We start from the raw sequence: 52,804 nt of genomic DNA, 5'->3' as shown, positions 1-52,804 counted from the left end.
CCGTATCGTCGACGCCTAGCTGATCGTAAACAGGTTCTCAGCCGCACAGCCAGGCGCGCAAGCGCGTCAGCCAGCCGGCTTGCGCCGCGCGCGGCAAGCGCGCCTTGCGCTTGAGCCAGGGCATGCGCTGATGGCGGGCCTGGGCATGGGCGCTCAATACACGGTGGTGGCGCAGGGTGTGGACACAGCGGCTCATCGTTGCGCGCTCACTTGCCGCCACCAGGCACGCAAGGAGGCGCGCCAGCCGGGCGCGGCTGTCTCGCGCTCTTCGTGCGGGAAGCGGGCGTTGAGAATATAGCGGCGCAGCGCCAGCGGCGCCGCGTCTTCATCCGGCAGATAGTCGGGGATGCCGCGCGCCGGCTGCGCGCGGATGGCGGATTTGCGGGTGCTCATCGGCAAGGCCTCGCGGTGAAAAGACATTCGCATACTAGGCCTCGACGTGTAAAAAGCGGCTAAAGAATCCGCCGCCGCGGATAAAAAGACGCTAGTCGCGCCGCGCGGCGCGCATTGCGCGCGCCAAGGCGCCGTCATCGCCCCCGATGCGTTCCAGCGCCGCGACCACGCCGTCCTGGTCCGCCGCGCTGCGGTTCTGGCTCAGTTTTTCCTTGAGATCCCAGCGCTCCACCCGCAGCCGGAAACCGACGATGGCGCGCGGCATCGCCTGGATGGCCGCGTTTTCGCTTGGCAGCCGCCAGCCGGATTCGCCTTCGAACCGGCGCACCTGCCGTTCCAGCTGCCGCAGCAGGGCCGTGCCTTCCATTTCTTCCGCCACGCCGTGAGCATGCGCGACCCGGTAGTTCCAGGTGGGCACCTGGGCGCCACCGGCGGCGTACCAGGCCGGCGACACATAGCCATGTTCCCCGTGAAACAATGCGACGCTGCGGCCGCGCAGCAGCGCCTGGCTGTGCGGGTTGGCGCGCGCCAGGTGGCCGAGCAGGCAGTCCGGCTGTTCGGGATCGGCCAGCAGCACCAAGTGGCTGATCCACGGCTCGCCGTCGGTCTGCGGGGTGATCAGGGTGGCGAAGGGATGGGCGGCCAATAGTTCCGGCAGCGCGGCCAGGCGGCCCGAGAATGCGTCCGGCGTATACATCATGGCGTGGGCTCCCATTCATAACTGCGTTCGATGCGCGCAACTTCCACCCGGTACTGTCGATACCAGCGCTCGCGTCCCAGTTGCTGCGCCAACAGGTGATCGGCGTGCGCCTTCCAGGCGCGGATGCTGTCGGCGTCCGGCCAGTAGGACAGCGCGATTTCCTGGCCGTCCTCGCTGGCGGAGACAAAGGCGAGACAGCCGAAACGCTCCAGCGCCAGTTGGCGCATTTGCTGCGCCACGGCGAAGTATTCGGCATCGAGTTGCCGCGTGGCGGCGCGGAAAATCACGACATGCATACAGGACCTTCCTGGAGTAAGGTGGAGGAATCGGCATTGTCTCGATTGCCGGCGGTCGTGACCAGAGCCAGTCGGGCCGTTGGCGTGGAACCACCGTGACAGGGGAGTGAACATGACCAAGAGGCTGTTATTGCGCGCGGCCGATGCTCGTGATGTCGAGCGGATCGCCGCTCTGCATGTCGCCAGCTGGCAGCAGCATTATCGCGGCATCCTGCCGGATGAATACCTGGACCAGCGCGCCTGGGACGAACGCCTGACGCTGTGGCGCCAGCGCTTCGCCGCGGCGTCGCCGCCGTGGGTGCGGCTGGCCTTGTGGTACGGCGAGTCGGTGGGTTTCGTCTGTCTACTGCCGGACGAGGCGCCGGAACGCGGCGTTTACCTGGACAATCTGCATGTGCTGCCGGGGCAGCAGGGGCGCGGCGTGGGGCGGGCGCTGATGGCCGCCGCCGCCGCGGAGGCGCTGCGCGTCGCGCCGGGCAGGCCGTTGTATCTGTGGGTGTACCAGGCGAATCACGCCGCCTGCGGTTTTTACCGCTCGCTGGGAGGCGTGGCGTCGACGCCGCGCGAGGTGGACACCGCGGCCGGCAGCCGCGCGCTGGCGCTCAGCTATCAGTGGGATGATCCGTCCCGCTTGTTGTAGCGCCGGTTTGCGCCGCCGCAACACCTGGCCGCCGCATCGTTTTACAATGGCGTGATGCCGACTCTCAATTATTTGCAGCACTACCCCGCCGCCTTGCTCGGTCAGGTGCAGGCGCTGCTGGACTCCGGCCAGCTGGGCGCCTGGCTGGCGTGCAGGTATCCGGACCCCCATGAGGTGCAGACCGACAAGGCGCTGTACCTGTACGTGTCCGAGCTCAAGCAGCGCTATCTGAAAAACGCGGCCTTGCCGGCCAAGGTGATGTATGACAACCAGCAGCACCCGGTCAAGGGCACGCTGGGCACCAATACCTTTGTGTCGCGGGTGCAGGGCGGCAAGCTGAAGACCAAGAACGAAATCCGCGTCGCCGCCTTGTTCCGCGACGCGCCGCTGCCGTTCTTGCGCATGATCGTGGTGCATGAGTTGGCTCATCTGAAGGAGAAGGACCACAACAAGGCCTTCTACCAACTGTGCTGCCATATGGAGCCGGACTATCACCAGCTGGAATTCGATATGCGGGTATGGCTGACCTGGCGCGAAAGCCAGGCGGCCTGATCCGCGGTTCCCGCAAGCACAACAGCCCGGCGTTGCCGGGCTGTTCGCATTGAGGGGCGCGCTATTTCTTGGCGATTAGCTGATCGAACACGCCGCCGTCGGCGAAGTGCTTGCGCTGGGCGCCGCGCCAGTCGCCGAAAGTGTCTTTCAGCGTGAACAGCTTGACCTTGGGGAACTGGCCGGCGTATTGCGCGGCGATCTTGGCGTCGCGCGGGCGGTAGTAGTTCTGCGCCGCGATGGTCTGGCCCTGCGGGGTGTACAGGAACTTCAGATAAGCCTCGGCCAGCTTGCGATTGCCCTTCTTGTCGGCCACCTTGTCCACCACCGCCACCGGCGGCTCGGCCAGGATGGACAGCGAGGGGGTGACGATGTCGAATTTGTCCGGTCCCAATTCCTTCACGGCCAGCACCGCTTCGTTTTCCCAGGCCAGCAGCACGTCGCCCAGTCCGCGCTGGGCGAAGGTCAGCGTCGCGCCGCGCGCGCCGGTGTCCAGCACCGGCACATGCTTGTACAGCTCGCCTACATAGGCGCGGGCCTTGGCCTCGTTGCCGCCGGGCTGTTTCAGCGCGTAGCCCCAGGCCGCCAGGTAGTTCCAGCGCGCGCCGCCGGAGGTCTTGGGATTGGGCGTGATCACCTGGATGCCGGGCTTGATCAGATCGCCCCAGTCGCGGATGCCCTTGGGATTGCCCTTGCGCACCAGGAACACGATGGTGGAGGTGTAGGGCGAGCTATTGTCCGGCAATCGGCTTTGCCAGTTCTTGGGCAGCAGGCCCTGGTCCGCCAGCACGTCGATGTCGTAGGCCAGCGCCAGCGTCGCGACATCGGCTTCCAGACCGTGCTGGATCGCCAGCGATTGCTTGCCGGAGCCGCCGTGCGATTGCTTGATGGCGACGTCGCCGCCCTGTTTCTTCCATTGCTCGGCGAAGGCCTTGTTGATGTCCTGATACAGCTCGCGAGTGGGGTCGTAGGAGACATTGAGCAGCTCGGCGGCCAGCAATGGCGCGGCGGCGCTCAGCAAGGATAGGGACAGCAGGGCGTGACGAAGGGTGAGGCGAGGCATGGCGGTTTCCCGGGAAAGCGAACGATGCTTGCATCTAATCAGAAATGTTTTAGCGCCAGAAGTGATTGTTTTTCATCTTTAAATTCCAAATAAATCTATATGAAGTAGGTCTTTTTATAGATATACGGAATAAACATCTTGTTCTATATCATTTCCAGAAATATCAAAGCCGGCCTACAGTGCGAATTCAACCTTTGAGGAACTGAGCGATGGAACCTTCGCTGGCCGATTTCGACTTGATCATTCAGCCCGGCTGGCGCAACTCCGGCCCGCGGCACTGGCAAAGCCATTGGCAGCGGCGGCTGGGCGCTACGCGGGTGGAGACCGGCGATTGGGACGCGCCGCAGCTGGAGGATTGGCTGCAAGGCCTGGATCGGGCGCTGGCGCTGGCGCGCAAGCCGGTCATCGTCATCGCCCACAGCCTGGGTTGCGTGGCGGTGGCGCATTACGCGCAGCGTCAGCCGCGGCGGATTGCCGGCGCGCTGCTGGTGGCGCCGGCGGACGTGGAACGCCCCTTCGTGCCGCGCGAGCTGATGGGCTTCGCGCCGGCGCCGCGCCAGCCGCTGCCGTTTCCAGCCAGAATGGTGGCGAGCAGCAATGACCCGTTCTGCAAGACGCCGCGCGCGGCGCGGCTGGCCGGCTACTGGCGCACGCCCATCGCCTGGCTGCGCCAGGCCGGCCACATCAATGTGGAGTCCGGCCACTGCCAGTGGGAAGAAGGCTGGCTGCAACTGGAGCTGCTGGCGCAGCGGGTGAGGGCCAGCCTGAGCCAGGCGGCCTGAGAACCTGTTTACGATCTGCTGCGCGTCGGCGGGATGGATAGAAATGGGCGTTGAAACCAAGCTCAGTGCTCATGTATCACGTGTACATTCCGCTTTTTCGCTCGTTTTCGCCTGGTCTCGTCCTTGCTCGCGAGCCTTTGAACAGGCTCTGAGAAGCTGTTTGCGATCTGCCGCCCGCGAGACGTCGAGCGGGCGTTGTGCGCGCTTTCGCAGCGGGAGCGGCGTGGTCTAAACTGGGGTGACACGCATTCAAGCATCCCGGGTGGCCATGAAACCGAGCCGATTCCTTGCCTGTTGCTGGCCGCTGCTGGCCGGGGCCGCCAACGCCGCGCCGCCGCCGAGCCGCATCGGCATCTCCGTGGGGGCGCTGGACAACCCCTTTTATCAGATCGTCGCGCGCGGCGCCTTGCAGGAGGCGCGCGCGCTCAATCCCCAGGCCCAGATCACCACGCTGTCCGCCAACTTCAGCCTGGAGCGGCAGCAGGAGCAGGTGCGGCAATTGCTGCGCCAGCGCGTGGAACTGATCCTGTTGGTGGCCGCGGACAGCAAGGCGGTGGCGCCGTTGGTGCGCGAGGCGCAGCAGGCCGGGGTGCGGGTGGTGGCGGTGGATGTGGACGCAGCCGGCGCCGACGGAACGGTCAAATCCGACAATCTGCAAGCCGGCGTGCTGGCCTGCCGCTATCTGGCGGAGCGAATGCATGGCGAGGGCAACTTCGTGATCCAGAACGGCCCGCCGGTGTCCTCGGTCTGGGATCGGGTGGCGGGCTGCCGCCGTAGCTTGGCCGCGTTTCCCAAGATCCAGCTGCTCAGTCATCAGGAGAGCGGGCTGGCGTCCAGTTGGGGCGGCAAGCGGCTGATGACGCAGCTGCTGTTGCGCTACCCGGCGATCAACGGCGTGTTCGCCAGTAACGACCGCCAGGCGTTGGGCGCGGAACAGGCGGCGCGCGCGGCCGGGCGCAAGGAAGTGATGATAGCCGGCGTGGACGGCTCGCCGGACATCGAGAAAGCGCTGCGCGGCGATAGCCAGATCGTGGCCTCTTCCAGCCAGGCGCCTTACGCCATGGGCGTGGAGGCGGTGAAGCTGGGCCGCCAGTTGCTGGCCAATCCCAAGCTCAAGCCGCGCACGGTGACGGTGCCGGTGCAGCTGATCACCCGCGACAATATCGGCGCATATCAAGGCTGGCTGGGGCCGCAGTCGCCGGCTTCCGCGGCAGCCGGGCGCTAGCCGCGCGCCGCCACGGCTTTTTTGACCTGCGGCGGCGGGGGTGTCACACTGCCGGTGTTTTCGCGTCGGCAGCGCCGGCGCCAGCTGTTTCCAACTCAAAGCCAAAGGATTCCACATGTTCGCATCACGCCCGCTCAAAGCCGGCCTGGCCGCCCTGGCGCTGACCTTGCCGCTGCTGGCGCACGCCGACGCCGCTCAGGACGCCGCCGTCAAAGAGTTGTCCGCCACGCTGAGCCTGAACAATATGCTGCCGGAACTGGCGCAGCGCACCACCGCCAGCGCGATGCCGCTGCTGCAGGAATACTTCGTCAAGAACAAGATCAAGCTGAGCGAAGCCCAACAGAAGAAAGCGCAGGAAGGCTTCAAGACCTACGGCGAGAACGTGCACAAGCTGGCCAGCGATTACTTTGGCTCCAGCGCGGCCAAGCAGCAGTTCGAGCAGACAGTGGCCAAGGCCTACAGCGCCCAGTTCAGCGCCGACGAACTGAAGCAGATCAACGCCTTCTACAAGACCGCCGCCGGTCAGAAGCTGCTGAAGCAGCAGCCGCAGATCATCAACACCATCGCCGGCGACACGCTGAAGGCCGCCGAACCGGTGTTGCTGCCCAAGATGCGCGCCGCGGCGGAAAGTTTCGGCAAGAACATCGCCAAGAAATGATCAAGCCACGCTTCATCGCACAAGCCGCCCGTTGAGGCGGCTTTTTTATTGCCGCATCGCGCCAGCTTGGTGCCGATGCACCAGAATGGGTCAGTTCAGCATCAGGCTGAGGCGGCGCGCGGTGTCCACCGCGGCCTCGGCCTGACTGGATTCGTCCTGCCACACCCAGACATTGTGGGTGGGGTCCAGCGCCTCTATCAGCCATAGGCGGCCGCCGCTGCCCAGCGCCACCTGGCGCGCGCGCACCGGCCGGCGGTAGTTGAACATCACCACTTCGCTGGTGGCGGCGGCGGTATTGCGCGAAAACAGTTTCATGGCGGCCTCGCGGCGGGAACGATGGATGACTGGCGTCAGTGCAAGACTCGTGCCAACGCCGGGCGGCGCAGCGGCTATAAAGTGTTTATCGACACGGGATATGTCATTCAAATGATTCGATGCGGCTTACTGCTGTGCTGGGCCGGCTTGGCGCTGGGCGCCACCGTCCCGCCGCGCCAGGTCGTGGTGCTGACCGATAACGGTTATCCGCCGTATTCCTACGAGGCGGATGGACGCGCGGTGGGCGTTTACAACGAGGTGCTGCGCGCGGCGTCGCAGCGCATGGAAGGCTATCGCATCGAGTTGCGGCCGGTGCCGTGGAAGCGCGGCCTGGTCGAGCTGGAAGCCGGCCGCGCCATGGCGCTGTCGCCGCCGTATTACCGGCCGGAGCGCGAGTACATGAGTTATTCGGCGCCGTTCTGGCAGGAGCAGGTGGTGGTGTATTGCCGGGCGGAGGTGATGCGCACGCCTCGGCAGCACTGGCCGGCGGATTTCCTTGGTCTGCGCTTTGGCAACAACACCGGTTTCCGGCCCGGCGGCAAGGCGTTCTGGCAAGCGGTGCAGCGCGGCGAGATCCAGCTGGACGAGGCGCCGGACACGCGGGGCAATCTGTTGAAACTGATCAATGGACGCATGGATTGTTATTTGAACGACAAGCTGTCCATCCACTACATGCTGGACCGTTTGCAGCGGCGCGGCGCGATCAACGCCAGTCAGCGCGGCGAACTGGTGGAGGCGGTCAGCCTGAACGGCGAGCAGGCCTATATCGGCTTCAGCAAGCGCGGACCCCAGCGCTACCCGTATCAGGACGATTTCATCCAGCAACTCAACGCCGTGCTGGAACGGATGAAACGGGAAGGACGGATTGCCGCCATCGTCGAGCAGGCCTTGCATGGCGGGCTGCCCTAGCGGCGCCGTTTGCCGGTTTTGACAGCGGCGAGCGCCGGTTTTAGCATGGTTCGGTCGCATTACGGAAATCAAGCATGGAAAACCGCAAACTGGCGGTATTGATAGACGCCGACAACGCACAGTCGGCGCTGATTGCCGAACTGCTGGCCGAAGTGGCCAAGTACGGCACCGCCGTGGTCAAGCGCGCCTACGGCGATTGGACCACCAGTCAATTGAAGGGCTGGAAGGAAGTGCTGCATCAATACGCGATTTCGCCGATTCAGCAATTCGCCTACACCAAGGGCAAGAATTCAACCGACTCCGCCTTGATCATCGACGCGATGGATCTGCTCTACACCGGCAATTTCGATGGTTTCTGCCTGGTGTCCTCCGACAGCGATTTCACCCGCCTGGCCACCCGGCTGCGCGAGTCCGGCCTGATGGTGATCGGCCTGGGCGAGCAGTCCAAGACGCCGCGGCCCTTCATCGCCGCCTGCGACAAATTCGTGTTCACCGAGATTCTGCGGCCGGAGCCGGCGGCCAAGAGCGCGGGCGACAGGCCCAAGGCGCGCAGCACCCGCAGCCGCGCCAAGCCGCAGCCGGAGAAGGAGCGCCACCCGCTGCAGGACATGTTCACCAATGCGATCGAGGCGGTGGCGCGCGACAGCGGCTGGGCCGAGTTATCGGTGGTGGGCACTTATCTGGCCAAGAACGACCCCTCGTTCGACCCGCGTGTTTATGGCCATTCCCGGCTATCGCAAATGGTGAAGAAGCTGGATTTCCTGACGGTGCAGGAAAGCCGCAACGGCTCCAAGCTGCATTGTGAAATCCGGCTCAAGCAGGACGGCGAACCGGCGCTGCCTGCCGTCGTGTCCGCGCCGCCCGAGCCCGAAGCGACGCCGGAAACGCCGGTGCGCAAGAAGCGCAGCCCGCGTAAAAAGCCGGCGGCTGCCGCCTGACACGGCTACTGGTACACTGTTTGCATTCCAAGGATCAGCGCCGGCGCATGCGCCAGCGATCCGTACAACAAGCCATATTCGCAAGGGACAGAACATGATTATCCGTGACGCCACGCTGGAAGACCTGGCGGCGATTCTCGACATCTACAACGAGGTCATCGCCACCACCACCGCCATCTACAACGACGATCCGCTGTCCGCCGGCGAATTCGCCGTGTGGTTCCAGGACCGCGCCGCCGCCGGCTACCCGGTGCTGCTGGCCGAAGAGGGCGGCAAGATCCTGGGCTTTTCCAGCTTTGGCGATTTCCGCGTCAAGCCGGGCTACCGCTTTACCGTGGAACACAGCGTGCACCTGTCGGCCGATGCCCGCGGCAAGGGCATAGGCACCGCCTTGGTGCAGGCCTTGTTCCCGCGCGCCAAGGCCTTGGGCAAGCACACCATGGTGGGCGCGGTGGACGCCGCCAATGAGGGTTCGATCCGCTTCCATGAAAAATTGGGCTTCCAGCAAGTGGGCATGCTGCCGCAGGTGGGGTTCAAGTTCGGCCGCTGGCTGGACCTGGTGTTCTTGCAACGTTTCATCGATGGCGCCAGCGAGGGCCCGGCGACGCCATAAGCCGGTTCACGGTCACGCGAGGCGGCCTTGCGAGGAGGCGTAGATCGTAAACAGGTTCTAACGACCGTCATATAGCGCCCGGCCGCCCAGCAAGCGGCGGCTGAGGCGCGCAGCCAGCCAGGAGGCCAGCAGCAAGGGCGCGGTCAGGCCGAAGCTGGCGGTCATCTCCAGCATCATGACCACGGCCAGCCACGGCGCTTGCGCGGTGGCGGCCAAAAAAGCCGCCATGCCGGTGACGATGACGCCGGCCAGCGGCGCCGCGCCGGGCCACAGCGCGTTCAACGATAGGCCGATCAAGGCGCCTCCGGCGGCGCCGACAAACAGCATGGGCGTGAAGATTCCGCCCACGGCGCCGGAGCCGCTGGTGGCCGCGGTGGCCAGCAGCTTGCAAAGCAGCAGGGCCAGCAAGGTCTGCCACAGCGGCGCGGCGGTCAGCAGCGCGGACACCGTGCTATAGCCGTTGCCCCACATTTCCGGCCAGAACCAGGCCAGGCTTCCCACGATCAATCCCCCCAGCGCCATGCGCGCCGGCAAGGTCAGGCCGATGGCGGCGAAGGCGCGCCGCGCGGCGTTCATCGCTTGCAGAAACCACGGCGCGAGCAGGCCCAGCGCGCAGGCCACCAGGCAGTAGGCCAGCAGGGCCGTCGTTGTCAGCGCCGGCAGCGGCGGAACGTGGTAGATCGCCGGCAGCTTGAACCAGGCGCCGGAGGCCAGGCTGGCGACGGCCGAGGCGACGATCAGCGGCGGCAGGCCGCGCCAGCGCCGGCGCGGCCGTACCACTTGGCAGACGAACAAGACGCCGGCCAGCGGCGCGTGGTAAGCGGCGGACCAGCCGGCGGCGATGCCGCAAGCCACCAGCAGGCGGCGGCGCGGCAGGGAGAGGCGCTGCCGCCGCGCCAGCAGCGAGCCGCCCAGCGCGGCCAGCGACACCATGGCGCCCTCGCGGCCGATGGAGCCGCCGGAGGCGACGGTGCACAGCGAGGACAGGCATTTGATCAGCACGGTGCGCAGGCCCAGGCGGCCGTCGCCGACGCGCACCGCTTCCAGATAGTCGCCGCCGGCCGAGCCGCGCGCCAGCCGCAGGCCGTGTTGCAATACCAAGCCGGCCAGCAGGCCGCCGACGGCGGGCAGGGCGGCGCGTTGCCAGGCGGGCAGTTGGCGGGCGATGCCGACCAGGCTGCCGCTCATGCCGGTGAGCAGGTGTTCCAGCGCGTTCAGCGCCAAGTGGAAGCCGGATACGGCGGCGGCGCCCAGCAGGCCGATGAGCACGGCGGCGGGCAGGTCGGGGAGGTGGAGCTGGCGAAGCAAGGCGGCCGGGCGGGGCATCGGGTCGTCCAGTGCGGAAATGAGAAGCGCCGCAGATGACTGCGGCGCTTGCTCGTGCTTTTTACCACTGTCGAATGCAGTGTTTTCTTGATATTTCTCTATTCACCCTTGTACGACTTAGCGCACCTCTGCAACGATATCCCTACTGAACACCTTTTCGCAATACTTGCATTTCATTTTTGTGTCGCGCGCCTGGGGTTTGACATAGAAAAAGCTGGTCACCGGCTCATTATGCGAAATGCAGTTGGAGTTGGGGCAGGAGAAGATGCCTTCGATGGTGTCCGGCAGCGCCAGCTTGTGTTTCTTCACCACTTCGAAATTGTCGATCACGTTGACGGTGGCCTGCGGCGCGAACAGCGCCAGCTCGTTGGCCTGCTCCTCCGACAGCGCGATGTTCTCCACCTTGATGATGTCCTTGGCGCCCATGTGGCGGCTGGACAGGTTCAGCCCCACGGTGACGCGCTCGCCGGTTTCGCTGAGCTTGAACAGGCGCAGGATGGTCAGGCCCTGGCCGGCCGGGATGTGGTCGATGACGGTGCCTTGCTTCAGCGCTTCTACGGTGCGGGTGTATTGCATGATGGTTTCCTTTTCCTGAATCAGACGGTCTCGTTCAACACCAGCGACAGCAGCGCCTGGCGCGCGTAGACCCCGTTCTTGGCCTGTTCGAAGTAATAAGCGTGCGGCGTGGCGTCCACGCTGGTTTCGATCTCGTCCACGCGCGGCAGCGGGTGCAGTATCTTCATATTGGTGCGGGCGCTGTGCAGCATGTCGGCGCGCAGCACGAACTTGCCCTGGATCTTCTTGAACTCGGCCTCGTCGAAGCGTTCGCGCTGCACCCGGGTCATGTACAGCACGTCCACTTGCGGAATCACATCGTCCAGGCTGCCGACCACGGTGTACTGGATGCCTTTTTCGTCCAGTTCTTCGCAGATGTAGTCCGGCATCGCCAGCTGTTCCGGCGCGACGAAGTAGAAGCGCGCGCCGAACAACGACAGCGCCTGGGTCAGCGAGTGCACGGTACGGCCGTACTTGAGGTCGCCGACGAAGGCCACGGTCAGGTTTTCCAGCGTGCCCTGGGTTTCGCGGATGGTGAACAGGTCCAGCAGGGTTTGGGTCGGGTGCTGGTTGGAGCCGTCGCCGCCGTTGATGATGGGCACGGCGGAGAATTCGCTGGCCAGCCGCGCCGCGCCCTCCTTGGGATGGCGCATCACCACCGCGTCGGTGTAGGACGCGATGATCTTGATCGAGTCGGCCAGGGTTTCGCCCTTCTTGGCGCTGGTGTTGCCGCCGTCGGCGAAGCCGATGACGCTGCCGCCCAGCCGTTGCACCGCGGTCTCGAAGGACAGCCGGGTACGGGTGGACGGTTCGAAGAAACAGCTGCCCACCAGCTTGTCCTTCAGCAGATCGTTGCGCGGCTGCTGCTTCAGCTTGCCGGCCGTGGCCACCACCAGCTCCAGTTCCTCGCGGCTGAAGTCCGGTATGGAAATGATGTGTTTGCGGTAGAGGGGGTTGGCCATGGTCGCGTCCTTTCAATAGTGGCTTTATGAGTCGCGGATAAAAAAAAAGCCCCTGGGATCAGGAGCTTGTTTTCATACTGCGCTGGGGTTCGGGAACGGCAAGGCCTCGAGCCAACGCCAAGTCGCCGCCGTGGCGGGCGGTGCGTCGTGCGGGAAGAGCTGCTGCGTGGGTCATTGCCTGCGGTCCGAACAAAATTGCGGGATTGTAATCCCAATTCCGGCGCGGCGGTAAGATCCGTGTCGCATTTATCGAAATTGATGGCAGAAAAGGGACACTTCCCGTGTCGGGAAGTGCCTTGAGCGCGCTTGTCACACTGTATCTTCGACGCGCGGCAGATCGTAAACGGGTTCTCAGCGCAGCGCGTATTTGATTCCCAGCCCCAGAAAACAGATGCCCAACAGGCGGTTCAGAAGCAGACGGCCGCCAGGGGCGAACGCGCGGCGGCGCAGATGGCCGGCCAGCCACACCAGCAGCGCCAGGTAGAGCATATTGATCAGGCAGAACACCACGGCCAGCTGAGCGAAACCGGCGGCGCCGGCGTGGCCGGCGTCCAGGAACTGCGGAAAGAAGGCCATGAAGAACAGAATGGCCTTGGGATTGGCCAGGGTGATCAATAGCGAGCGGCGGAAACAGGCGCCGGCGCCGCGCTGCGCCGGCGCGGCCGCCGTGGCGCTGTCGCCACGGGCCAGCAGCAGCTTGGCGCCCAGCCAGGCCAGGTACAGCGCGCCGGCGTAGCGCAGCAGTTCGAACCAGCCGGGGTGAGCGGCCAGCAAGGCCGCCACGCCGCCGCCGGCCAGCGCGATCAGGATCAGATCGCCGGCCAGCAGCCCGGCCTGGGCCGCGTAGCCAGCGCGCAAGCCGCCGCCGCTCAGCGCGCCGAGTATCGACAGGGTGCCGGCTCCCGGCGTCACCACCAGCAGCAGCGAGGCGGCGACGAATGGCCACCAGTCGATTGCCGTCATCAGGGTCGTCCTTTCATGGCCCGGGGTTCAAGTGCGGAAATCGCCCACCAGCGCCTCCAGCCGCGCCGACAATTCGCGCAGATGGCTGACCGAGGACGCCACCTGGCGCACCACTTCGCTATTGCTCTGCGCCATGCTGCTGATGCGCTCCACGTTCTGGGCGATTTCCAGGCTGGCGGCGGATTGCTCGCGGGTGGAGGCGGCGATGTCGACGATGCTGCCCACCAGGCCGTGGCTGCGGTCCAGCACGGTCTGCATCGCCTGGTTGGCGTCCTCGGCGATGGCGACGCTATTGCCCACCAGCTGGGTGCTCTTCTGCACATCGCTGACCGCGTCGCGGGTTTCCTGGCCGATGGCGTTGACGATGCGGCTGATTTCCACCGTGGCCTCGGCGGTGCGGCCGGCCAGATTGCGCACCTCGTCCGCCACCACCGCGAAGCCGCGGCCCAGCTCGCCGGCGCGCGCCGCTTCTATCGCCGCGTTCAGCGCCAACAGATTGGTCTGGTCGGCGATGTCCTTGATCACGTTGACGATGGTGCTGACCTCGGCCGAACGCGCGCCCAGGCCGTTCACCCGCTCCGCCAGCGCCTGCATATTGCTGGTCATGCGCTGGATCTCGGCGGTGACCTGATTGACGGTGGCGACGCTGCGCTCGGTCAGCGCGCCGGTTTCGCGAGCGGTGTCCTCGGCCTGCTGCGAGGTGTTGGCGATGTGCTGCACGCTGACGGTGACTTGTTCCACGCCGGCGGCGGTGGCGCTGGCGGCGTCCGACTGCGAGGCGGAGGCGCTTTCCACCTGCCGCGCCGATTCCTGCAGCGAGACCGCCGCCGCGGTGACCGCCTGGCTTTGCTCGCGCACGTCGACGAACATATCGCGCAGGCTGGCGATGAAGCGATTGAAGGCGTCGGCGGTGCGGCCGATTTCGTCGCGGTTGCGGATGGGGATGCGTATCGTCAGGTCGCCCTTGCCGGAAGCCAGCTGCTCCATGGTGGCGGCCAGATGGTTCAGCGGCCGGGTCAGCGCGCGCACCACGCCGGCCAGCACCAGCAGGATCAGCGCCAGCGCCACCACGCCTATCAGCACCGCGGTCAGGCTTTGCCGGCGCGCGTCGGCGGTGATGGCGGCAGTGGGAATGCTGACGCCCAAGGTCCAGAACTGGCCGGTATTGGCCACTTTCACCGAGTGGAAGAAATGAGTGAAACCGCCGGCTTCGTAGACGAAGTCCTCGCCCTGTTTGACCTTGGCCAGGTAGGGCGCCAGCGGGCCGTCCTTGGCCGCGGGCTTGCCCAGCTGCGCCGGATCGGGATTGACCACGTAGAGGCCGCCTTCGGACAGCATGCTGACGTAGCCGGTTTCATACAGCCGGATCTGGCCGAACTTCTTCTGCAGATCGTCCAGCGCGATATCGGTGGCGGACACGCCCAGCATCTTGCCGGCGGCATCCTTCATCACCACCGCCAGCGAGCTCTCCAGAATCTTGCGGTTCTGCACCTCGTAGGGGTAGGGCTCGGTGATGGTGTCGCGGCCGCGCTGCTTGGGCACGTAATAGAAATCACCCCAGCCCGGTTTTTCGTAGTCCGGCTGGTAGCTGTCCGGGTGTTCCTTGAATTTGGGAAACTCCTTGACCCGATCCGCCGACATCATCACGTCCATCTGCGCCTTGCCCTTGTCGTTCTTGGTGACATAGGGCTGATAGCGGCCGGTGGGATCGTGGCGCGGCCAATCCAGGCGGAAGGCGTTGTCGTTGCCGTCGAAGGCATTGGGCTCCCACAGCATCCACAGGCCCACGGATTGCGGCGCATTGTCCAGCAGCTGCTGGATCATATTGTCGGCGAGCTTGCGGTCCGGGTGCGCGACGCGCTGTATGCCCTGCACCGCGTCGGCGAGGTGGCGCGGGATGGTGAAATTGCGCGCGAAATCGCTTTCCGCGTCCTTGGCGTAGCTGCTGGCTTGCTCCGAGGCCAGCTTATAGCCCTGGTCCACCGCCGAGTTGTAACTCTGCCAGGCGATCAGGCCGATCATGACGGCGAAGCCGACGGCAATGGCGGCCGCGGCCACCACGATGATGCGGGTGCTCAGATGGCCCCAATTCTGTTTTTCCATGCTTCTTCCCCAAAGCCTTTGCGAAACCTGTTATCTGGCGCGCTGCCACGGCGACGCTCGAGCGGAGGCGAGGCCCGGCGTCTTGCCCTTATTTATAGACATTAAAGCCATTGACCCCGGGCGGTCCATGCCGACGCGCTAAAAGCCGGCCTTGTCCGCGCCGGCGCGTGGAAGCCGCGCCACAACCGGCGGCGCGGCAATATTTACAGCCGCGTGACAGCCGGTGCCGGACTGCGCTATTTAGCTGGCTTTGCGGCCGAATCGCGCTCAATGCGCCCGGCCGCGCGTTTATCTTTATTTGCGAACCGGCTGACGGATCAACTTGCAAATGGCGGTGGCCGGGCTGATTCTGAAAGAGACGCCCCGCGCTGGCGGGTTGATCGAACGGCGGAGACATGGCCGCGCGCTGGCGCGGCAGGAAAAGAGCACAGAATGATCAAGTGCATAGAGGTGGCCGATCTCAAGGTGGGGATGTATATCCATGACTTGAATTGCGACTGGATGTCGCACCCGTTCCTGCTCAAGCGTTTCTTGATCAAGAACGAGGAGGAGATCCACAAGATCGCCGATTCCGGCATTCACGAGGTGTACATCGATACCCGCAAGGGTCTGGATCTGCCTTCCGCGCCCACCGCCACCGAGGTGAAAAAGCAGCTGGAAGAGCAGATCCGCGAATTCGGCAGCCATAAAAGCATACTGGAACGGCAGGTGGAGGCCGGCGCCGAGTTTGGCCGCGCGCAAATGATACATAGCGAGGCCAACCTGATCATCCAGGGCATTCTCAAGGATGTGCGGCTGGGCAAGCAGGTGGAACTGGAAATGGTGGAGCCGTCGGTGTCCAAGATGACCTCGTCCATCCTGCGCAACGGCGGAGCGTTGCTGTCGCTGTGCCGGATCAAGGACAAGGACAATTACACCTTCCAGCATTCGGTCAGCGTGGGCGCGCTGATGGTCAGCTTCTGCAATGCGATGGGGATGAGCAAGGAAGTGATACACCATGCCGGCATCGGCGGCATGTTGCACGATATCGGCAAGATGAAGATTCCGGACCGCATCCTCAACAAGCCGGGCAAATTGACCGAACAGGAATTCGCGGTGATGAAATGCCATGTGGTGGAGAGCAAGCAGATCCTGCTGCAAACCACCGGCATTTCAGAAACCGCGGTGCTGGTGGCCGCGCAGCATCACGAGCGCCACGACGGCAGCGGCTATCCGGCCGGACTCAAGGGCGAGGAAATCTCGCAGCTGGGGCAGATGGCGGCCATCGTCGATGTCTATGACGCGCTGACCTCGGATCGCTGCTACCACAAGGGCATGGCGCCCACCGACGCGCTGCGCAAGATCTACGAGTGGTCCAAATTCCATTTCAACCCGCAGCTGGTGCAGGCCTTCATGCGCAGCATAGGCATTTACCCAGTGGGCACCCTGGTGCGGTTGGAGAGCGGCCGCCTGGGCGTGGTGGTGGAGCAAAACGAGAGCAATCTGATCTCGCCCAAGGTGAAGGTGTTCTTCAGCACCAAGAGCAATGTCTATATCCCGCCGGAACTGGTGGATCTGGGGCGCGGCATGGGCTTCGGCGGCGGCGATCGCATCGTCAAGCACGAGTCGCCGGACAAGTGGAAGATCGATCCGCTGCGTTTTCTATAAGAACCTGTTCAAAGTCTGCTGCGCTTCGTGAGCCATTGCACGGTGAGTACGAGCTCAAAATGCTCATGTACCACGTGTACATTCCGCTTTTTCGCTTGTTTTCGCCTTGTCTCGCTCTTGCTCGCGAGATCGTGAACAGGCTCTAAGCGCAAGCGGTTCAGCCTAGCGGTAATCCCCCCACACCGTCTGCATCGCCGCCACCGCCGCCAGCGCCGCGGTTTCGGTGCGCAGGATGCGCGGCCCCAGCTTCAGCGGGGTCCAGCCGGCATCCAGCGCCGCGGCCTCCTCGCGCGCGGAGTAGCCGCCTTCCGGGCCGGCCATCAGCCAGGCGCGCGTCGGCGCGGCGGCGATGTCGGCCAGGCGCTGAGTGCCGACCGGCGACAGGATCAGTCGCGCATCGGCGTCCGGCAGCCGTTTCAGCCATTGCTCCAGCGATAGAATCGGCAATACTTGAGGAATGCTGTTGCGGCCGCATTGCTCGCAGGCGGAGACCACGATCTCCTGCCAGCGCGCCACGCGCTTGTCGGCGCGCTCGCCGGAGAGCTTGACGATGGAACGCTCCGCCGCGATGGGCTGGAACGCGGACACGCCCATTTCCACGCCTTTTTGCAGCGTGAACTCCATCTTGTCGCCGCCGGAAATGGCTTGAGCCAGACCCATCCAGATCGGTGTTTCACGTGAAACGTCGTCAAAGCCTTCGATGCGGCAATGGGCATCGCGCTTCAGCACCGCGTCCAGCATGGCCGAGTACTCGCCGCCACGGCCGTTGAACAGGGTGATGGCGTCGCCGGCATTGAGCCGCAGCACCTGCACATGGCGCACTACCGTGTCCGGCAGGGCCAGTGTTTGGCCGACGCTAAGGTCGGCGTCAATGTAAAACCTGGGCATCACGTATTGAAAGTCGCTGTTGATATCGGTATTTTGCTTTGTTTGCTGCAATTGCAGCAAATGGGATTGTAGCGGCCTTGGGGGAAAACGGATGCAGGTGCTGGAACAGGTGATGCAGGTGCTCAGGGAAGTGGCGCGCGACGAGGTGATGCCGCGCTTTTTGCGCGTGGGCAAAAGCCGCAAGGACGACGGCACATTGTTCACCGAGGCCGATATGGCTTGCCAGCAGGCTTTGCAGGCCGCCTTGCCCCGCATCCTGCCGCACCCGGTGCTGGGCGAGGAGATGGAATTGGCCGAGCAGGACCGGCTGTGGGCGGAAAATCAGGATGGCTTGTGGGTGGTGGACCCGATAGACGGCACCACCAACTTCGTCAATGGCTTGCCGTATTTCGCCATTTCCGTCGGCCTGATGGTGGGCGGCAAGAGCCGGCTGGGCGTGATCTACAATCCGGTGTCGCAGGAAATGTTCTACGCCAGCCGCGGCGAGGGCGCTTATCTGAACGGCCAGCGCCTGCCGCTGAAAACCGTGGTCAACACCATGTGCGACGCCATCGCCAGCGTCGAAGTCAAATACCTGCGCTCCGGCAAGCTGGCGGCGCGCATCGGCAGCACCTGCCCCTGCGGCAGCCTGCGCAATCTGGGCTCCAGCACGCTGGACTGGTGTTATCTGGCGGCCGGCCGCTACGATCTTTATCTTCATGGCGGCCAGCGGCTGTGGGATTACGCCGCCGGGGCGGTGATCCTGGAAGAGGCCGGCGGCCAGATCGCCAGCCTCAACAGTGACGATTACTGGAGCGATGTGATCTGGAAGCGTTCCGCCATCGCCGCGCTCAATCCGGAACTGTTCTCCCAATGGCACCGCTGGGTGCGCGCCAACCAGTAGCCGGCTTCAGCCGCGGAACATGAAGTAGACCGCGCCCACCAGGCATAGTCCGGCCCAGACGTAATCCCAGCGGAAGGGCTGGTTCATGTAGAACACCGCGAACGGTATGAACACCGACAGCGATATCACTTCCTGAATGATCTTCAGCTGCGACAGCGTCATCGTGCCGTAGCCGGCGCGGTTGGCCGGCACCTGCAGCAAATACTCGAACAAGGCGATGCCCCAGCTGGCCAATGCGGCCAGCCACCAGGGCTTGGACGACATGTCCTTCAGGTGGGCATACCAGGCGAAGGTCATGAATACATTGGACAACACCAGCAGCAGCGGCGTCAGCAGATAAGGCGAGATATTCATGATGTGCTCAGCGGCTGGCGTTCCAGTTGGCGATGGCTTCCTTCTTGTTGTCGGCCTGGGCGCCGATGGCGCTGCAATTGCCGTTGTCCGGGTAGCGGCTGCATTGCACCCAGAAGCGGCGGGAGCCGGCCTTGATCAGCAGGGCGGGCGCGCCGCATTTGGGGCAGGGTTTCAGTGTGGTCTGCTGGGCTGGGTGCATGGCGGGATGTCCGGCTGAAACCGGCATCTTACCCCAAGCCGCCGCGTGATGGCGGCGGCTTGGGGAGGAGAGCCGTCGCCGGCGCTTAGCGCCGCGCCTTCAGCGCCGCCGTGGCGGAAACCACCGGGTCCGCCGCCTTGACGAAGTTGGCGACATAGCCGCCCAACAGCTTATGGGTGTGGGTGGTGGGATGCAGCACGTCCCAGAACACGAAGCTGTCCGGATTGCCGCATTCCGCGCGCGGCTTCTGTTCCCAGATATAGGGCAGGCTGGCGTTGCCGGCGATGTCCAGGCAGGACTGGGTGGCATTGCTGACCTGGTACTTGGCCGGGTGATCGAGCAAGTCGTCGAACAAGGTGTTGCTGTCGAACAGGTTCAGCTTCAGCGTGCTGCCGTATTTCTGTTGCAATTGAGTCACCAGCAGCGCCAGCTTGGCGTTGTAATCGCGCACCTGCGGCGCCAGCGCGGCGGCCTTGCCGCTGGCCTGGGCCGCCGGGGTGCGGGCCAGATTGGGCAGATTCAGCACCACGATGTGACGCGCGCCGGCGTTGATCACACGCTCCAGCGCCTTGCTCTGGTCCGCGATCACCTGGTCCACGGTGCGGCCGTAGTTGAGCAGGTCGTTGCCGCCTATCAGCATGGTGAACAAGGTGTTTTCCGGCCGGTAGTTGGCCGCTTTCTGCATGTATTGCGACCAAGACTCCACCTGCTGCAGCAGGCCGGGCACCACCAGGTGCTGGTCGGCGGCGGAACCGCCTATCGCCCAGTTGTAGATCGGCAAGTTCAACTGCTCGGCCAGGTATTCCACCCACACCCGGTCATTGCTGAAGCGGCCGATGAACCAGCTCTTGGCGTTGGGCAGCTTCCACTGCGACGCGCCGTACATATTCTGAGTGTCGGACAGGCTGTCGCCGAACACGATCAGCTTGTTGACGCGCGCCGGCTGGCTGGCGCTGTCCTGGCTCCAGATGGTGTGGTTGTAGGACAGCTGGTTGTTGGCGGCGGCGTACAGCGCCACCGGCCGGCTGATGCCCTTGGCCGCCAGCGTTTTCTGGCAGACGCCGGCCAGGGTGTCCTGGGTCACGTCGCTATAGAACATATTCTTCAGCGCGACGATGCTGCCGGACCACCAGTAGCCGTTGACGCGGTAGTAGTCGCCGCTGCTGGGATCCAGCGCCCAGTGATAGCTGGTTTGCGGCTTGGCGCCGTTCATGTCCAGCCGGTAATAACAGCGCAGATAGGTGTAGGTGGCGGCTCCCATCGCCACGGCCGGCTTGGTCGGCGCGGCCTTGACCTGAGCTTCGCTGAGCGGCCCGCCCGGGGACAGATAGTCCAGTTGCGGGTCCAGCTGAGCATGGGCCTGGCTGGCGGCGAACAGGCCGGCGGCGGCCAGCAGGCCGCGTAGCAGTTGAGGTTTCATTGTACTTTCCCGATACGTGATTTGAGTCAAGCTGTCTGTCGTGTGCCGTCTAGCGCGGCAGTCGCGGCTTGATGCCGTAACGGAATCTTTAAGTATCTACAGGTGAAAATAAACGGTAATTTTAAGATATGCGTAAAAATGCCATATGGCTGAATGGCTGTGGTTTTTTATGCAAAAACGCCCGCGCAGGGCGGGCGTTTGGCGAGATTGGATCTGGCCGCGGCAATCGGGCCGGGGCCCGCCGCCGTCAAGAGCACAGCTCAGACGCTGAGCGCGACGATCTTCAAGGGGTGCTTGCCGTCCGGGCTGGGGAAGTCCGCGTCCGGAGTGATCCATTCCGCCGCGCGCACTTCGCGGCCGGCCTTGGCCGCGCTGCGCGTGAGCGCTTCCAGCCAGGCGTCGCCATCCACCTGCGCGACGTTGTTGCAGCAGATCAGCGTGCCGCCGGGCGCGGTGGCCAGCAGCGCCGGCTTGAACAGCGCCTGGTAGTCGTTGATCAGGTCCACCACGCCGAAGGGGCTCTTGGAGTAACGCGGCGGATCCAGGAACACCAGGTCGAACTGGCGCGCTTCCAGCTTGGGGAAAGGAGGCATTTTCTTGCCGCGCACGCGCTCGGGCTGGCCGATGCCGGACAGCTGGCGAATGGCGGCGAACACATCGCTCTGCACGCAGCGCGGGCGGGTGGCCAGCAGATTGAGCTTGGCGTTGGCGCGGCCGACGCTGAGGCTGGATTCGGCGAAGTCCACGTTCATCACGAAGCTGGCGCCGGCCTTGGCCGCGGCCACGCCGACGCCGCAGGTGTAGGCGAACAGATTGAGCACGCTCTTGCCGGCCGCCAGCTGCATCACATGGCGGCGCGCGGCGCGCAGATCCAGGAACAGCCACGGATCCTGGCCTTTGTGGCGCGCGCGGTAATGGTAGTTGACGCCCAGTTCGCGGATGGTGTGGTCGGCTTCGGCCTCGGCCTGCTGTTCCAGCGTCAGCGCGTTGCCGATGCGCGAGTTGCCGGCGCTGCGGTCGTTGTACATCAGCGGCAGGCCGGGATGGCTGGCCTGGTAGTGAGCGCGAATCTCCGCCAGTTCGGCATCGCTCAGCGCCTGATGGAAGCTCTGCGCCAGCAGTTGCTCGCCGTAGCGGTCCACGGTCAGGCCGGGGGCGCCTTCCGCGCTGCCGTGAAACAGCCGGTAACAGTTGGTGTCTTCGGCTTGCAGCCGGGCGATCAATTCTGCGCGCGCGGCTTCGGCGCGTTGCAGCAATGGGGTCAGGGAGGACATCGGGGGCCTTCGCTTGCGGTTCCGGGCCGGCTCGCCGCATAGAGGCGGGCGCGCCGGAAAATCCTTCATTGTATGCGTTGCCGCGGCCGCGCTCAAATGCATGGCCGAAAAAGGCCTTGCAAAACAACAGGCCGCCCGCGGGCGGCCTGTTGAATGGTGCGGCTTGGCCGTTGGTCGGCGGTGCTTAGCGTCGCGGCAGCGCGGCAAAGCCGGCGCGGCCGTTCAGGAAGCCGTATACCTCGTCCGCCAGCACTTTATGGGTGCGGGTGGTGGGGTGCAGCGTGTCCCAGAACACGAAGCTGTCCGGATTCACGCAATTGGCGCGCGCGTTCTGGGCGCTCAGATAATTGGCGCCGGAGTCCGCGTTGATATCGAGGCAGGACTGGGTGGTGTTGCTGAACTGATACTGCGCCGGATTGCCCAGCACCTGGTTGAACAGCGCGTAGCTGTCGAACACCCGCAGATTCAGGCCGCTGCCGTACTTGAGGCGCAGTTGGGCGGCCAGCGCGTTCAGGCGCTGGTTATAGTCACGCACCTGGGCGGCCACCTGGGTGGCGCCGGACTTGAACTGGAACACCGGCGCCCGCGATACGTCGGGCAGATTGAGCACCAGGATGTTGCGCGCGCCGGCGTCGATCAGGCTGGTCAGCGCCTGGCTTTGGCCGCTGATCACCTTGTCCACCGAGTTGTTGTAGTTCACGAAGTCGTTGCCGCCTATCAGCATGGTGAACAGCGTGCTGGCCGGATCGTAGTCGCGGGCCTGCTTCATGTAGTCCTTCCATGACTGCACCTGTTGCTGCACGCCAGGAATCACCAGCTTTTGCGTGTCCACGCCGGCGCCGCCCACCGCCCAGTTATAGACCGGCAGTTGCAGGCGGCCGGCCAGGTATTCCACCCACACCTGACCGTTGCTGAAATGGCCGAGGAACCAGCTGTTGCGGTTGGGCAGCGTCCACATCGAGGCGTTATAGACGTTCTGGTTGTCGGACAGGCTGTCGCCGAAGGCGACGATCTTGTTGATGGCCGCGCCCTGGCCGGCCTTGTCATTGGTCCACACCGTGTAATTGAAGGACAGCTGGTTGTCGGCGGCGAACACCATCGCCGGGTTCTGCTGGATGCCCTTTTTCTGCAAGGTGCCGCGGCAGACCGATTGCAGCGTGCTCTGCGCCACATCGGTGTAATACATATTCTTCCAGTCCAGCGCGCTGCTGGACCACCAATAGCCGTTCAAGCGGTAGTAGTCGCCGCTGCTTGGGTCCAGGGCCCATGCGTAGTCGGTGGTGGGCTTGGTGGCGCTGCCGCCGGTGCGGTAATAGCAGCGCAGATAGGTGTAAGTGGCCGGGCCGGGCACCGACATCAGTTCGATATTGGCGTCGCCGCGCGCGACGCGGCTCATCGGCGCCGGCGGCGCCGTCTTCAGCAATTGCTCGCGGCTGAGCGGGCCGGACGAAGACAGCACGTGGCTGTAGCGCGGGTCCGGCTGTATCGGTTCCTGGGCGGCGGCCTGCGCCAGCGGGCTCAGGGCAAGGCTCAGCAATAGCAGTGATTTCATTGTTGTCTCCTCGTGTGGAACGCCGCCAGGCGGCGTGAACGCGCGGCCCGGACGCTGCGCGTGGACCGCGTGTCGCCTAGGCTAGCCAAGAAAAATGAAAACTTCATGCAAATGGAATGAATGCTCTAGTTTTCGCCGCGACACTGTCGTATTGCTGCCAGTGCAGCAAAGCCGCATTGATATGCCATATTGAAATCATTCGGCCCGAGACGCCGCCGGGGCGCTTGCAGATATCGCTCTCGCGGCCGGGTTTCACCGCATGCGAGGACATGGCGATGCGACAGGCGCAGGAACTGCTGAAAACGCTGTACACGATGGCGATGATGGTGGAGGCGCGCGACGCCTATACCGGCGGGCATTTGTGGCGGGTATCGCGCTTTTGCTATGCGCTGGCCGACAGCCTGGGCCTGTCGCAGTCGGAAGTGGAGCGCATCGCGCTGGGCGGATTCCTGCATGATCTGGGCAAGGTGGGCGTGCCGGACGCGGTGCTGAACAAGCCGGACAAGCTCAGCGACGCTGAGTACGAGGTGATCAAGACCCATCCGCAAGTGGGCGCCGACCTGCTGCGCGACCACCCGCTGGCGGAACTGGCGCTGGACGCGGTGCTGCGCCACCACGAAACCCCGGACGGCCGCGGCTATCCGCTGGGCCTGCGGGGCAAGGACATCCCGCTGGCGGCGCGCATCGTCGGCATCGCCGACGCCTTCGACGCGATGACCAGCACCCGGCCGTATCGGCGCGGCATGCCCAAGGAGCGCGCGCTGGCCATCATCCGGGAAAACCTGGGCAGCCAGTTCGACAGCGAGTTGGGAGAGCGTTTCATCCAGTTGGGCGAGGCGGGCCGTTTCGACCACATCATCGGCCATAGCGAGCCGGGCATTCCGCTGCAGTGCTGCCAGGGCTGTGGCCCCATCATCGCGGTGCCGCGCAGCGCGGCCGACGGCGACGAGCTGTTCTGTCCCAGCTGCGCCGGCGGCTATCGGCTGTCGCGGCGGGGCCCCTACCTGGCGCTGGAGCCGTCCGGACGCTCCAATCCGGCGCAGGCGCGCCAGCCGCGCGCCGATCCGGGCCTGATCGATGATTTGCTGCTGGGCGCGGAGCCCTTGTTGCAAATGCGCAAACCCAGCTTGCTGGAAAGGCTGTTCGGCTGAGCAGGCAGCGGGTAGGGCATGCCAAGCGCGCAATCCGTGCTTGCACTGCAATACCAATGGTATAAGCTGGCCAGGTCCATCACCGGATCATCCGCCAGCGCGCCGCGCCCGGCCTTCTCCCGACTTTCCCCGCTTGCGCCCGCGCGCGTATGCCACGCCTGGGCCGATAGGAGCTTGCATGCATCAGCTCGATCCCGCTCTGGCCGTCTGGCTGGAGGAGTACAACCGCGAATTGGCCGACATGGTGGCCAAGGGCTACAAGGCCACCGCCATCGGCGCGCGCGAAGCGCTGGCCAATCTGACCCGGCAGATGGTGACGCCGGGGCCGGACATCGCCTGGGTCAACGACGAACTGGTGCCGGGCCGCGACTACACCGTGCCGGTGCGCATCTATCACCCGGATCCCAAGCGGCCGCTGCCGGTGCTGGTGTTCTTCCACGGCGGTGGCCATATGGTGGGCAGCGTCAGCGTCTACGATCCGATTTGCCGCCGCCTCGCCGCCTCCAGCCGGCACGTGGTGGTGTCGGCGGAATATCGGCGCTCGCCGGAAAGCCCGTACCCGGCTGGCCTGCAGGATGCCGCCACCGTGGCCAAGGGCGTGTGGCAGGCGCTGGACGCGCGACAACTGCCCTATGTGCGCCAGCTGTCGCTGGCCGGGGACTCCGCCGGCGGCGCGCTGACCTCCAGCCTCAGCGGCCTGGGGCAGTACGATGCGTCCTTGCAGATCAAGCGCCAAGTGCTGATCTATCCCAGCGTCGATTACACGCTGAGCCAGCCTTCGGTGGACGAGAACGGCGAGGGCTATCTGCTGACCAAGGCGCGGGTGGCCTGGTATTTCGACAACTACTTCCAGCATGCGGAAAACCGTCTGCAGGCCTCGCCGCTGCACTGGGCGTTCACGCGCAAATTGCCGGACACGCTGCTGGTGTCGGCCGGCTTCGATCCGCTGCGCGACGAGGACTTCCTCTATGTGGACAAGCTGCGCGCGGCGGCGGTGGAGGTGGAGCACCTGCACCTGGACGGCATGGTGCACGCCTTCCTCAATCTGGAAGCCATCGTGCCGGACGCCTGCCGCATGGTTTACCAGCGCATCGGGGAATTCCTAAACCGTTAGAACCTGTTCAAGGTCTGCTGCGTTCGTGAAGCGTTACACGGTGAGTACAAGCTCAAAATGCTCATGTGGCACGACTACATTCCGCTTTTTCGCTCGTTTTCGCCTTGTCTCGCTCTTGCCCGCGAGCCTTTGAACAAGCCCTAGCGCCGCGCCGCAGGCAAAACCAAACCGCCGCCGGGGAGAACCGGGCGGCGGTTTTTTTATCGCATCATGCCGTTGGCGTACTGACAGGCGTCGCTTGGGGCGCGGCGCGCGATATCAGCACAATGGCAAACGTGACAGAGCAGGAAAGCTCAATAGTTTTCCGGGCAGAAGTGACGTTCGACCAGTTCGATCAGGATGTGCAGCACCTTGATGTGCAGCTCCTGCACGCGGTCGGCGAACTGGCCGCCGGGCGTGTTGACGTAGACGTCGGCCAGCGGTTCCAGCCGCGTGCCGGCGCGACCGGTGAGAATCACCACCTTGACGCCCATTTCGCGCGCCACTTGCGCGGCGTTGATGATGGTCTGGCTGTTGCCGCTGGTGCTGATGCCGATCAGCACGTCGCCGGCGCGGGCGTGGCTTTCCAGATAGCGCGAAAACACGAACTCGTAGCCGTAGTCGTTGGCGACGCAGGTCATGTGGCTGGGGTCGGAAATGGCGACCGCGGCCATGCCGCGGCGGTTCTTGCGGTAGCGGCCGGTCAGTTCCTCGGCGAAATGCATGGCGTCGCACATCGAGCCGCCGTTGCCGCAGGAAAAGATGCGGCCGCCCGCCGCCAGGCTGGCGATCAGGGTTTGCGCGGCCGCGTCGATGCTGGCCAGCGCTTCCGGATTGGCCAGCAGATTGGCCAAGGCGGTTTGCGCCTCGCCCAGGCTGGCTTCGATGTGTTGAATCATGGTGGTATCCGTTTCATGCGGTGCGGCAAAACAGCAGTTTACACCCGCTGCGCCGGGCCCAGAACCTGTTTACGATCTCGCGAGCTAGAGCGAGACAAGGCGTTGCGGCTGAGAAAGCGGCATGTACCCGTGGTGCATGAGCATTTCGAAGACGATTTCAACGCCGCAGCGCAGCAGATCGTGAACCCGTTCTCAGCCAATCTGACGGCCGAACCAGACCACGCGGCCTATCACCTCGAACTCGCCGGTATTGCGCTGCAGATCGACGGTGAAAGTCTCGTACAAGGGATTGGCGCTGCGCACCTGCACCGCGCCGCCGGGCAAGCGCTGCAACTGCTTGACGAAGATGTCCTCGCCCATGCGGATCACGTACAGACCCTCGCCGGGAGAGTGCTCGGCGGTGTTGACCAGGATGGTATCGCGGTCCTCCAGCACGCCGCTCATGCTGTCGCCCTTGACGCTGATCACCGCCAGGTCCTTGGCGGAAGCGTTCAGATGGTTCTTGATCCAGTACTTGCGGAAGGCCATGTAGAACATCGGCGCCTCTTCGCTGGCATTAGAACCGAAGCCGGCCGACGCCTTCAGGTTATAGCGCGGGATGAAACAGAACTCTTCATGCACATTGTCGGGTACAAAACAATCCGAATCCCGTTCTAATCTGCGCGGCGCGCTGGCGGCGGGCGCGGTGTCGTAAGGCTGGCCGCTGCCATGCAACAGCCATTCCAGTCTGCAACCGGTGGCTTCCACGATCTTGCTGGCGGTTGCGGAGCGGGGCACGCCGCCGTGGTACCACATATTGGTGAACGAGCCCTTATTGATACCGATGCGAGCAGCCCAGGCATAGGGCTTTTCCGCGCCGATCAGCGACTCCAGCCGCTGCTTGAAGTCACTTTGTTCCAAGTTTTTTTCCATATAGAACTCCATTTGGCATGCGGGCATAGCCCCGTTCTGTCATGTCAAATGACCTGTACGTTAGGTCAGGTAGTGACATCGTACTAATTGCTAGGTTTTATGTTTTGAACTAAAATAGCACTTATGTTGAGAGCTAAGTTCAAAAATAAAAAGTGCAGGTCAAAGCAAGCCAGTGACATCTTGTTGCAACAAGCGTTGATCAAGGAATTCATGGGCTTGCGTCAAAATAGAACAGTGGTTCTAAATGCCGCCTGCGTATGCTTTCAGAAGTAATTATAACTCATTTAGAACTTATCGTCTTTGTTCCGTGATTACAAGGAGATTTTGCGATGACCGTAGCCAATATCGCCCCGGCCCTGCCCGAAACCATGCGCCTGGTGGCCGAGCTGATAGGCTTGCCGCGTACCTTGCAACTGGTGCAGGCGCTGGGCGGCACCACCCTGCCTATCTCCAAGAACCAGAGCAAGGCGGGCCAGCTGCGTTTCGCCGCGCTGGTGGAAGTGATAGGCGAAGATGCCGCCTCCAGCCTGACCCATCATTTCGGCGGCGACATCCTGTACGTGCCACGCTGCAGCCAGGCATTGCGGCTGGCGCGCAACCAGCAGCTGCTGAACGACTTCGATCAATTGCTGGAGCAGGGCCTGGGCGCCAATGAAGCGGTCAGCGTGCTGGCCATCCGCTACCAGTTGAGCGACCGCATGGTGTGGCGCGTGCTGAAAACCCCCAGCCAAGAACTGCATTAAAGCCGCCGGCGCCCGCCGCGGCGCGCCGGGTCCTCGGCGCGCAAGCTTCAAACCGTCTTTCTCCTTCCTGATTTCATCCTGTTCGATTCTCGCCGGACCCGCAACAGCGGCGCGTCTCAGCCTGGCAGGGCTGCGCGCGTCGCGGGCCGGACGCGGAGCCCCGCACTTTTCGTCAACAGCAAGGAGCATTCATGGCCAGTAGAGCTATTTCCGACCTGCACCCGCAGCTGCAACCCCTGGCCGAAGCATTCGTCCGGCGCTGCCGCGATGCCGGCGTGGAGGCGCTGATCACCTGCACCTGGCGCTCCGGCGCGGAGCAGGACGCGCTGTACGCGCAAGGCCGCAGCCGGCCCGGGCCCAAGGTCACCAATGCGCGCGCCGGCCAGTCCGCGCACAACGCCATGCGGCACGGCAGCCCGGCGGCGCTGGCCTTCGACGTGGTGCCGCTGATCGGCGGCAAGCCGGTCTGGGACGCCCACCATCCGCACTGGCAGCTGATGGGCGAGATCGGCGCCGCGCTGGGTTTGAACTGGTACGGCCGGGCGGATGCGCCGTTCCGCGAGTTTCCCCACTTTGAGCTGAATTCGACCGACCTCGACAAGGAGAAAAAGTGATGCGTCTGTCCGACTTGATGACCCGGCCCGGCGGCCGCCGCCTGAGCCACTCCCGGCTATGGGCCAATATCGCCTGCGCCGCGGCCACGCTGCTGTTCGTGGTGGAAGGGCTGCGCGGCACCCTGGACGCGGAGATCTGGCTGATCTACCTCGGCATCGTCGGCGGTTACTCCGCCGGCTTGCGTCTGATCGCCGCCTGGCGCGACCGGGGCGGCCGCTGATGACGCCGCTGCCAACCTGGCCGCGGCTGGGCGCCTGGCTGCTGCCGCCTTTGCTGGCGGCCGGCATCGCGTATCCGCTGGGCCTGCGCCACGGCGCGGACAGCTGGCGCGCGCGGCTGGCGGAACAGCAGGCGGCGGAGCAGCGCCGCCAGGCCGAGCAAGCCGAACAGGCGCAGCGGCAACTACAGGCCGCCTTGCAGCAACAACGGCGCTTGCAGCTGCTGGTCGGCGAGCAGGAGAGCCGCTTGCTGCGCCAGCAACAGGATGCGCAGCAAAGGCTGCAAGCCCAAAAACAAAGGATCGAATATGTCGTGCAACAGGATGGCGGCCGTTACGGCGGCCTTGGCCCTGACAGCCTGCGCCTCTACCGGCAAATCCTCGGCTATTCCGCCGCCGCAGTGCCCGCAGCCGACGCCGTATCTACTGCAGATTCCCATCAAACCCCCGCCGCCGACGCCGGGTTACCGGCAGCAGACCTCCTGGCCCATGCCGCCGACTACGGCGCCTGGTGTCAGCAGCTCGAACAAAGGCTGACAACGCTCGGCGGGCTGTTTTCAACCGAAGGACCACAACCATGAGCGACTTTTTCGACCGGGCCAGCGAACTGGAAACCGAGTTCCGCGAGCAAGCGATTGCCCGCCATTACCAGCAGAGCGAGCAGACGGGCTACAGCCACTGCGAGGATTGCGGCGACCCCATCCCGTCCGCGCGCCGGACGGTGCTGCCCAGCTGCACCCGCTGCGTGATCTGCCAACAACTGGCCGAAGGCTGAAAGGCGGGTTTCACGTGGAACATGACAATCTGATGGCCTTGGGCCGCATAGAGGGCAAGCTGGACATGATTGTTGCCCATCTCGCCAAGCAAGACAAAAAACTGGAAGAACTGGACAGCCGCCTGCGCGACGTCGAAGTCCAGGCCGCGCGCAGCGGCGCCTTGTCCGGCGCGGTGTCCGCGCTGGCAGTAACGCTGCTGGGCGAATTCCTCAAGCGGCTGCTGCACTGAGCGACGGCCCGCCGTTTCATCCGCCCGCCTCCGGCGCGGTGTCGAATTTCCCCCTTCTCAAACCTTGTGAAAGGAATCCAGATGTCGCAAACGACGATCTGTATCAAACCGCAATTTCAGGTCAATGTCTTGGGACAAACTGAGGCCAATCCAGTGCGTATCGAAATGAACCAGTGTTGTGGTAGCGATGTTTCATGCGATGGAGGCTCGTCCACGGGGGCTCTTCCCAGCGGGGCCATCCAATACTTCGCCCGTAAGGATGCACCAGCGGGTTGGCTCAAGGCGGATGGCTCCCTGGTGTCCAAACAGCAATATTCGTCCTTGTACCAGGCAATTGGCGATATGTTCGCCAACAAGGAAATGGATGCCGATATCCAGGCACTGCTCAAGTTTGATGATCGTAACAAGCTGATCGACCTGATCAGCGGCAAGGAAGCCGTGCTGGTTGGTACCGCGAGTCTGAGTTCCGAACAAAGCAAATTTGGCAAGACCAGCCTGCAGACCAAGGCCAAGGGCAGCTACGCCCGCTTCACGATGCAAAGCAAGTTCAACCCGGAGGCGTTCACCATCGAGGGCTGGCATTACCCGATGTTTACGGGTCACCCCAATTGGGTTTTTGGCATGAACGCTTCGGCTCCCTGGGGCGAGATCGGCCTTGGCATCCACTCGCAGACCAAGGCGCCGATGGTTTGGCTGGCCGGTCCCGGCTCCGGTTTTATTTGTGAAGGCGTTCAGGGGCAGGCCAATACCTTTCCTGAGCCCCGTTGGTATCACATCGCGCTGTGTTACGACGGAACGACCTATCGACTGTTTGTCGACGGCAAGCTGGTGTGGAGTCTGAAAACCGAGCTGAAGGTCAATATTCCGGACAACACCATTGTGTTCTCGGTGGATGGACACGATCCGATTTACGCCGATTCCGCCGGCGGCTACTTCCAGGATTGGATGATCTCCAAGAAGTCCCGCTATCAGACCGAATTCACTCCGCCGGGTGAACAGACCGGCTCGTCCCGCCCGGAAAACAGCGAACTGTTTCAACTGCCCGACCTGCGCGGCGAGTTCATCCGCGGCTGGGACGATGGACGCGGCGTGGACCCGGCTCGCAAGCTTGGCAGCGCTCAGAAAGGCACGCTGGTCGCCGCCAACGAGTATTTCAGCGACAACGAGCTGTACAACATCAGCACCAACGTCGGCACTGGGCAGGCGGCCGCCGGCACCGCCGCCTTCGGCGCGGATGTCCCGGACCTGGCCGGCTACCCCGGTCTGGAAATGCACTATGTCACCGGCGTCAAGGGCGTGTTGAGCAATTACCTTAGCTCGGTCGGCGCCGCCCGCCCTCGCAACCTCGCCCTGCTGGCCTGCATCAAGGCCTGATCCCCGCCGGCCGCGCCCGCGGCCGCAAGCCCCACTGACATCGCTCAGCTAAGCCCAAAACCGTGGGCGCGCGACAATAGCCATATCGATAAACCGCTGAATCATTGAGGAAATCATGTCCCTGCTGATCCAAGTGCAAGACGCCATCGCCGATCGCCTGCGCCAGGGCCTGGGCCGCATGGTGCGCGAAGTGGCGGCCGATCTGGACGAAACCGGTTTGTGCGGTCTGGACCTCGCGCAAGGTTCGTTCCAGAGCCGGCTGACGCCGGCGGCGGGCAGCCCCGGCCTGAATCCGCAGGCCTTGGCGCGGCTGCCGGCGCTGTGGACCGTGGCCGGCGGCATCAGCGCCTGCCAGCCCTCGGCCAGCCTGCGCCAGCGCTACAAGGCGCAGGCGCGCTTCACCGTCATCGTCGGTGATCGGCTGCAGGCGGACCACGGCTATGCCGGCGCCGGCGTCTGGCAGCTGGTCTACGCGGTGCGCCGTTTGCTGTCGGCCCAGGACTTCGGCCTGGCGGTGTCGCCGCTGATGCCCGAGCAAGTGCGGCCGCTGGGCCAGGCTCAGCGCGACGGCCAGCCGTGGAGCCTGGTGGCTTGCGACTTCTCCTGCCATTGGCTGGACGAGGCGCTGGACAACGGCCACTGGCCGTCGCCGCAGGGCGAGGCCGATCCCGACCAAGTATTCGCCCGCTTCGGCGGCCGTCTGGAAGGCCCCGCCGCCGAATGGCGCAGCACTCGCCTGGACTACAGCCTGGACGGCAAGCCGGGCGTCAAGGCCCAGGACGTGGTCAAGCAGCCGCCATCCGCCTGATTTTTCCGCAGTATCCCGCCGCGCCGTCCGGCGCGGCGCCTTTCCCCAACCGCATCAACCAGGAGCCCATATTCTATGGCCAGCCCCAACATCAGCTTCGACCAGATCCCGGCATCCATCCGCAAACCGGGCAAATACTTCGAGTTCAACACCAAGCTGGCAGTGCGCACCCTGCCGGGCAACCCGCAGCGCGTGCTGGTGATCGGCCAGCGCTTCGCCGATGCGGCCCAGCCGGCTCTGGCCGCGCTGGACGTGTTCAGCGACGAGCAGGCCGCCCAGGCCTTCGGCCGCGGCTCCTATGCCCATCTGCTGGCTCGCGCCGCCATCAACGCCAACCCCTATCTGCAACTCAGCGTGATCGCGGTTGACGACGCGGACAGCGCCGCCGCCGCCGCCGGCTCCTTCACCTTCACCGGCCCGGCCACCGGCGCCGGCGTGGCCAGCCTGTTCATCGGCGGCCGCCGCATCGACGTGGCCGTGACCGCCGGCGACGACGCCGCCAAGATCGCCGCCGCCGCCAAGGCCGCCGTCGACAAGCTGGCTGACCTGCCGGTGACCGCCGCCGCCGCCAAGGAAGTGCTGACCCTGACCGCCCGCCACAAGGGCGCGGCAGGCAACGCCATCGTGCTGAAAGCGCAGGAACAGATCGCCGGCCTCGGCATCACCGTGGCCGCGATGAAGGGCGGCGCCGCCGATCCGGACATCGCTCCGGCGCTGGCGGCCGTGGTTAGCGGCGGCCACCACATCGTGGTCAACCCGTTCAACAACGACACCGCCTTCACCGCGCTGCGCACCCACCTGGACTTCGTGTCCGGCCCGATGGAGCAACGCGGCGCCATCGGCGTGGTCGGCGCCGTCGGCGCGCTGGCGGAAGTCAGCGCCATCGCGTCCAAACTGGCCAGCGGCCGCGTCAGCGCCGCCTGGTATCGCGGCTCCGCCAAGCTGCCGGGCGAACTGGCCGCCGCTTACGCCGCGGTGATCGCCAGCGAGGAAGATCCGGCCCGTCCGCTGAACACCCTGGAACTCAAAGGCCTGGACGTGGTGGAACTGGCCGCCCGCACCAGCCGCACCGAGCAGGAAAACGCCCTCTACAACGGCGTGACCCCGCTGGAAGTGGGCCCGGGCGAACGCGTGCAGATCGTGCGCTCCATCAGCACCTACACCAAGGACGCGCAAGGCGTGGACGACGTATCGCTGCTGGATCTGACCACCATCCGCACCCTGGACTACGTGCGCCGCGCCTGCCGCGAGCGCGTGGCGCTGCGCTTCCCGCGCGAAAAGCTGTCCGATCGCACCCCGTCCAAGGTCCGTTCCGAACTGCTGGACGTGCTCTACAAGCTGGAAGAACTGGAAATCATCGAAGCGGTGGACGCCAACAAGGACGGCCTGATCGTTGAGCGCGACGCGCAAGACGTGAACCGTCTGGACGCCAAGATCCCGGTGGACGTGGTCAACGGCCTGCATGTGTTCGCCGGCCGTATCGATCTGCTGCTGTAAGCGGCAATGGGTAAACACGCGGGGTGCCGCCTTGCCCCAGCGCTGTTACCCGAGTGGGCCTAGTTTTCCCCGTTAACGCTTGATCCGGCGGCCCGCCGTCCAACCGGCCGGGCCGCCCACATGAAACCGAAAAGGACATTCACATGGCTTTGAAAGAATACGCAGGTTCGATCGTACTGGAAGTCAACGGCCAGGAAATCGACGTCATCGACCTCAACGTCAGCAGCAAGACCGGCCGCAAGCTGGTGAAAACCATGAACAGCAGCGGCCGCGCCCGTGGCTTCGCGCGCGGCATCTCGGAATACGAGCTGTCCGTCACCGTCTCCATCCCGCTGTCCGGCGAACTGGATTGGGAAGCGATCGAAGGCGCCAAGTTGACTGAATTCCCGGTGGCGCCGGGCGGCAAGCGCACCAGCTACCTGGACTGCTTCACGCTGGAAGTGGGCGAGAAATACGGCGTGGAAAGCGAAGCGCGCCGCGATATCAAGCTGCTGTCGCTGCGTAAAGTTCAGGAGTGAGTTCAAGCTTATTTAATCGGCTGATTAAATAATTAACGGCTGGATGTGGAGCGTTGGTTAACAGGAAGCATCTGGCCGTCTTCTCATATATTCCCGCCTTGTCGCCTCAAAAAATCATGTGAGCGAATACGCTGCTTTACAAGGTAAAGCCGCAGTAAACCATCAGAGCATTTTGGCAGGTAATTTTGCTTTATCTGATGAGTGGTTGATTTCACGGGGCGGTGAAGCATTGACCTGGAGCAGTTATGCTTAAATTAAGCCCGGAGCAGTTGAAAAAGCTGGAAGAAATGGCCGCCAGGAAAAGAGGGAATTATGCGGATGTCTACTCTTTTCTGAAGGGCGCGGTTGCAGAAAAGATGAAGCAGGAAGCGCATCAAAGCGCAGTGCTGCCGCATGAAAAAGCCAGGGCAATCAAGCGTTCGCAGGAGCTGGATGGGCTGTATCTATGGCTATCCGTGGCAGAGTCGACCAATGGTGGAACGGGCGATGTCTATGACTCTTTTCTCCGTGCATCAACCAAGAATTTGATGAAGAAGTATGGGAAAAAACCATACTCCGACACGCTTTACAACCAGGCTTCAAATAAGCTCGCCAAAGAAATGATCCCCCAGATCCTCAAGGATCAGGGAATGGATATCAAAAAAATAGTACAGGCGGACGCCAAAAATTTTACCGAGGCTTTCGGCTTGCCGGATGGCAGCTGGCCTGGAACCGCTTTCGATACATTCGCTTTGGGCGGAGACCATGTATCCCTGCCCAAGGATGGCAAGATCGGTCTTACCGACACGCTGTTGAATGCGGCGGAAAGCTCGATGGATGTGGTTGGCGGAAAAGTCAGCGAAATGACCAGCCCGATCGAAAAGAAAGTCACAGAATCGCTGGCGGGCGCGGGGCTGGGATTGTACGACACATTCTTTGGCGACAAGAAAAGCCAAGAGCCTGCACCGCCGAAAAAACCAGCGCCCAAAAAACTTCCCAGTCCAGCCAAAACTCTTGAGGACCTGCCCGCAGGGCAAAAGAAAATCAAGTTGGAACAATTAAGAAAGAAGGTGGCTAGCAAGCAGGCGATTCCCGATGCCGCGACATTGGCGGCATCCATCTTGGGGAAAGAGGCGGTGCCAGGCTCATTGGCAAAGCTGATTCCCAAGCTTCCCGCCATGATGCCTGGTGCGGCAATGGCCTTGAGCGCGACAAACGATGTTATCGCGTTTGGCGATCATGTCATTAATGGCCGATTCCACGAGGCAATGACCGAGGGCCTCGGCGTTGCTGCTTCAATGAGTGTCGGGGGTAAGGCTGGAAAATTGGTGAAGGGCGCTGCTGCGCAACGCGCGGCGGAAGCCATTGTGGGCAAGGCTGCGGGGGATAGTGTCAAATTGTTCGCCCAAGGCATGACCGGCGGAGATTATGTTAATAAATGGGGACCTCCTCGCACGCTGCCTAATGATGTCGATTTGAAAAAAACCTTAGTGGATAAAAACGGCCAAGCCTATTCCGCGGTGGACGTTGATGGCACGGGAGTATTCTCTTGGTTTGCGCATAATGATCGTAGTGATCTGATGGGCGCGAGATATACGGAAGTCATGGTTGGAGAGAAAATAGCCGAGCTGAACCGAGATTATATTAAGTCCGTTGAAAAAGAGTATGCGGCAAGACAAAAGCAAGAGCAGGCAAAGCAAGAGCAGGGACGCCGGGAACAAGCAAAGCAGGAGCAGCGAAAGGCGGCCAATTTGACTCCCAAAGCCAGCGCGCAGACCACGCCTAAAGAGACTGCGAAAAAAACGGCGACGGATAAGCCGCGCACCACGCCAAAAAATGCGCAGCCAGCGCAAAAGCCAATCAAGAAAGCGGCGGCTACGGCAGGAATGGCGCAGCCTGGGGCAGAGGATGCCCTGTCTATTCCTGCCGCGATGGCCGCATTGGCTTCGGCATCTCCGGCGCTCTCCAATACCGGCATGCCCGGCGCTCCAGGCGTCAATGTTCCAAGCGCCAATGCTTCAAACGAGCAGTTGTTGATCGTCATGTCGCAGATCCAGGCCAGCTTGAGCCAGTTGGTCAGCCATCTAGCGCAGCCCACCAATATCACCGTCGACGTCCAAAACGGCAACATCGTCGCCGCCGTCAACGCCGCCAATAGCCAACAACAAAGGAGAAGCTGATGTTCAATCTCAGTCTGTTTGCCGGTTCCGCCGCCGGCGCGCTGGTGGACGCCAGTTTCCGCGGGGTGCGTTTTGAATGCCTGCGCAGCGTGGACAGCGCCCAGCGCGACCACGCGATGCACGAATACCCCTACCTGGACGGCGCCGACGTCGAGGACCTGGGCCGCAAGGCGCGCAAGGTGTCGCTCAGCGTGTTTTTCTGGGGCCGAGATTACCAGCAGCGGCTGCGCGACTTCGTCGCCGCGCTGGACCAGTCCGGGCCGGGCGAGCTGATCCATCCGGTGTTCGGCAGCATGCCCAAGGCCCAGCTGCTGGATTACCAGATCAGCCACGAGGCCGACGCGCCGGACTCCTGCACCGTGGAAGTCAGCTGGGTGGAAGCCACGCCGGGCAATCCCTTCTTCGCCAGCCAGCAGCCCTTGCAGCAGGTGGAAGCGATAGACGCCTTGGCGGCCAAGGCGCGCAGCCTGGGCGGCGAAGCCTTCGCCAAGGCCCAGAGCCTGTTGCAGAACGCCAATACCGCCTTGATCCGGCTGGGCACGCTGCGGGTGAAACTGAACGACACCGTGCGTCAGCTCGCGTCCATGGCGCAGCGCGGCATCGCCCAAGTGGTGGACCTGCTGGCCTATCCGCAGGCCTTCATCAGCGAAGTCACCTCGCTGGTCGACGACATCGCCAGCTGGCGTTTTGGCGTCAAGCTGGAAGTCTGGCCCGGCCTGTCGTGGGAAACCGAGGTGAAATGGCCGCAGGCCACGCTGGCGGACTGGAACGCGATGCGCGACCGGCTCAATGGCGTGTCCAAGAAGATCGGCCGCGCGTCGGACTCCTTGAACCAGGCCGGCCAGGCGCTGGAAGTCTGGACCGCCGATGAAATCCGCATCGACGCGCTGCTCAAGCTGACCGCTTCCACTTCGCTGGCCAAGGCCGCCGCCGGCCTGTTCCACGGCGAAGCCACGCAGCCGACGCTGACGCCGGTGGCGCTGGAACAGGTGGCCGGCGACGTGCGCGCCGCGTTGCAACAAACGATAGAACAATGGCGCAAGGCGCTGCCGGGCGAGGACGCGCGCCAAGTGATAGAAAGCCTGCGCGACCTGGGCCTGCAAGTGCAGCGCAGCGCCGCCAGCCTGATCGCCGCCAAGCCGCCCATCGTCACCCGCAAAGTGGAGTCCGCCGCCAACCTGCGCCAGCTGGCCCATCTGTGGTACGGCGACAGCAGCCGCGCCACCGAGCTGCTGCGTCTGAACCCGCAACTGGCCCATCCCAACCATCTGCAAGCAGGAGAGCTGATCCATGGCTACGCCCGCTAAGCCCGCGCCGGACAAAAACGAAGTCAGCCTGCAGATCGCCGGCAAGGCCCACCGCTATTGGACCCAGTACAGCATCGATTCCGACCTGGCGATGGCCGCCGACGCCTGGCAGGTGTCGCTGGGCCTGCCCGGCGGCGAGATGCCGCCCAGCGTGGCACCGGGCGCCGAGGTCAAGGTGCTGGTGGGCGCGGACATCGTGCTGCAAGGCCGGGTGGACGACATCAGCCACAGCGTGGCCGCCGGCAGCCACCAACTGACGCTGTCCGGGCGCGACCTGGCCGGCATGCTGCTGGATTGCAGCGCGCCGCTGTTCACCGGCAAGGGCATGACGCTGAGCGATGTGCTGGAAAACGTGGTCAAGCCGCTGGGCGTCAGCCGGGTGCGGGTGGACGCCAAGGCCAAGGGGCAGATCGAGAAAATCAGCGTGGACCCGGGCAATAGCGCCTGGGACGTGCTCAACCGCGCCGCCGCGGCCAATGGCCTGGCCGCCTGGTTCGATCCGGACGGCACCCTGGTGGTGGGCGGCCCGGACTACAGCGCGCCGGCCAAGGCCAAGCTGATCCTGCGCCGCGACGGCCAGGGCAATAATGTGCTCAGCCTGAGCGAAACCCGCTCCCACGCGCCGCGCTACTCGCAGCTGACCCTGCTGGGCCAGGGCCATCGCCAGGCCTTGACCCCGGGCCGCCACGATCTCAAGCACCAGTCGGCGGACCCGGACGTCCCCTACCACAAGCCGCGCATCATGGTGGAGCCGGACGCCGCCAACGTCGCGGAGCTGGCGGCGCGCGCCGACAAGATACTGGCCGACGCCAGGCTGGCCGGCTACACCCTCAGCGCCACCGTCGCCGGCCACCGCAACAGCGCCGGCGAACTGTGGAAGCCCGGCCAGCGCATCCAGGTGGAAAGCGAGCCGCACGGCATCAAGGGCGGCACTTACTTCCTGATGGCGCGCACCTTCAGCGGCGGGCGCGGGCAGGGCTGCACCACCCGGCTGACGCTGAAAGAAGACGGCCGCTGGCTGCCGGTCATGCGCAAGAACTAACGGAAAGGTTGAATCCATGTGGAATGACGTAGACCAAAGAATCCGCCGCGCCTTCAGCAATGTGCGGCAAGGCTTCCGCGCGGTGCTGACCCGGGTGGACAGCAGCGGCGATGTGCAGACCGTGCAGGCCGACGCGCTGGCCGGCGAACAGCTGCAGGACGCGGAACTGTTCCAGCACTACGGCTACAGCGCCAACCCGCCGCCGGGCAGCATGGCGGTGGTGCTGCCGCTGGGCGGGCGCAGCAGCCACGGCGTGGTGATCGCCACCGAGCATGGCAACTACCGGCTGAAACAGCTCAAGCCCGGCGAAGTGGCCTTGTACAGCGACGAAGGCAGCAAGATCGTGCTCAAGCGCGGCCGGCTGATCGAAGTGGAATGCGACACCTTCAGCCTGCGCTGCAAGAACTGGCAGGTCAACGCCAGCGAGCAGGCCAGCTTCACCACGCCCACGCTCAGCACCAGCGCGCAGCTGGTGGCCCAGGGCCAGATCAAAGGCAATGGCGGCATGGCCATCCAGGGCGGCGTCACCGTCAGCGGCGACGTGGTGGCCGGCGGCAAGAGCCTGGTGGGCCACCAGCATAGCGGCGTGCACGGTACGACCAGTCCACCTTTGTAACACAAGCTTTTCGCCAACAACGCCGTTGATATCGCGCTGTTGAACGCCTGCCGGCACTGACCCGCGTCCCTTATCCCCAACCCCTGCAAACCCGGAAAATAACGCCATGGACCCTCTATTGGACCCCATCACCGGCGACTACGCCGGCGGCACCACCGACACCCTGGCCAACGCCGTCTACCTGCGGCTGATGACTCCGCTGGGCGGCTGGTGGGCCGATCCCGAACTCGGCTCGCGCCTGCACCTGTTGTCGCGCAGCAAGGACACCAGCCAGATCGACCTGATCGCCTGCCAGTACGCCGAACAAGCCCTGCAGCCGCTATTGCGCGACGGCCGCGCCCGCCGTGTCGGCGTGCAGGCGCAGCGCCCCGGCAGCGGCCGCCTGCTGCTGCTGGTTGAAGTGGAAGAAGCCGGCGGCCAGACCCGACATTTCCAACACCATGTGAGGATAGCCTGATGCCTTTGTCCACCCCGGATTTTGAAACCATACGCGGCGCGCTGCTGCGCGACCTGCAAAACCTGCGCGCCGACGCCGACGTCGGCCCCGACAGCGACTTTTTCGTGCGCGCCAGCTCGGTCGCCAGCGCGGTGGAAGGCTTGTACCAGCACCAGAGCTGGATCGCCCGCCAGATCTTCCCGGACAGCGCCGACCGCGACTACCTGGAACAGCATGCCCGCGTGCGCGGCCTCAGCCGCAAGCCGCCGGTGGCGGCCAAGGGTCAGCTCAAGCTGAGCGGCAATGCCGGCGCCAGCTTCGCCGCCGGCCTGAAAGTGCGCCTGGGCGAGCAACTCTACACCACCCAGGCCGCCGGCCAGCTGGACGCGGACGGGCAGGGCAGCGTGGCGGTGGCGGCGGACCTGCCCGGCCTGGCCGGCAACAGGCCGGCCGGCGCGGTGGCCGAACTGATGGCCGCGCCCAGCGGCCTGGCCAGCCGCGTCAGCTTCGTCAGCATGGACGGCGGCGTGGACGAAGAAGACGACGCCGCCTTGCTGGCGCGGCTGTTGGAACTGATCCGCCGCCCGCCGGCCGGCGGCAACCGCCACGACTACCGCCGCTGGGCGCTGGAAGTGCCCGGCGTGTCCGCCGCCTACGTCTACCCGCTGCGCCGCGGCCTCGGCACCGTGGACGTGGTGATCACCGCCCAGGACAGCCTGCCCTCGGCCGATACCCTGGCCGCGGTGCAAGCCCATATCGAAGACCTGCGCCCGGTCACCGCCAAGAACTGCCTGGTGTTGGCGCCCACGCCGCGGCCGGTGGACATCGAAGTGGGGCTGGCGGTGGACGGCACCACGGTGCAGGCGCTGACCGAACCGCTGCGCCAGGCGCTGGCCGCCCACTTCTCCAGCCTCGCGCCCGGCAGCAAGCTGTACAAGAGCCGGCTGGAAGCGCTGATCTCCGACCTGCCCGGCGTGGTGGACCGCCAGTTGCTGTCGCCGGCCACCAATATCGAACCGACGGTGAATGAGAAAACCGTGGAATGGCTGCGCCTGGGCAAAGTCACGGTGAGGGGGCTGCAATGAACCCGCAAACCCCGCATAGCGAATTGCTGACCCGGCTGCTGCCGCCCACCAGCTACAGCCCGGACGGCCCGCGCCTGCTGGCCGAACTGGGCAGCGAAGGCGCGGCGCTGGACCGCACGCAGAACAGCGCGCGGCAACTGGTGGGCGCCACCACGCCGCTGCTGGCCGAAGGCCTGCTGCCGGACTGGGAACGCGTCTGCGGGCTGGCCCCGCCGGCGGACGCGCCCTACCAGCAGCGCCAGCAGGCGGTGCTGGCCAAGCTGGCGGAAACCGGCGGCCTGTCCATCCCTTATTTCACCCGGCTGGCGGCCGGCATGGGCTACCGCATCGCCATCAGCGAACCGCAGCCGTTCCGCGCCGGCATCAACCGCGCCGGCCAGCAGTTGTGGACCGCGGACATCCCCTGGGTGTGGCAAGTCACCGTGTTCGGCGCCAAGACCCGGCCGTACTTCTTCCGCGCCGGCCAATCGCTGGCCGGGGAACGCCTCACCACCTTCGGCGACCCGCGGCTGGAAGACCTGTTCAAGGATCTGAAACCGGCTCACACCCACGTCTACTTCGCCTACCAGCCTTAAACCGCGCTCCCGCGCGGCCCCTCCCGCCGTATTCCCCTTCCCCTCACAGCTCCGCCCTGGCGGGCGGGAGCCTGTGCTCTTTCTCTCTTTTCAGGAGCGCCTCATGCAAGAACCCATCAAGCCCATTCCCACGCCGGACAAGCTGTTCCACGACGGCAACCCGGTCAGTGGCGAACTTGGCACCATCGTCAGCGCTGAATGGTTGAACGGCATGCAGTCCGCCGCTCAGGTCACTCAGGAAGAAGTGCTGGCCGTGATCAAGGACAGCGGCCAGAGCGCCGACCCCAAGCGCCAAGACCAACTGCTGCAGGCGATCAAGCAGATTGCCTGGGGCGGCAACAACAAACCAACTACGTTGGCAGGCTATGGTATTGGCGACGCTTTGCCGTTGAAACCGGCGTTGGGTGTGGTGGATCTGAACGATATTAACGTCACGGGCCTTTATAGCCAGCGGGGGGACGCACAAGCGGCCAGTGGCAAGAACTACCCGACGCCGTATGCCGGCAAGCTGCAAGTCTATGCCGACGAGGCGATGGTGTACCAGAGCTATCAAGCCTATAACCATGCTGGTGTTTGGTATCGCTGCTGCTCTTGGTCCCGTTGGACTCCGTGGCAGAAACTGGCTGATGCCGCCTCCACGTTGGCCGGCTACGGCATTACCGATGGCGCGACCAAGGCCGAGTTGAAGGCCGCTGTCGATAGCGTGGTCAACGGCGCGCCGGGCGCGCTGGATACGTTGCAGGAGTTGGCTGCGGCGCTGGGCAATGACAAGGACTTCGCCGCCACCATCACCAACAAGCTGGCCGGCAAAGCGGATAAGGCCGATTCGCTGGCGGGTTATGGCATCAATACTTTGGCGTTGTCTACCGCGCAGACAGTGCATGTCCTGAAGACCACGCCGAATAACTACGACGCAACTATGTACAGCAGCGGCACGATGGAACTGTGTTCCACCGGCGTGGATTTCCCATCCTTAGGCCTGCATCGGCCGGGATATAGCGCAGTGGCCTTGGTGCACAAAGGCTATGGCGATGAAACACTGGTGTTGAAAGAGGCTGGGGGTGGTGAATTCCGAGTATGGCATTCCGGTAATGACACTTCTCTGATCAAGAAACGTCGCTATCGTATAGACCCGCAGGATGGCACCTCGTTGGATACTTCTATCACCGGCGGGGAGATGGGATTCAACTATGGCACCTCCAGCGGCGTTACCGGCCCGTTCATCGCCTTTGGTGGGTTGGGCGGCCAGATTGACTACTCCTGCCAACTGACGGCCGACTATCAGCGCGGAAACACCATGCGTTTTCGTACCCGCAACGACGATGCCAAGCGTTGGAACCCCTGGTATACCTTGATTCATGACGGCCACCTCACCGGGCAAGTCGCCTATTTTGCCATGGTCGATGCGCCGGAGGGCTGGCTGAAGGCCAATGGCACCGCGGTAAGCCGAACCAAGTACGCCGCTTTATTCGCGGTGATAGGCACCAGGTTCGGGGTTGGGGATGGCTCAACGACTTTTAATCTGCCTGATTTGCGTGGGGAGTTCATCCGTGGTTGGGATGATGGGCGAGGGGCGGATGCGGGGCGTGCTCTGGGGGCTTGGCAAGCACAGGATGTCCAAGCGCATACCCACCCGCAATGGTTTCCACAGCTATTGAACGGTGCGCCAGGGGGATTGGGGAATTTTGTCGGAGACCATTCCGGCCCTCAGAACTCTGTGAACGCGAGCCGGCCAATTCTGGCGAATGCTGGTCAGGAGACCCGCCCCCGTAACATCGCTCTGCTTGCCTGCATCAAGTTCTAAGGAGACCCCCATGCAAGAAATCAAAAACAAAACCGTCTACGCCTTCCACCCGCAAACCGGGGAATATTTGGGAGCCACGCAGGCAGACCTGTCGCCGCTGGAAAAAGATGTCTGGTTGTTGCCGGCTCATAGCACCGAACAACAGCCGCCGGTCGCTGCGGAACGTCAGACCGCAGTATTCCGCGATGGCAGCTGGGTGGTCATGCCGGATTGGCGTAGTACCAAACTGTGGAGCCAGCAGACCGCGCAACCGGTCCAGGCCAAGCTGGGCGAGACCCCGGACAGCTTACGCGCAACCTTGCTGGAGCCCTGCGAGTTTGCGGCTTGGGATGGCAAAGGCTGGATCATCAACAAGGCGGCCCAGGCCACCGCTTTGGCGGCGCAGATGCAGACCCAATTGAAGCTGCGCCTCGCGGAAGCCTATGCCAGCCGCCGTCCCTTGGAGGATGCGGTGGAAATTGGCGTGGCGACGGAAGCAGAGTTGGCGCGGCTGCTGGGGTGGAAGCGTTACTGCGTTGAACTGTCGCGTTTGCCGGAGTTGGCGATGTGGCCGCGGCTGGTTGAGGCGGACTGGCCGAAGCAGCCTGTCTGACTCAGGGTTTATCAATCAAAACGGCAGCCGTGCGCTGCCGTTTTTTGTTTGAGCCGTTGTGGATTATTACTGGGGTAGGGGCAAGAGCTTGTTCAATGTCCGCTGTACTTTGGAAAGACGATGGCTTGAGTATGACCTAAGCTTTGCGTCGTATATGTCTCATCCCTATTAGTCGATAGCTGTTGACAGGGTTTTGCACAGGGAAAGCCCGCTTTGGTGCTAATCTCCACCCCCCAGCCCGCCGCCGCCTTGACGCTGGGCCTAGCCCCCCTTACATTCGCCCTTGCGCTGTGACAATCCACAGCCGCGGGACTGGGAGGTCCTATTTCAGCAGAGTAGCAATCGCTTGGCAGCGATTCGCTACGTCCATGCGTCTGCCGCAAACAGGGCAGGCCATGGCGCTGAGTCCCCGCAAGGGGGCTGCCGTGTCTGCTGCGGTCCTCCCACTTTGTCATGAGCCTGCCCACGCCTTCCGCGCGTGCCGCGCAGGCATCCTTAAGCAGATGTTTGTGGAGGCCATAATGAATATATTGAGTTTCTGCCGGCAGCACCCCTGCAATTCCCACGCCGTGAGCAAGGAGGACCTGCTATGAGCGCCAAAGCCAAGCTGGAACCCTCGCTGCTGCAGCAATTGCACCTGCAGATCAAGCAGCTGCGCGCTGTCAGCGCCGGCCATGAAGGCTGCGACGCCATTGCCGAAAACCTGGAACAGCATTACCTCCAGGCCGACGCCGGCCTGACCCGCGGCATCGTCCATGTCCACGCCGCCAATCAGAGCCTGCACGCGATGATGACGCTGCTGCTGAACTGCCAGGAAGACCAGCAAGTCAACTGCGAGCAGATGGTGGCCTTGCTGGAACCGATCCGCCAGGAACTGCAGGCCGGTTTCAGGCAAATCTCCGAAGTGATGTAAACCCGAACCATGCCGCGGCCACCCGGCCGCGGCATGACGACCACTGACATCCGTCCGCTGCCGCGCCCGCGGCGCTTCCCGCACAATCGTCTCCAATCATTTCAGTAACGACACCTGTCATCGGCCTATGGCCGATTCTTCATTTCCGCGGGAGGCGATTCCATGCAAGAAGCACTCAAGCCCATCAACACGCCGGACACCTTGTTCCACGACGGCAATCCCACCACTGGAGAACTGGGCACCATCGTCAGCGCCGATTGGCTGAACAGCCTGCAGCAGGCGACGCGTTCCACCCAGGAGGAGCTGATCGCGCTGATCAAGGACAGCGGCCAGGCGCTGGACGCCAACCGCAAGGACCAATTGCTGCAGGCGGTGAAAAAAATGGCCTGGGGCGGTGACAGCAAGCCGACCACGCTGGCGGGCTATGGCATTAGCGACGGCGCGACCAAGGCCGAGGTGGCGGTCAAGGCTGACAAAGCCAACACCCTGGGCGGCTATGGCATCCAGGATGGCATTACCGTGGCCATGTTGCCGCGCCGCAACCTGCTGGCGGATGGCGGCCGCTTTTTCGATCCGTTCACGCCCGAGGGCATCGTGCAGGCACGAACCAATCAGATGACCGCGCCGTTTGCCACGCCCATGCATGCTGCTTCCTATAGCCAGAGTGTCGGTTCGGTGGGGCGTTTCATTCACGATAATGGCTCGTTTGAGGGCGCGGGTCCGAAGTTAGCGCAGCCCGTTTTGGACTTGCTGAATGGCATGGGGCGTGATCAAAAGCGCTATGGTTATGAGTTCTATATTGCGGAGGTGCGCTGTGCGGCATTGACTTATTCGCCAGTGCTGATTGATGGCAAGAATATGGCGGTGGCGCTTGCATACGGGGTTGGCACCGAAGGGCCGGTCACTTTTATGAACTGGCTGCGTTGCATCAGCGGCTCTATCTACTATGACTATGGCCAGTATCGCAATGGCAAGCCCATGGAGAATAAGCGCATCACGCCAAGCGATGGTTGGGTGCATATGGCTGGGGTAGGGGATTGGGGCGGTGGCTACAGCATCAGCCACGTTTATGCCGAGAATAACTCGATCTTCCAGCTGGCTTTGCCTGCGGCCCTGTCCGGTGTGCATGGAGGTTACGTACACAAAGCGCCGATTGCTCCGTAAATAACTTACGCTTTCAGTCATGGCAATCCTGCGGGATTGCCATTTTTTTGTTCGCGTACCACTGACATCCGTCCACTGCTGACGCGCGTCGCTAAACGGCAAAATAACGGTATTGATTCACTAGCGAAGCAGGTCAGCGGGTGGTTTGCTAATCACCCGCCCGGCCCGGAGTCCGCCCCAAGCCGCCAGCCCGGCCAGCGGGCCAACCCTGTAAATGGAGCGAGAGCGCGATGCAAAACACCATGAAGCCGATCAACAGCCCGGATGGCCTGTTCCACGACGGCAACCCCTACACCGGCGAACTGGGCACGGTGGTGACCTCGGAGTGGCTGAACAATGTCCAGTCCGCCGCCCAGTCCAGCCAGGACGAGCTGTTGACGGTGATCCGCGACAGCGGCCAGAGCGCGGACCCGGCGCGCAAGGACCAGTTGCTGCAAGCGTTGAAGAAGCTGGCCTGGGGCGGCGACAGCAAGCCGACCACGCTGGCCGGCTATGGCATTACCGATGCCTTGCCGTTGAGCGGCGGCAAGATGAATGGCCGGGTGGATTTCCAACCCAATTCCCGTTTCCTGGCGGAAGGCGGGGTGGAAGGCGGGCAGTTCATGCTGCAAGCACCGCAAGTGAACAGTCAACTCGGAGACGTCATCGTTGATATCAGCGGTAATGCATTTCGCGTGTTTGACAATGGTAAAACACAATCGCGTGGTTTTTATGTGGACCTGACTCAATGCGAGCATGGCCCCAGCACCAATTTGCTGACCATGTCCGGTGCTCCGGGACTGGTGGCCCACTTTGCGATGCCTTACGCGCCGCCTGGTTGGTTGAAGTGTGATGGTTCTCCGGCCAGCCGTAGTACTTATCCGGCTTTATTTGCCGCGATTGGGACAACGTATGGCGCGGGGGATGGTTCGACGACATTCAATCTTCCGGATTTGCGCGGGGAATTTATACGGGGTTGGGATTATGGTAACGGAGCGGATAGCGGGCGTGTGTTCGGCTCATGGCAAAAAGGGACGTTAACGATTTCTGACCCAACTCTTGATTCAGTCGGCGTCGCGAGTCTGATTCATGCAAATAACAATGTATCCATGGGATATGTGGATCTGGGCGCAGATAAAATCAAGAAGGAATCTTACGAAATACGACGTGCGCAAATTAATGCTCTAGGGGTAGCTGACGACTTGGACAGCAATGGTTGGGCAGGGGGCTATGGTGCCACCCGCCCCCGCAACATCGCCCTGCTCGCCTGCATCAAATACTAAGGAGACCGCCATGCAAGAACGCAAACAGAAAACCGTCTACGCCTACCATCCGGAATCCGGCGAGTATCTGGGCACCACCACCGCGGACCTGTCGCCGCTGGACCTTGAAGAAACCTGGCTGATTCCGGCCAATGCCACCGAGCAGCAACCGCCGCAGGCGGTGGAGCGACAAGTGGCGGTCTACCGCGACGGCGGCTGGCAGCTGGCGGAGGATTTTCGCGCGCTCAAGTTGTGGAGCAAGGCCAGCGCGCAGCCGGTGACGGCAAAAATCGGCGATACGCCGGACAGCCTGCAAGCCACCGAACTGGAGCCGCCGGCCTTCGCGCTGTGGAACAAGACGGCCTGGAAAGTGGATACCGACGCAGCGCGCGCGGCGCTGACGGTGCAGGCGCAGCAAGAGCTGCAGCAGCGCTTGGCCACGGCTTATGCTCAGCGCCGGCCTTTGGAGGATGCGCAGGAGCTGGGGCTGGCGACGGCACAGGAGCAAGGCTTGCTGAGTGCGTGGAAGCGTTACTGCGTCGAGTTGTCGCGTTTGCCGCAGCAGGCGGTGTGGCCGCAGCTGGCCGAGGCGGACTGGCCGAAACTGCCGGCCTGAGGGTTTGCAGTAAAACGCCGTTTCACGTGAAACCCCAACCGCGCCGTGTACTCCGGCGCGGTTTTCTTATGGCCGCGCCAGTGTGATCTCCACTCTTTCCTTGCCCTGGCCCACGTTCTTGCGTTTGAGCTTGAGTTCTCCCACTTCGCCGCTGCGACGCAAATGGGTGCCGCCGCAGGGCACGCGGTAGAGGCCGGGCAGTTCCCAGTAGCGGCGCTGGTTTTGCTCGTCGGAATAGGCGCTGACGATGGCGAGATCAGCGTCTATCAGCGCCTGCACCTTGGCGGCGATGGCGGGTAGCAGTGGGGTGATGGGCCGCGCCAGCGCAAAATCGATGCGCGCCTTGTCCTCGGCGATGTGGGCGCCTATTTTTTCCGCGTCGGGCAGTTCGCGGCAAATGGTTTCCAGCACCAGTTCGGCGGCGAAGTGCAGCCGCATCAGCCGGTAGCGGCGCGGCCAATCTATCGCCACCGTTACCGCGTCGCCGGCATCAAGGCCATGGTCGTCCGCCAGGGTATAAGCGATGTCCTGGTCCTGTTTCTCCGCAAGCAACACCGGGCAGCCGCCTATGCTGCCGCTATCGCTTTCCTGGCCGCCGGAGAAGGCGTAGAAGAGGGTGGCGTCCAGCCAGACCCGTGGGCCTTCCACCCGCGCCACCGTGGTGCGCAGCTCGGTCTGGTAGGGGTCGGCCCAGAACTGCTTGCGCACGCTCATGCCACGCTCCCGGTATCCGCCGCCAGCCGTTGGTAGACCTCGGCGTCCAGCTTTTCCATCAACCGTTCCGGCCGCGACAGCGCGCCGAAGCCGAATTGCGTGTACAGGCCGTGGGCGTCGGCGGTGGCCAGCAGCAGGCGGCGCAGGTTTTGCAGGCCGGGATGGGCGTTGACCGCCGCCATCAATTGCTTGGACACGCCCTGGCCGCGCCAGGCTTCGACCACGAAGACATCGGCCAGATAGCCGAAGGTGGCGTAGTCGGTGATCACGCGGGCGAAGCCGATCTGCTCGCCGTCGGCGGCGTAGGCGCCGAAGCATAGCGAATTGGCGAGCGAGCGCTCGAAGATGTCGCGCGGCAATTGGCGCGCCCAGTAGGACTGTTCAGACAGGTAGCGATAGATGCGTTCGCGGTCCAGCCGCGCGGGATCGGTGTCGATGTGGAGGGTCATGGCATAGCCAGCCGGGCGAAGGGAATGCCATAAAGATAACACGCCCGGGCTGGCGGGAGCGGCCGGGTTTGCCGGGGCCGCTCCTGGCTGCTAGCTACTTATAGGTTTTTGATTTTTTCCAGCTCCTCCGGGCTGTATTTCTTCTCGCTGGCCTTGGTCAGGTCGGTGAGCAGGCCGGCGTGCACGTCGCGCGCCGATTGCACCGCGCTCAGCATATTGCCGCCGCTCCACTGGCCGGCGAAGCCGATCGCGGTTTGCGGCTGGCTGGCGTAGAGGCTGGCCAGCATCGCGTCCACCGCCGGCTGTTGGCCCTGGAACTGCCGCTCCAGCCGTGCCTGCCATTGCGCCAGCACCGGCAGATACTTGTCCGGCTTGGCCTGGGCCAGCGTGGCGTTGGCGCGGAAGGCCCAGTAGGCGGAGCCGCTCTCGTAAGTGGCGGCGCCGGCGCGCAGCGGCGCGGGGATGTCCTTCATCGCGTTTTCATACATCGGCACCAGCACCGCGCCGGCCGGGCTGCCGAAGGATTGCCAGGTCAGCGCCGCCAGTTCCTTGGGCAGGCCGGCGCGCAGCTGGATGACATGGGTTTCTATGGTGCGGTCCACGCCCATCGGCCGGTCCGCGTCCTTCAGCTTGGCCAGCGCGGTGCCGTGGAAGGTGGCGCGCAGCACCTTGGCCACATCGGCCACCGCGATCTTGTGTTCCGGCTTCAGCGTCAGCGGGTATTGCGTCTGCCGCGTGGCCTGGCGCAGCGCCGGGTTCAGCAGATGCTGGCCCAGCCATTCGCGGTCCACATTGTATTTGTCGCCGGTGACGCCGAAGGCCTGGGCGAAGTTGAAGCGCTTGGCGTCCACCTTGGCCAGCAGCTGGTGTTTGGCGGCGAACTCGGCCAGGCCGGGGCTGGCGATCACATTGGCGCGGTCGGCGAGGTCGATGTCGTGCAGGCGCAGGCCGTTGGCCACCATCAAATAGCTGTCCTGCGGCACGCGATAGGCCAGCCAGTGGTGGCCGGAGCCGATTTCCATGTACCAGGCTTCGTTCGGATCGGCGATCAGCACGCCGTTGCCTTCGCCGGCGCCGTATTGCTTGATATAGCGGCCCAGCAGTTCCACGCCTTCGCGCGCGGTCTTGGCTTGCGGCAGGATCAGCGAGGGGATCACCGCCTCCACCACGCCGCTGTCCAGCAGCGGGTCCGCTTTCTTGGCGCGGGCGTTGATTTCCGCGCTATTGGTGGCGGATACCGCCACATTGAATTCGTTGACGCCGCGTTCCTCGTACAGGCCGTCGCCGCCGGCGCTGTCGCCGTTCCAGTCCATCAGGCCGCTGTAGCGGTGGAACTGCGCCGGAGCCGGCACTTTCAGACCGTTCTTGAAGCTCAGCATTTCATCCTTGGCCGCCGCGCGCGCAGGATGCAGCACCAGGCGCTTGTTCCAGTTATTGATGTAATAATCTTCGTTGCGGGCGATGATGATGGAGCCATCGGCGGAGGCTTGTTTGCCGACGATCAGCGATGAGCAGGCGTCGGCGAGCGGGGCGGCCAGCGCAAGGGCGGTGGCCAGGGCAAGCAGGGTAGGGCGCGGCGTCATGATGCATTCCTCTTCTCAGAGCGGTCAGTCGCGGTGCGAGACGGCTCATGTTGGCCGCGCGCTAAGCGTGCGGCGGTTTGGCGGTGAGGGCAAGCAGATTGTAGGCAGATGGTTCGCATTAGTTGAAATGGGAATCCCATGCTTGGATGATGCATGTCAATCTTGCGCTGTTTGGTAAAAATGTGGCGCAAACTGTCTGATTTAAGCGATTGCTTTTGCCATCTTGGCGCAAGCCTGATTAAGCTTGGCATTTCATTGTCGCGGCGCTGATGGCGCGGCGACGGCGGGAACGGATGAAAGATATGAAGATTTTGACTATGGTGCGCAAGCTCTGTTTCACGGTGCTGGCCGCCGCGCTGGCGCTGTGGGCTTATGGCGCTTACAGCGGCGAGCCGCAGTGGCAGCAATGGGCGATGTACCTGGGCAATGCGCTGGCGCTGGGCAGCGCTTACCTGGTGCCCACGCTGACCGCGGCGCTGGTGGGCAGCCCGCGGCTGAAGCTGGTGGCGGCGCTGAATGTGCTGGGCGGCTGGCTGATCCTGCCGTGGATCGCGGCGATGTTGTTGGCGCTGAAGCGCGACGATCTGGCGGCCGGGTCCTGAACCTATCTGGCACAATGGCTTGTCTTCACCGCCCCGTCAGAGGGCGGCGTAAGAACCTGCTTACGATCTGCTGCGCGTCGGCGGAATAGTTAGACAAGGGCGTTGAAACCCGCTTCGAAATGCTCATGTACCAACCGTACATTCCGCTTTCTCTGCCGCAACGCCTTGTCTCGCCTTAGCTCGCGAGATCGTAAACACGTTCTAAATGGTTGCACGAGGCGATACCACACTACTCAAGGAGAAACGCATGTTTCAGCACGTCGACGCCTATGCCGGCGATCCCATCCTGTCGCTGGTCGACGCCTTCGGCAAGGACCCGCGCGGCGACAAGGTCAATCTCAGCATCGGCCTGTATTACGACGAGCAGGGCCGCATTCCGCGGCTGAACGCGGTACGGCAAGCCGAGGCCAAGCTGGCGGCCTTGCCGACGCCGCCTTGCACCTATCTGCCGATGGACGGCCTGCCGGCCTACCGCAAGGCGGTGCAGGAGCTGCTGTTCGGCGAGGGACACCCGGCGCTGGCCGCAGGCCGCGTCGCCACCATCCAGACCCTGGGCGGCTCCGGCGCGCTGAAAGTGGGCGCGGATTTCCTCAAGCGCTATTTCCCCGATGCCCAGGTGTGGGTCAGCGATCCGACCTGGGATAACCACGTGGCCATCTTCGAAGGCGCCGGCATCGCGGTGAACCGCTACCCCTATTTCGATACGCAAACCCGAGGCGTGAACTTCGCCGCGATGCTGGACACGTTGGAAACGCTGCCGGCCGGCAGCATCCTGTTGTTGCACCCGTGTTGCCATAACCCCACCGGCTCGGACCTGGACAATGCGCAGTGGGATCAGGTGGTGGCGCTGGCCAAGCGCAAGCAGTTGATTCCGTTCCTGGACATCGCCTACCAGGGCTTCGGCGCCGGGCTGGAGGAAGACGCCTACGCCATCCGCGCGATGGCCGACGCCGGCTTGTCTTTCCTGATCAGCAATTCCTTCTCCAAGATCTTCTCGCTGTACGGCGAGCGCTGCGGTGGGCTGTCGGTGGTATGCCCGAGCCAGGCCGAAGCGGAACTGGTGTTGGGCCAGCTCAAGGCCACGGTGCGCCGCAACTACTCCAACCCGCCCACCACCGGCGCGCGCTTGATCGCCACGGTATTGGGCGACGCCGAGCTGAAAGCGTTGTGGCTGTCCGAGGTGAACGAGATGCGCGGCCGCATTCTGGAAATGCGCGGCATTCTGGTGGAAGTGCTGAAGCAGGCGCTGCCGGAGCAGGACTTCGCCTATCTGGTCCATCAGCGCGGCATGTTCAGCTATACCGGCTTCAGCCAGGCGCAGGTGGATGCTCTGCGCGAGCGTTTCGGCGTCTATCTGGTGGGTACTGGCCGCATGTGCGTGGCCGGTTTGACCCGCGCCAATGCGCCTTATGTGGCCAAGGCTTTCGCCGCGGTGCAGTAAGACCAAGCGCGGCTGACAAAACCGCTGATGCCGTGTTGCGCCGGCTTGCCGTACTCAAGGCACTGCCGACGTCGGCGCGGCTTGCCTCAGGCGTAAAACTGAGTTTTGTCAGCCGCTCTTAAAACAGGTTCTCAGCTGGCGGCCAGGCCTTGCTTCAAACGGGCCAGCGCCGGCTTGGCCAAAGCGTCCGGCGCGTAGCACAGGCCGACGCGGCGGCTGAGTTCCGCCTGGTCCAGCCGCACACAGCGCAGCTCCGGGTGGTCCTTGGCCAGTCCCCGCGGGATGAAGGCGATGCCGGCGCCGGCGGCGGCCAGCGTCGCCGCCTGGTTCAAGGTGGCGCAGCGCGCCGCCACCGCCAGTTCCCGCGCCGCCGCGCCCAGCAGGCTGGCGAAGCGCTGGTGCGAGGAGTGTTCCGGGCAGGCAATC

General features: G+C 63.8%; 60 protein-coding genes (1 of these 60 running past the window's edge). 37 read left to right on the top strand and 23 right to left on the bottom strand.

Going from position 1 to position 52,804, the window contains the following annotated elements; genetic code table 11:
- Nucleotides 1-37: 37 nt before the first annotated feature.
- Genes ACE3QM_RS06430 through ACE3QM_RS06415 form a run of 4 tightly spaced genes read right to left on the bottom strand, consistent with a single transcriptional unit; the run spans nucleotide 38 to nucleotide 1,389 of the window.
- Entirely contained in the window at nucleotides 38-196 is a 159-nt protein-coding gene (locus ACE3QM_RS06430; RefSeq protein ID WP_156183732.1) for a hypothetical protein, read from the bottom strand.
- Nucleotides 193-426: a hypothetical protein gene (locus ACE3QM_RS06425; protein WP_374421019.1), complete on the bottom strand. Its 234-nt coding sequence runs from the start codon at nucleotides 424-426 to the stop codon at nucleotides 193-195. The genes ACE3QM_RS06430 and ACE3QM_RS06425 overlap by 4 nt, the downstream gene beginning before the upstream one ends.
- A gap of 58 nt (nucleotides 427-484) precedes the next feature.
- Nucleotides 485-1,093, bottom strand: a complete 609-nt coding sequence (locus tag ACE3QM_RS06420) for an FMN-binding negative transcriptional regulator (RefSeq protein ID WP_374421017.1) — start codon at nucleotides 1,091-1,093, stop codon at nucleotides 485-487.
- Complete coding sequence (locus tag ACE3QM_RS06415) at nucleotides 1,090-1,389, bottom strand: antibiotic biosynthesis monooxygenase (protein ID WP_231461132.1); 300 nt, start codon at nucleotides 1,387-1,389, stop codon at nucleotides 1,090-1,092. The genes ACE3QM_RS06420 and ACE3QM_RS06415 overlap by 4 nt, the downstream gene beginning before the upstream one ends.
- 112 nt (nucleotides 1,390-1,501) lie before the next feature.
- On the opposite strand from ACE3QM_RS06415, the gene ACE3QM_RS06410 reads away from it, so the two are divergent.
- Nucleotides 1,502-2,029 (top strand): GNAT family N-acetyltransferase, encoded by a 528-nt coding sequence (locus ACE3QM_RS06410; protein ID WP_231461131.1) that lies wholly within the window; start codon nucleotides 1,502-1,504, stop codon nucleotides 2,027-2,029.
- Between the two features lie 54 nt (nucleotides 2,030-2,083).
- Nucleotides 2,084-2,581, top strand: a complete 498-nt coding sequence (locus ACE3QM_RS06405) for a M48 family metallopeptidase (RefSeq protein ID WP_374421015.1) — start codon at nucleotides 2,084-2,086, stop codon at nucleotides 2,579-2,581.
- 61 nt (nucleotides 2,582-2,642) lie between these two features.
- On the opposite strand, the gene ACE3QM_RS06400 is transcribed toward ACE3QM_RS06405, so the two are convergent.
- Nucleotides 2,643-3,641: a sulfate ABC transporter substrate-binding protein gene (locus ACE3QM_RS06400; RefSeq protein WP_231461130.1), complete on the bottom strand. Its 999-nt coding sequence runs from the start codon at nucleotides 3,639-3,641 to the stop codon at nucleotides 2,643-2,645.
- 209 nt (nucleotides 3,642-3,850) lie between these two features.
- On the opposite strand from ACE3QM_RS06400, the gene ACE3QM_RS06395 reads away from it, so the two are divergent.
- The 3 genes from ACE3QM_RS06395 to ACE3QM_RS06385 all read left to right on the top strand — a co-directional run bounded on the left by ACE3QM_RS06395 (nucleotide 3,851) and on the right by ACE3QM_RS06385 (nucleotide 6,306).
- The gene (locus ACE3QM_RS06395) at nucleotides 3,851-4,423 is read left to right on the top strand and encodes an RBBP9/YdeN family alpha/beta hydrolase (RefSeq protein WP_374421013.1); all 573 of its coding nucleotides are present in this window, start codon (nucleotides 3,851-3,853) and stop codon (nucleotides 4,421-4,423) included.
- 268 nt (nucleotides 4,424-4,691) lie between these two features.
- Entirely contained in the window at nucleotides 4,692-5,648 is a 957-nt protein-coding gene (locus ACE3QM_RS06390) for a substrate-binding domain-containing protein (RefSeq protein ID WP_374421011.1), read from the top strand.
- 115 nt (nucleotides 5,649-5,763) lie between these two features.
- Complete coding sequence (locus tag ACE3QM_RS06385) at nucleotides 5,764-6,306, top strand: DUF2059 domain-containing protein (protein ID WP_374421009.1); 543 nt, start codon at nucleotides 5,764-5,766, stop codon at nucleotides 6,304-6,306.
- Nucleotides 6,307-6,396: 90 nt separating this feature from the next.
- On the opposite strand, the gene ACE3QM_RS06380 is transcribed toward ACE3QM_RS06385, so the two are convergent.
- Nucleotides 6,397-6,621 (bottom strand): hypothetical protein, encoded by a 225-nt coding sequence (locus ACE3QM_RS06380; RefSeq protein ID WP_374421007.1) that lies wholly within the window; start codon nucleotides 6,619-6,621, stop codon nucleotides 6,397-6,399.
- Between the two features lie 111 nt (nucleotides 6,622-6,732).
- On the opposite strand from ACE3QM_RS06380, the gene ACE3QM_RS06375 reads away from it, so the two are divergent.
- The 3 genes from ACE3QM_RS06375 (at nucleotide 6,733) to ACE3QM_RS06365 (ending at nucleotide 9,081) form a co-directional block, all read left to right on the top strand.
- The gene (locus ACE3QM_RS06375; RefSeq protein WP_374421005.1) at nucleotides 6,733-7,530 is read left to right on the top strand and encodes a substrate-binding periplasmic protein; all 798 of its coding nucleotides are present in this window, start codon (nucleotides 6,733-6,735) and stop codon (nucleotides 7,528-7,530) included.
- Between the two features lie 74 nt (nucleotides 7,531-7,604).
- Entirely contained in the window at nucleotides 7,605-8,468 is an 864-nt protein-coding gene (locus ACE3QM_RS06370) for an NYN domain-containing protein (RefSeq protein WP_374421003.1), read from the top strand.
- 94 nt (nucleotides 8,469-8,562) lie between these two features.
- Nucleotides 8,563-9,081, top strand: coding sequence for a GNAT family N-acetyltransferase (locus ACE3QM_RS06365; RefSeq protein ID WP_231461126.1), 519 nt, complete (start codon nucleotides 8,563-8,565; stop codon nucleotides 9,079-9,081).
- Nucleotides 9,082-9,138: 57 nt separating this feature from the next.
- Here ACE3QM_RS06365 and ACE3QM_RS06360 read toward each other — a convergent pair whose 3' ends face one another.
- The 5 genes from ACE3QM_RS06360 to ACE3QM_RS06340 all read right to left on the bottom strand — a co-directional run bounded on the left by ACE3QM_RS06360 (nucleotide 9,139) and on the right by ACE3QM_RS06340 (nucleotide 14,990).
- Entirely contained in the window at nucleotides 9,139-10,407 is a 1,269-nt protein-coding gene (locus ACE3QM_RS06360; protein WP_374421000.1) for a chloride channel protein, read from the bottom strand.
- Nucleotides 10,408-10,524: 117 nt separating this feature from the next.
- Entirely contained in the window at nucleotides 10,525-10,983 is a 459-nt protein-coding gene (gene pyrI, locus ACE3QM_RS06355; RefSeq protein ID WP_048408471.1) for an aspartate carbamoyltransferase regulatory subunit, read from the bottom strand.
- 20 nt (nucleotides 10,984-11,003) lie between these two features.
- Nucleotides 11,004-11,924: an aspartate carbamoyltransferase gene (gene pyrB / locus ACE3QM_RS06350; protein ID WP_048408470.1), complete on the bottom strand. Its 921-nt coding sequence runs from the start codon at nucleotides 11,922-11,924 to the stop codon at nucleotides 11,004-11,006.
- Nucleotides 11,925-12,275: 351 nt separating this feature from the next.
- Nucleotides 12,276-12,887 (bottom strand): LysE family translocator, encoded by a 612-nt coding sequence (locus tag ACE3QM_RS06345; RefSeq protein WP_048408469.1) that lies wholly within the window; start codon nucleotides 12,885-12,887, stop codon nucleotides 12,276-12,278.
- Between the two features lie 27 nt (nucleotides 12,888-12,914).
- On the bottom strand, nucleotides 12,915-14,990 hold the full coding sequence (locus ACE3QM_RS06340) for a methyl-accepting chemotaxis protein (protein WP_374420997.1): 2,076 nt from the start codon (nucleotides 14,988-14,990) through the stop codon (nucleotides 12,915-12,917).
- A 432-nt stretch (nucleotides 14,991-15,422) separates the two neighbouring features.
- Between ACE3QM_RS06340 and ACE3QM_RS06335 the strand changes: the two genes are divergently transcribed.
- Nucleotides 15,423-16,637: an HD-GYP domain-containing protein gene (locus ACE3QM_RS06335; protein ID WP_048408467.1), complete on the top strand. Its 1,215-nt coding sequence runs from the start codon at nucleotides 15,423-15,425 to the stop codon at nucleotides 16,635-16,637.
- A gap of 162 nt (nucleotides 16,638-16,799) precedes the next feature.
- On the opposite strand, the gene ACE3QM_RS06330 is transcribed toward ACE3QM_RS06335, so the two are convergent.
- Nucleotides 16,800-17,525, bottom strand: coding sequence for a 16S rRNA (uracil(1498)-N(3))-methyltransferase (locus tag ACE3QM_RS06330; protein WP_374420995.1), 726 nt, complete (start codon nucleotides 17,523-17,525; stop codon nucleotides 16,800-16,802).
- A gap of 97 nt (nucleotides 17,526-17,622) precedes the next feature.
- Here ACE3QM_RS06330 and ACE3QM_RS06325 point away from each other — a divergent pair, with 97 nt between their 5' ends.
- Complete coding sequence (locus ACE3QM_RS06325) at nucleotides 17,623-18,408, top strand: inositol monophosphatase family protein (protein ID WP_197081382.1); 786 nt, start codon at nucleotides 17,623-17,625, stop codon at nucleotides 18,406-18,408.
- Between the two features lie 6 nt (nucleotides 18,409-18,414).
- Here the strand turns inward: ACE3QM_RS06325 and ACE3QM_RS06320 are convergent, their stop codons facing one another.
- The 5 genes from ACE3QM_RS06320 to ACE3QM_RS06300 form a co-directional block, all read right to left on the bottom strand.
- Nucleotides 18,415-18,762 carry a DMT family protein gene (locus ACE3QM_RS06320; protein WP_197081375.1) on the bottom strand — a complete coding sequence of 116 codons (348 nt, stop codon included), beginning with the start codon at nucleotides 18,760-18,762 and terminating at the stop codon, nucleotides 18,415-18,417.
- A 7-nt stretch (nucleotides 18,763-18,769) separates the two neighbouring features.
- Nucleotides 18,770-18,961: a Lar family restriction alleviation protein gene (locus tag ACE3QM_RS06315; protein WP_048408465.1), complete on the bottom strand. Its 192-nt coding sequence runs from the start codon at nucleotides 18,959-18,961 to the stop codon at nucleotides 18,770-18,772.
- A gap of 85 nt (nucleotides 18,962-19,046) precedes the next feature.
- Complete coding sequence (locus tag ACE3QM_RS06310; protein WP_374420992.1) at nucleotides 19,047-20,381, bottom strand: SGNH/GDSL hydrolase family protein; 1,335 nt, start codon at nucleotides 20,379-20,381, stop codon at nucleotides 19,047-19,049.
- A gap of 260 nt (nucleotides 20,382-20,641) precedes the next feature.
- Nucleotides 20,642-21,655 carry a class I SAM-dependent rRNA methyltransferase gene (locus ACE3QM_RS06305; protein WP_374420990.1) on the bottom strand — a complete coding sequence of 338 codons (1,014 nt, stop codon included), beginning with the start codon at nucleotides 21,653-21,655 and terminating at the stop codon, nucleotides 20,642-20,644.
- A 184-nt stretch (nucleotides 21,656-21,839) separates the two neighbouring features.
- Nucleotides 21,840-23,207, bottom strand: a complete 1,368-nt coding sequence (locus tag ACE3QM_RS06300) for an SGNH/GDSL hydrolase family protein (protein ID WP_374420988.1) — start codon at nucleotides 23,205-23,207, stop codon at nucleotides 21,840-21,842.
- A 275-nt stretch (nucleotides 23,208-23,482) separates the two neighbouring features.
- Here ACE3QM_RS06300 and ACE3QM_RS06295 point away from each other — a divergent pair, with 275 nt between their 5' ends.
- On the top strand, nucleotides 23,483-24,358 hold the full coding sequence (locus tag ACE3QM_RS06295) for an HD-GYP domain-containing protein (protein ID WP_374420986.1): 876 nt from the start codon (nucleotides 23,483-23,485) through the stop codon (nucleotides 24,356-24,358).
- Between the two features lie 178 nt (nucleotides 24,359-24,536).
- A complete protein-coding gene (locus ACE3QM_RS06290; RefSeq protein ID WP_374420984.1) occupies nucleotides 24,537-25,472 on the top strand; it encodes an alpha/beta hydrolase in 936 nt (311 codons plus the stop codon).
- 293 nt (nucleotides 25,473-25,765) lie between these two features.
- Here ACE3QM_RS06290 and ACE3QM_RS06285 read toward each other — a convergent pair whose 3' ends face one another.
- Nucleotides 25,766-26,350 (bottom strand): SIS domain-containing protein, encoded by a 585-nt coding sequence (locus ACE3QM_RS06285; protein WP_231461118.1) that lies wholly within the window; start codon nucleotides 26,348-26,350, stop codon nucleotides 25,766-25,768.
- 192 nt (nucleotides 26,351-26,542) lie between these two features.
- Nucleotides 26,543-27,262, bottom strand: a complete 720-nt coding sequence (locus ACE3QM_RS06280; protein ID WP_197081374.1) for a helix-turn-helix transcriptional regulator — start codon at nucleotides 27,260-27,262, stop codon at nucleotides 26,543-26,545.
- A gap of 329 nt (nucleotides 27,263-27,591) precedes the next feature.
- On the opposite strand from ACE3QM_RS06280, the gene ACE3QM_RS06275 reads away from it, so the two are divergent.
- The 23 genes from ACE3QM_RS06275 (at nucleotide 27,592) to ACE3QM_RS06165 (ending at nucleotide 47,589) form a co-directional block, all read left to right on the top strand.
- Nucleotides 27,592-28,005, top strand: coding sequence for a Mor transcription activator family protein (locus tag ACE3QM_RS06275; RefSeq protein ID WP_048408461.1), 414 nt, complete (start codon nucleotides 27,592-27,594; stop codon nucleotides 28,003-28,005).
- Nucleotides 28,006-28,196: 191 nt separating this feature from the next.
- A complete protein-coding gene (locus tag ACE3QM_RS06270) occupies nucleotides 28,197-28,619 on the top strand; it encodes a M15 family metallopeptidase (protein ID WP_374420981.1) in 423 nt (140 codons plus the stop codon).
- On the top strand, nucleotides 28,619-28,840 hold the full coding sequence (locus ACE3QM_RS06265; RefSeq protein WP_048408459.1) for a hypothetical protein: 222 nt from the start codon (nucleotides 28,619-28,621) through the stop codon (nucleotides 28,838-28,840). Before ACE3QM_RS06270 ends, ACE3QM_RS06265 begins: the two co-directional genes overlap by 1 nt.
- Nucleotides 28,840-29,418 carry a hypothetical protein gene (locus ACE3QM_RS06260; protein WP_374420979.1) on the top strand — a complete coding sequence of 193 codons (579 nt, stop codon included), beginning with the start codon at nucleotides 28,840-28,842 and terminating at the stop codon, nucleotides 29,416-29,418. Before ACE3QM_RS06265 ends, ACE3QM_RS06260 begins: the two co-directional genes overlap by 1 nt.
- The gene (locus tag ACE3QM_RS06255) at nucleotides 29,415-29,612 is read left to right on the top strand and encodes a TraR/DksA family transcriptional regulator (RefSeq protein ID WP_374420977.1); all 198 of its coding nucleotides are present in this window, start codon (nucleotides 29,415-29,417) and stop codon (nucleotides 29,610-29,612) included. Before ACE3QM_RS06260 ends, ACE3QM_RS06255 begins: the two co-directional genes overlap by 4 nt.
- Nucleotides 29,613-29,626: 14 nt before the next feature.
- Nucleotides 29,627-29,842 carry a hypothetical protein gene (locus ACE3QM_RS06250; RefSeq protein WP_048408457.1) on the top strand — a complete coding sequence of 72 codons (216 nt, stop codon included), beginning with the start codon at nucleotides 29,627-29,629 and terminating at the stop codon, nucleotides 29,840-29,842.
- An 81-nt stretch (nucleotides 29,843-29,923) separates the two neighbouring features.
- Nucleotides 29,924-31,216 (top strand): tail fiber protein, encoded by a 1,293-nt coding sequence (locus tag ACE3QM_RS06245; protein WP_374420974.1) that lies wholly within the window; start codon nucleotides 29,924-29,926, stop codon nucleotides 31,214-31,216.
- A 115-nt stretch (nucleotides 31,217-31,331) separates the two neighbouring features.
- Complete coding sequence (locus ACE3QM_RS06240; protein WP_048408456.1) at nucleotides 31,332-32,024, top strand: DUF1834 family protein; 693 nt, start codon at nucleotides 31,332-31,334, stop codon at nucleotides 32,022-32,024.
- Between the two features lie 75 nt (nucleotides 32,025-32,099).
- On the top strand, nucleotides 32,100-33,521 hold the full coding sequence (locus tag ACE3QM_RS06235; protein ID WP_374420972.1) for a phage tail sheath C-terminal domain-containing protein: 1,422 nt from the start codon (nucleotides 32,100-32,102) through the stop codon (nucleotides 33,519-33,521).
- Nucleotides 33,522-33,664: 143 nt separating this feature from the next.
- Nucleotides 33,665-34,039 (top strand): hypothetical protein, encoded by a 375-nt coding sequence (locus ACE3QM_RS06230; protein WP_019104097.1) that lies wholly within the window; start codon nucleotides 33,665-33,667, stop codon nucleotides 34,037-34,039.
- Between the two features lie 245 nt (nucleotides 34,040-34,284).
- Nucleotides 34,285-36,198, top strand: a complete 1,914-nt coding sequence (locus ACE3QM_RS06225; RefSeq protein ID WP_374420970.1) for a hypothetical protein — start codon at nucleotides 34,285-34,287, stop codon at nucleotides 36,196-36,198.
- On the top strand, nucleotides 36,198-37,505 hold the full coding sequence (locus tag ACE3QM_RS06220) for a DNA circularization protein (RefSeq protein WP_374420968.1): 1,308 nt from the start codon (nucleotides 36,198-36,200) through the stop codon (nucleotides 37,503-37,505). Before ACE3QM_RS06225 ends, ACE3QM_RS06220 begins: the two co-directional genes overlap by 1 nt.
- Nucleotides 37,489-38,547: a phage baseplate assembly protein gene (locus ACE3QM_RS06215; protein ID WP_048408451.1), complete on the top strand. Its 1,059-nt coding sequence runs from the start codon at nucleotides 37,489-37,491 to the stop codon at nucleotides 38,545-38,547. Before ACE3QM_RS06220 ends, ACE3QM_RS06215 begins: the two co-directional genes overlap by 17 nt.
- A 16-nt stretch (nucleotides 38,548-38,563) precedes the next feature.
- A complete protein-coding gene (locus ACE3QM_RS06210) occupies nucleotides 38,564-39,163 on the top strand; it encodes a phage baseplate assembly protein V (RefSeq protein WP_048408450.1) in 600 nt (199 codons plus the stop codon).
- Nucleotides 39,164-39,269: 106 nt separating this feature from the next.
- The gene (locus ACE3QM_RS06205) at nucleotides 39,270-39,620 is read left to right on the top strand and encodes a phage GP46 family protein (RefSeq protein WP_048408449.1); all 351 of its coding nucleotides are present in this window, start codon (nucleotides 39,270-39,272) and stop codon (nucleotides 39,618-39,620) included.
- The gene (locus ACE3QM_RS06200; RefSeq protein ID WP_374420966.1) at nucleotides 39,620-40,684 is read left to right on the top strand and encodes a baseplate J/gp47 family protein; all 1,065 of its coding nucleotides are present in this window, start codon (nucleotides 39,620-39,622) and stop codon (nucleotides 40,682-40,684) included. Before ACE3QM_RS06205 ends, ACE3QM_RS06200 begins: the two co-directional genes overlap by 1 nt.
- Nucleotides 40,681-41,259 carry a YmfQ family protein gene (locus ACE3QM_RS06195; protein WP_048408447.1) on the top strand — a complete coding sequence of 193 codons (579 nt, stop codon included), beginning with the start codon at nucleotides 40,681-40,683 and terminating at the stop codon, nucleotides 41,257-41,259. Before ACE3QM_RS06200 ends, ACE3QM_RS06195 begins: the two co-directional genes overlap by 4 nt.
- Nucleotides 41,260-41,362: 103 nt before the next feature.
- Entirely contained in the window at nucleotides 41,363-43,063 is a 1,701-nt protein-coding gene (locus tag ACE3QM_RS06190; RefSeq protein WP_231461112.1) for a tail fiber protein, read from the top strand.
- Between the two features lie 10 nt (nucleotides 43,064-43,073).
- Complete coding sequence (locus tag ACE3QM_RS06185; RefSeq protein ID WP_231461111.1) at nucleotides 43,074-43,655, top strand: tail fiber assembly protein; 582 nt, start codon at nucleotides 43,074-43,076, stop codon at nucleotides 43,653-43,655.
- Nucleotides 43,656-44,244: 589 nt separating this feature from the next.
- Nucleotides 44,245-44,568, top strand: a complete 324-nt coding sequence (locus tag ACE3QM_RS06180) for a hypothetical protein (protein ID WP_048411291.1) — start codon at nucleotides 44,245-44,247, stop codon at nucleotides 44,566-44,568.
- Between the two features lie 162 nt (nucleotides 44,569-44,730).
- On the top strand, nucleotides 44,731-45,732 hold the full coding sequence (locus tag ACE3QM_RS06175) for a hypothetical protein (protein ID WP_374420962.1): 1,002 nt from the start codon (nucleotides 44,731-44,733) through the stop codon (nucleotides 45,730-45,732).
- Nucleotides 45,733-45,974: 242 nt separating this feature from the next.
- Nucleotides 45,975-46,994, top strand: coding sequence for a phage tail protein (locus ACE3QM_RS06170; RefSeq protein WP_374420960.1), 1,020 nt, complete (start codon nucleotides 45,975-45,977; stop codon nucleotides 46,992-46,994).
- 10 nt (nucleotides 46,995-47,004) lie between these two features.
- Nucleotides 47,005-47,589 (top strand): tail fiber assembly protein, encoded by a 585-nt coding sequence (locus ACE3QM_RS06165; protein ID WP_374420958.1) that lies wholly within the window; start codon nucleotides 47,005-47,007, stop codon nucleotides 47,587-47,589.
- Nucleotides 47,590-47,655: 66 nt separating this feature from the next.
- Here the strand turns inward: ACE3QM_RS06165 and ACE3QM_RS06160 are convergent, their stop codons facing one another.
- The 3 genes from ACE3QM_RS06160 to ACE3QM_RS06150 form a co-directional block, all read right to left on the bottom strand.
- Entirely contained in the window at nucleotides 47,656-48,303 is a 648-nt protein-coding gene (locus ACE3QM_RS06160) for an alanyl-tRNA editing protein (protein WP_374420956.1), read from the bottom strand.
- Nucleotides 48,300-48,752, bottom strand: a complete 453-nt coding sequence (locus tag ACE3QM_RS06155; RefSeq protein WP_374420955.1) for a GNAT family N-acetyltransferase — start codon at nucleotides 48,750-48,752, stop codon at nucleotides 48,300-48,302. The genes ACE3QM_RS06160 and ACE3QM_RS06155 overlap by 4 nt, the downstream gene beginning before the upstream one ends.
- 98 nt (nucleotides 48,753-48,850) lie before the next feature.
- The gene (locus ACE3QM_RS06150; RefSeq protein ID WP_374420953.1) at nucleotides 48,851-50,335 is read right to left on the bottom strand and encodes a C69 family dipeptidase; all 1,485 of its coding nucleotides are present in this window, start codon (nucleotides 50,333-50,335) and stop codon (nucleotides 48,851-48,853) included.
- 302 nt (nucleotides 50,336-50,637) lie between these two features.
- Here ACE3QM_RS06150 and ACE3QM_RS06145 point away from each other — a divergent pair, with 302 nt between their 5' ends.
- Both ACE3QM_RS06145 and ACE3QM_RS06140 read left to right on the top strand, forming a co-directional pair.
- Entirely contained in the window at nucleotides 50,638-50,937 is a 300-nt protein-coding gene (locus tag ACE3QM_RS06145) for a superinfection immunity protein (RefSeq protein WP_048411296.1), read from the top strand.
- Between the two features lie 247 nt (nucleotides 50,938-51,184).
- On the top strand, nucleotides 51,185-52,378 hold the full coding sequence (locus tag ACE3QM_RS06140) for an aromatic amino acid transaminase (RefSeq protein WP_374420951.1): 1,194 nt from the start codon (nucleotides 51,185-51,187) through the stop codon (nucleotides 52,376-52,378).
- A gap of 131 nt (nucleotides 52,379-52,509) precedes the next feature.
- Here ACE3QM_RS06140 and ACE3QM_RS06135 read toward each other — a convergent pair whose 3' ends face one another.
- Nucleotides 52,510-52,804, bottom strand: partial view of a LysR family transcriptional regulator gene (locus ACE3QM_RS06135; protein WP_374420949.1) — the 3' portion only. Its footprint extends 533 nt past the window's final position; the window shows 295 of its 828 coding nt (coding positions 534-828); the start codon falls outside the window, past its right edge; it ends in the stop codon at nucleotides 52,510-52,512.

It is taken from the genome of Chromobacterium sp. (assembly GCF_041912965.1).
In the GTDB taxonomy this organism is placed as follows: domain Bacteria; phylum Pseudomonadota; class Gammaproteobacteria; order Burkholderiales; family Chromobacteriaceae; genus Chromobacterium; species Chromobacterium aquaticum.
This window is presented reverse-complemented; position numbering and strand designations above follow the sequence as displayed.

Bases quoted from the DNA above. Each gene is read 5' to 3' on its own strand.
- ACE3QM_RS06215 (WP_048408451.1), top strand. From the start codon at position 37,489: ATGGCTACGCCCGCTAAGCCCGCGCCGGACAAAAACGAAGTCAGCCTG.
- ACE3QM_RS06410 (WP_231461131.1), top strand. From the start codon at position 1,502: ATGACCAAGAGGCTGTTATTGCGCGCGGCCGATGCTCGTGATGTCGAG.
- ACE3QM_RS06260 (WP_374420979.1), top strand. From the start codon at position 28,840: ATGACGCCGCTGCCAACCTGGCCGCGGCTGGGCGCCTGGCTGCTGCCG.
- ACE3QM_RS06430 (WP_156183732.1), bottom strand. From the start codon at position 196: ATGAGCCGCTGTGTCCACACCCTGCGCCACCACCGTGTATTGAGCGCC.
- ACE3QM_RS06145 (WP_048411296.1), top strand. From the start codon at position 50,638: ATGAAGATTTTGACTATGGTGCGCAAGCTCTGTTTCACGGTGCTGGCC.
- ACE3QM_RS06345 (WP_048408469.1), bottom strand. From the start codon at position 12,887: ATGACGGCAATCGACTGGTGGCCATTCGTCGCCGCCTCGCTGCTGCTG.
- ACE3QM_RS06190 (WP_231461112.1), top strand. From the start codon at position 41,363: ATGCAAGAACCCATCAAGCCCATTCCCACGCCGGACAAGCTGTTCCAC.
- ACE3QM_RS06290 (WP_374420984.1), top strand. From the start codon at position 24,537: ATGCATCAGCTCGATCCCGCTCTGGCCGTCTGGCTGGAGGAGTACAAC.
- ACE3QM_RS06275 (WP_048408461.1), top strand. From the start codon at position 27,592: ATGACCGTAGCCAATATCGCCCCGGCCCTGCCCGAAACCATGCGCCTG.
- ACE3QM_RS06175 (WP_374420962.1), top strand. From the start codon at position 44,731: ATGCAAGAAGCACTCAAGCCCATCAACACGCCGGACACCTTGTTCCAC.
- ACE3QM_RS06385 (WP_374421009.1), top strand. From the start codon at position 5,764: ATGTTCGCATCACGCCCGCTCAAAGCCGGCCTGGCCGCCCTGGCGCTG.
- ACE3QM_RS06255 (WP_374420977.1), top strand. From the start codon at position 29,415: ATGAGCGACTTTTTCGACCGGGCCAGCGAACTGGAAACCGAGTTCCGC.
- ACE3QM_RS06200 (WP_374420966.1), top strand. From the start codon at position 39,620: ATGCCTTTGTCCACCCCGGATTTTGAAACCATACGCGGCGCGCTGCTG.
- ACE3QM_RS06295 (WP_374420986.1), top strand. From the start codon at position 23,483: ATGCGACAGGCGCAGGAACTGCTGAAAACGCTGTACACGATGGCGATG.
- ACE3QM_RS06280 (WP_197081374.1), bottom strand. From the start codon at position 27,262: ATGGAAAAAAACTTGGAACAAAGTGACTTCAAGCAGCGGCTGGAGTCG.
- ACE3QM_RS06405 (WP_374421015.1), top strand. From the start codon at position 2,084: ATGCCGACTCTCAATTATTTGCAGCACTACCCCGCCGCCTTGCTCGGT.
- ACE3QM_RS06310 (WP_374420992.1), bottom strand. From the start codon at position 20,381: ATGAAACCTCAACTGCTACGCGGCCTGCTGGCCGCCGCCGGCCTGTTC.
- ACE3QM_RS06285 (WP_231461118.1), bottom strand. From the start codon at position 26,350: ATGATTCAACACATCGAAGCCAGCCTGGGCGAGGCGCAAACCGCCTTG.
- ACE3QM_RS06240 (WP_048408456.1), top strand. From the start codon at position 31,332: ATGTCCCTGCTGATCCAAGTGCAAGACGCCATCGCCGATCGCCTGCGC.
- ACE3QM_RS06340 (WP_374420997.1), bottom strand. From the start codon at position 14,990: ATGGAAAAACAGAATTGGGGCCATCTGAGCACCCGCATCATCGTGGTG.
- ACE3QM_RS06425 (WP_374421019.1), bottom strand. From the start codon at position 426: ATGCGAATGTCTTTTCACCGCGAGGCCTTGCCGATGAGCACCCGCAAA.
- ACE3QM_RS06415 (WP_231461132.1), bottom strand. From the start codon at position 1,389: ATGCATGTCGTGATTTTCCGCGCCGCCACGCGGCAACTCGATGCCGAA.
- ACE3QM_RS06305 (WP_374420990.1), bottom strand. From the start codon at position 21,655: ATGTCCTCCCTGACCCCATTGCTGCAACGCGCCGAAGCCGCGCGCGCA.
- ACE3QM_RS06365 (WP_231461126.1), top strand. From the start codon at position 8,563: ATGATTATCCGTGACGCCACGCTGGAAGACCTGGCGGCGATTCTCGAC.
- ACE3QM_RS06370 (WP_374421003.1), top strand. From the start codon at position 7,605: ATGGAAAACCGCAAACTGGCGGTATTGATAGACGCCGACAACGCACAG.
- ACE3QM_RS06360 (WP_374421000.1), bottom strand. From the start codon at position 10,407: ATGCCCCGCCCGGCCGCCTTGCTTCGCCAGCTCCACCTCCCCGACCTG.
- ACE3QM_RS06245 (WP_374420974.1), top strand. From the start codon at position 29,924: ATGTCGCAAACGACGATCTGTATCAAACCGCAATTTCAGGTCAATGTC.
- ACE3QM_RS06395 (WP_374421013.1), top strand. From the start codon at position 3,851: ATGGAACCTTCGCTGGCCGATTTCGACTTGATCATTCAGCCCGGCTGG.
- ACE3QM_RS06210 (WP_048408450.1), top strand. From the start codon at position 38,564: ATGTGGAATGACGTAGACCAAAGAATCCGCCGCGCCTTCAGCAATGTG.
- ACE3QM_RS06420 (WP_374421017.1), bottom strand. From the start codon at position 1,093: ATGATGTATACGCCGGACGCATTCTCGGGCCGCCTGGCCGCGCTGCCG.
- ACE3QM_RS06400 (WP_231461130.1), bottom strand. From the start codon at position 3,641: ATGCCTCGCCTCACCCTTCGTCACGCCCTGCTGTCCCTATCCTTGCTG.
- ACE3QM_RS06155 (WP_374420955.1), bottom strand. From the start codon at position 48,752: ATGACCCTCCACATCGACACCGATCCCGCGCGGCTGGACCGCGAACGC.
- pyrI (WP_048408471.1), bottom strand. From the start codon at position 10,983: ATGCAATACACCCGCACCGTAGAAGCGCTGAAGCAAGGCACCGTCATC.
- ACE3QM_RS06180 (WP_048411291.1), top strand. From the start codon at position 44,245: ATGAGCGCCAAAGCCAAGCTGGAACCCTCGCTGCTGCAGCAATTGCAC.
- ACE3QM_RS06170 (WP_374420960.1), top strand. From the start codon at position 45,975: ATGAAGCCGATCAACAGCCCGGATGGCCTGTTCCACGACGGCAACCCC.
- ACE3QM_RS06160 (WP_374420956.1), bottom strand. From the start codon at position 48,303: ATGAGCGTGCGCAAGCAGTTCTGGGCCGACCCCTACCAGACCGAGCTG.
- ACE3QM_RS06300 (WP_374420988.1), bottom strand. From the start codon at position 23,207: ATGAAATCACTGCTATTGCTGAGCCTTGCCCTGAGCCCGCTGGCGCAG.
- ACE3QM_RS06230 (WP_019104097.1), top strand. From the start codon at position 33,665: ATGGCTTTGAAAGAATACGCAGGTTCGATCGTACTGGAAGTCAACGGC.
- ACE3QM_RS06225 (WP_374420970.1), top strand. From the start codon at position 34,285: ATGCTTAAATTAAGCCCGGAGCAGTTGAAAAAGCTGGAAGAAATGGCC.
- pyrB (WP_048408470.1), bottom strand. From the start codon at position 11,924: ATGGCCAACCCCCTCTACCGCAAACACATCATTTCCATACCGGACTTC.
- ACE3QM_RS06315 (WP_048408465.1), bottom strand. From the start codon at position 18,961: ATGCACCCAGCCCAGCAGACCACACTGAAACCCTGCCCCAAATGCGGC.
- ACE3QM_RS06165 (WP_374420958.1), top strand. From the start codon at position 47,005: ATGCAAGAACGCAAACAGAAAACCGTCTACGCCTACCATCCGGAATCC.
- ACE3QM_RS06390 (WP_374421011.1), top strand. From the start codon at position 4,692: ATGAAACCGAGCCGATTCCTTGCCTGTTGCTGGCCGCTGCTGGCCGGG.
- ACE3QM_RS06205 (WP_048408449.1), top strand. From the start codon at position 39,270: ATGGACCCTCTATTGGACCCCATCACCGGCGACTACGCCGGCGGCACC.
- ACE3QM_RS06270 (WP_374420981.1), top strand. From the start codon at position 28,197: ATGGCCAGTAGAGCTATTTCCGACCTGCACCCGCAGCTGCAACCCCTG.
- ACE3QM_RS06320 (WP_197081375.1), bottom strand. From the start codon at position 18,762: ATGAATATCTCGCCTTATCTGCTGACGCCGCTGCTGCTGGTGTTGTCC.
- ACE3QM_RS06335 (WP_048408467.1), top strand. From the start codon at position 15,423: ATGATCAAGTGCATAGAGGTGGCCGATCTCAAGGTGGGGATGTATATC.
- ACE3QM_RS06140 (WP_374420951.1), top strand. From the start codon at position 51,185: ATGTTTCAGCACGTCGACGCCTATGCCGGCGATCCCATCCTGTCGCTG.
- ACE3QM_RS06195 (WP_048408447.1), top strand. From the start codon at position 40,681: ATGAACCCGCAAACCCCGCATAGCGAATTGCTGACCCGGCTGCTGCCG.
- ACE3QM_RS06235 (WP_374420972.1), top strand. From the start codon at position 32,100: ATGGCCAGCCCCAACATCAGCTTCGACCAGATCCCGGCATCCATCCGC.
- ACE3QM_RS06330 (WP_374420995.1), bottom strand. From the start codon at position 17,525: ATGCCCAGGTTTTACATTGACGCCGACCTTAGCGTCGGCCAAACACTG.
- ACE3QM_RS06380 (WP_374421007.1), bottom strand. From the start codon at position 6,621: ATGAAACTGTTTTCGCGCAATACCGCCGCCGCCACCAGCGAAGTGGTG.
- ACE3QM_RS06150 (WP_374420953.1), bottom strand. From the start codon at position 50,335: ATGACGCCGCGCCCTACCCTGCTTGCCCTGGCCACCGCCCTTGCGCTG.
- ACE3QM_RS06185 (WP_231461111.1), top strand. From the start codon at position 43,074: ATGCAAGAAATCAAAAACAAAACCGTCTACGCCTTCCACCCGCAAACC.
- ACE3QM_RS06265 (WP_048408459.1), top strand. From the start codon at position 28,619: ATGCGTCTGTCCGACTTGATGACCCGGCCCGGCGGCCGCCGCCTGAGC.
- ACE3QM_RS06220 (WP_374420968.1), top strand. From the start codon at position 36,198: ATGTTCAATCTCAGTCTGTTTGCCGGTTCCGCCGCCGGCGCGCTGGTG.
- ACE3QM_RS06375 (WP_374421005.1), top strand. From the start codon at position 6,733: ATGATTCGATGCGGCTTACTGCTGTGCTGGGCCGGCTTGGCGCTGGGC.